Source organism: Shewanella maritima, from assembly GCF_043643735.1.
Classification (GTDB): Bacteria; Pseudomonadota; Gammaproteobacteria; order Enterobacterales; family Shewanellaceae; genus Shewanella; species Shewanella maritima_A.
Genome location: NZ_JBHZSM010000006.1, coordinates 94,772 through 152,442 on the forward strand (window position 1 = coordinate 94,772; position 57,671 = coordinate 152,442).

Consider the following 57,671-nt stretch of genomic DNA (forward strand, 5'->3'; position numbering starts at 1 on the left):
TGGGATATCGCCAAGCGGTAAGGCACCGGGTTTTGATCTCGGCATTCCCAGGTTCGAATCCTGGTATCCCAGCCATTCTTATTACTTCTCAAAGCTTTTGGGATATCGCCAAGCGGTAAGGCACCGGGTTTTGATCTCGGCATTCCCAGGTTCGAATCCTGGTATCCCAGCCATTTTTTGGCAATGTAGCTCAGCTGGTTAGAGCACAGCACTCATAATGCTGGGGTCGCAGGTTCAAGTCCCGCCATTGCTACCATCTTCTCAAGATGTCAAACTAGAGTTTAGTCAGTTAGTTAAAGCTTTGCTTTAGACATAGGGCTGACACCTTTCTCAGGAAAAAGAGAATCAGTGCGGGAGTGGTGGAATTGGTAGACACGCCAGATTTAGGTTCTGGTGCCGCAAGGTGTGAGAGTTCAAGTCTCTCCTCCCGTACCATCAAATTTCAATTTCTTTAGATTTCCAAATGTAAACAATTCTATTGGGGTATCGCCAAGCGGTAAGGCACCGGGTTTTGATCTCGGCATTCCCAGGTTCAAATCCTGGTACCCCAGCCATTACTTCCTTCTGTATTTTACTTTCCTTTAAATTTTTAACCTTGTTAATTCAATCGAATAAATCATTTTTGTCGTGTCTCTACAGTCACTCTATCTCTCTAGCACCAACTCATTTCTAGCACCAACTCATTTCTAGTACCAATTCATATCTAGTTCCAGCGTTAACACATGCAAAGTAATAACTCTCTACCGACTTGGTAGTTACTATGGATTATGTCTGGTGATATTCATTGTCAATAAATTCATTTAGCTATGGTTAAAGTTTGTTCGGCTTCAAACAAAAGTGCTATATTACGCCCTTGTTACAAAATGATACCTACTATAAGAGTCAAAACATGTCCACGCTTTCTGAAGAGGAGCTAGCTTGTTTTAATGAACTATTTTCACCGCAAGTAGCCTGTGTGGATAGTCATTTAGCAGCCCAAACATCGCATGAAGACGATGTAGAACCTGAAAATCATTATTTGAGTGTCGCTACAGAGATCCCTCAAGTGTTAACCAAAATATTAGGTGGATCAAAACTCACCTTATTGGCTGAGTTCAAACATTATCGGCTATGGTTTCCTTTGGTATTACACCGTGATGAGCTAGGCCAATTTATTCCAAAGCTAGGTGTGCCGGAGGTGCTTGATACTCGCGGTAGCGAACGTTCTTGGCGAGTCGACAATTTACAAAACGTCAAAGTGATTGACGATCTTAGCCAGCAATCTGTTGAGGTGTTGTCACTGTCGAGCTCTGGTCTAACAATGAAGTTGCCATCAGGAGTGACTGCTTGTTCGGTCAAACCCGTAAAACTGTTACTACCAAACGATCAAGAAATTGAAATGGATTTTGAAACCGTTCGTGCTGAAGAGGATGTCGTTGCGGCAAGGATAAACGTTGCTGATGAGTCGAGAGAAACATTAAGGCAATTTTTGTTTTCTCAGCATAAAGCCAAATACGCGCACCTTTATAAATTTTAACTTGTCAGCTTTCGTCATTTGAGCTGGTTTTAGCAACCATTCTTTTATTCAGTTGCTTAATTATTCAGAGTCATGATTTGGCAGGATTCAATCACATCCTTTCACAACAAGATATTCAACCACAGATTTAGTCAAAGTCTTTATTCAAAAGAGCGCGTAAACTGTGCAGGTATTGACTATCAGTTTGCGCTGTAATGAGTTTACTAAGCTCATCCCCTACCGGTGTAAAGCGATAATAAGTAAACAGCAAGTGATTACTCTTCGGGGTCAGCTTAATTTGCTCGCTATTTACCGTTAAAAAAATGGGTGTTTTGCTTTCTAAAATACCTGTTTCGAATTCGCTTTTATGTAATAGGCCTGCATCTACTAGAGTCAAAATGCTTGAGTACGGCAAACCAAATTGCGATAAGGCCAGATTTTGACTGGGATTCTTTCTAAAATACTGTTTTAACCCACCAGTTATCCTATACCCACTGAGCAGTTTATATCGCGTTTCTTGGTTGATCTTGACTGACATCCCAAGTGCTTTTTCAAACACTTGTGCCTCACGCAATGTTAATTGCTGCAGCAGTGACAAGGTGCGCAAGCTAAATTGCCCTGGTGAAACCACTTCACTAGCTAAAATTCGAGCCCACAAATCCTGCATTTTACGGTTATGAATTTGCTCTGCCATTTTAAAAAAATGGTAACGCCAATCTAAATCTAACTCAGCTCCAGTGACATCTGACGGAGTGTAGTTCAGCGCAAGTGCAAAGATAGTTTCTAGATTCAGTTGAAATTGATTCTGTTGTTTTTGCAACCGAAACTGTGCTCGCTCAGTAGTGGAAGCGGAAGAGGGGTTATAATTAGCTTCACTAGCTAAACCAAGGAAACGGCCTAGCTGCAAGGTTTTTTGTCTTGCGGAACCATTCACTACTTCAGATTGTTTAGTTTCTACGGGGTTATCTGCCATAAATGCACTTGCCCTTTACGCTTTATTGAACATTTTTATTAATCATTTGTATTTCAGATAAAGTATTACGAGTTACGTGGCCATAATGTTTCATTACCTGCAGATGGTTTACTTGGTACATTACAGGCCAGTAATAATGAACAAATAGCAAAGCCAGCACCAATTAAAAATACCGCTTTAGGCGAATTTAACCATAATAAACCTAATATTATTGGGATCACCACAGCAGCAATATGATTGATAGTAAAGCTAACTGACATGGTTGATGCGATGTCTTTTTCATCTGCAATTTTTTGGAAGTAGGTTTTCATCGCAATTGCCATGGCAAATAATAGATGATCAATGACGTACAAGGCACCAGCAACATGGGCGTTTTCTACGAAAGCATAGCAGCTAAACACCACAAACAATCCTACGTATTCAATGATTAATGCTCTTCGCTCACCGACACGACCAATAAATCGACCAATGGCAGGCGCAAATAAAAGGTTAATGACATAGTTAATTAAAAATAGTGCGGTGATTTCAGAAACACTATAACCAAACTTCTCGACCATCATAAATCCAGCAAATACCATGAATATTTGCCTACGTGCACCTGAGAAAAAGGTTAGCAAGTAATATAACCAATAACGTTTTCTGAGTAATAAGTGTTTGTGCTGGCTTTGTCCCTGAGCAAAGCGAGGGAAATAACTCCACATCATGATGACCATCAGTAAACCACTACAGCCAATGATGGCGTACATCCACACATAGTCCAGATGCATCCAAGTCATAAATAACCATATACTGCCGTAACCAAGCAAAGCTGCAGCTGAACGCCAAGCTAAGGCCTTTCCCATGAAAGCAGGAGCATTGAGCTTATCGACCCATTGCAATGTCAGTGACTGATTAATGGTCTCGAAATAGTGAAAACCTACCGACATCAAAATAGTGGTGAGGTATAAACCAATGACATCAGGGAAAAAGCCGGTAATCGCCACTCCGATACATAATGTGGCAAGTGCTAATAGGGCAAAAGCTTGCTCTTTAATGAGTGACAAGACGAATACAGCGGTAAAAGCAAGAAAGCCGGGAACCTCTCTTAAACTTTGTAATATACCGATTTCAGCACCGGTAAAGGCAGCTTTTTCAATTACAAAGTTATTGAGTAATGCCTGCCATACCGCGAATACCATCGACATGACGAAGGTCATACCCAGTAATAAGTATTGAGGGTTAGTGCGAATAGGCGCCAACATTGCTGAACTCATATAATCAAATAGCCTTGTTTACCGTACTGGAAGACACTTAGATACTACAGCATGAAGTGACCCGAAAGTATCCCAAAATCATGGTGAATTATCATCTTTGTAAACGGTAAGTAAAAAATATTGTAATTAATAGTGTAAATATTAATGAAAATAGTTCTCATTCGGTCTAAGATGTTGCCACATTGAAATCTCATCAAAATGATGATGGCAAATCAGTCTGTAATATTTGACGTTTTTCGGAGAAGTGAATGAAAGCAAAACTCTCATTGGTAGCCCTATCAATTGCACTGTTAACCGGTAGCTTCAACGCCTATGCTGAATCAGACCAATCCATATCAACTCAAGCCTTAGCTGAGGCAATTGCCAAGCAAGAAGCGCAAATTGCAGAGTTAAAATTGCAACTAGCAAAACTTGAGCAAGCTGCAAAAGCGCAGTCAAACCATCAGCAATCAAGTCATCCACAGTCAATTCAAGCTGAAGTGCCATCTCATACTCAGGTGGCCGAAAATACTCAAGCAATTGAAAAGCTGGATTCGCAAGTAACTCAAGTTGCGCAGGTACAACAGCAAAAAGATAAATTTAGCTTCAAGTCCTATGGTAGTGCGGTATTCACTAGTGATGAATACTTTGACAACGTACAAGATACATCGCCAGAGCGCCGAAGCCGCTTTGATCTAGAGCGCATTGTTACCGAGTTCGGTTATCAATTTAATGACCAATGGAGCATGGAAGTTGAAATTGAATATGAGCATGGTGGCACCGGTGCAGCGCTTGAATATGATGGCTTTGATGAATTTGGTGAATTTGAATCAGAGGTAGAAGCCGGCGGTGAAATCATCGTTGAAAAGGCAGAAATAAAATATCAAGCAAGCGACGCCTTCGGCGTGAAGTTCGGTAACATCCATTTACCCATCGGACTTGGCAGCACTTTACACAAACCTAATCAATATCTCACTGTGCAACGCCATAAAAGTGAAGCGGCGATGATCCCTGCTGTCTGGAATGAAATGGGTATCGGTGTTTTTGGTGACTTGGGTGATTTTCATTACCAAGCGCAAGTAGTCAGTGGCTTAAATTCAGAATACTTCCGCACCTATGATTGGGTGGCATCTGGCCACCAACGTCGTTTTGAGCATGTTAATGCAGATGACTTAGCCTTCGCAGGACGATTAGATTACGGCAGTTTTAAAGAGGGTGGATTAGCCGCAGGTATTGCTTATTACTATGGTAATACCACAGGTAATCGCAATAAAAGTAACAAACTCAATGTTGATGGCACATTAAGTATTGTGTCTGTCGCGGCTGCTTATGTTGAAGGCCCTTGGGTCCTCCGTGGCCAATATCTGTATGGCACGCTGTCTGACACTGATGCGATTACATTAGCTAACAAAACCACACCAGGTTTACGCCCCGGTAACTTTGCTCAGCTAGGCAGTAAGTCACAGGCTTTCTTTGTTGAAGCGGGCATTAACCTCAATCAATGGTGGGATCTACCCATGACGGTATTTGCCAACATTGATTATTCCAACCCTTTGATGGAAGTCGAATCTGGCACAGCGACTAAGCGATATGAAAATACGTGGAGCAGTGTCGGTATTAACTATTCACCTATTCCTGAAATTGTATTGAAGGCTGAAGGCGGCCTACATCAGGTGGCTGTGAAGAGCATTCCTGATACTAACTTTTTTGCGCTTGGGGTGGGTTACCAATTCTCACTGTAGGCAAACAGCTTTTTTGTTACCCACAAAATAAATACAAACATTAGCCACATGGCAATCATTGCACACAAAAATGTATGAAATGGAGTTTTAGATGAAAGTTAAATATAGCGCTATTGCAATCGCCTTAATCACCACCTTAGCTGCATGCGGCGGCTCAGGTTCAGATGAGTCAACGCCAATCACAGCACCTGAAACGGGTTTTGATTTTAATGCAACTGACATGATCAGCAACCTAACCGACAATGTGATTGTAGTGGGATATGCCAACCTAGCTGCTCAAGCAGATAATCTATTATTGGCAACTCAAGCATTAGTTAACTCAACAGATCAAGCGGACTTAACTGCTGCTCAAGCAGCATGGAAAGCGGCGCGTGAGCCATGGGAGCAAGGCGAGTCACACATTTTTGGCCCAGTTGATTCACTCAGTATTGACCCGCATTTAGATAGCTGGCCACTTAACACAACAGATTTACAGACTCAGCTAGATAACAGTTCAGGCTTTGATGCAGAAACCATTAAAGGTTGGAATGATGATGTGCAAGGTTTTCACACTATTGAGTACTTATTATTCGGCGATGGCGTGAATGACAACGATAAGTTAATTAGTGAGTTAACCACGAAAGAGCGTGAGTACTTAATCGCCTTAGCTGAAGTATTTAAAGACTATGCAGATCAATTAGATGACGCATGGCAAATTAGCCACAATCCACAAGACAGCAATGCAAAACCTTATGCTGAATTACTGACAGACTCAGGTAGTGACGACAACACAATTTATGCATCTGAACTTGCCGTTATTGAAGAGCTGATCAACGGCATGATTGGTATTGTGGATGAAGTAGGTAACGGCAAAATTGCAGATCCATTTGGTGATAGCCTAGCCAATGCTGACACATCAAAAGTAGAGTCTCAATATTCTTGGAATTCACTCACTGACTTTGCCGATAACATCAAAGGCGTGAAAAATGTTTACCAAGGCGAGTTTACTGGAGAAGCTGATGAGCAAGGTATTGTCGACTTTGTTGCTGCTGCGGATGCAACCTTAGCAACACGCATTGGATCTGAAATTGACACTGCAATTGCTGCCATTGAAGCGATTGCTGGTGAAAATGACATGCCGTTTAGACAAGCCATTTTAGATGAACAAGGTCGTGAACGTGTACAAGCTGCAGTAGAAGCATTAACTACACTTCAAACTAGCTTAGAAACAGATGTTATTGCACTGCTTTCTGATTGGAATAACTAACCAAAGCTAGCTTAGTTAATCGGTGGAGTGGTGAAAACCGCTCCGCCTATTTTGCTTTTCGCACGTGTGAGATGACTGATGAAACATTACCCACTTATAAAAACAGGCTTTGGTATCACGCTAATCGGTATGATACTTGTTGGTTGTGGCGGCAGCGGAGACGATGAGACTCAAGCGCCAGTAATCACATACCCGAGCTACACTGATATTACCGCATCCGGTGGCGACACCACTACTTATCAAGCTGGCAATTCTGGCCACGGGTTTTCTACTCCAGCACCAAACCTTACCGATATAGAACTAGCGCAGCATTTAGCAGGTGATACTCACTTTGAAACCAGCTTTACCACCGCGCCCAATACCGCACATCCTGAACTCGATGGCTTAGGTCCAGTATTTAATAATGCCGACTGCAATTCTTGCCATCAAAGGGACGGGCGGAATTCAACGCCATTTTTAACGGCTGAACAACAACGAGTAAAACTTGGGTCAGATGCAGGCATGTTTCTGCGCATCAGCCTAGCACAAGATGAACCTTGCACGGTTGGTAGCATTGATAATAACTACTGTGCGCCCATTGCTGTGCCTGACTTTGGTGGACAATTATTTCACCGTGGCGTACTAAAAGCCCGCGAAGATTGGCAAGACCATGCATTTGGTGGTCAGGCCGATGTGTATTTATCCTATGAGTATAAAACCGTGACTTACCCAGATGGCACTAGCTTAAGGTTGAAGAAACCTATTTTTGAGGTGGAAAACCCTTATGATTCGCCAGGTGAAACGAAACAAAGCGTGAATGTGACGTCAAACTTGCTGCAAGACAATGTCCTCATGGGCTGGCGCAACGGCATGCCAGTGTTTGGCCTTGGGTTGCTAGAGGCGATTCCTGAAGCGGACATCTTGGCATTAGTTGATATAGAAGACTCAAATAACGACGGTATTTCTGGTCGAGCGAATTGGGTATTTGATGCAGTTAAAGCACAAAATAATGATGATTCACCCGTCTCGTTAGGCCGATTTGGTTGGAAAGCCAATACGCCGAGTGTGCGAGTGCAATCACTAGGTGCACTTAGAGGCGACATTGGTATTACCAACCCGCTGTTCCCAGACGAAAGCATAGCAGGCACCAGCTTGCATGACTCTTACCTTACTCGTACTGGCTTTGTTGACACTGGCACAGATATTAATGGCAATACGGAGGTTGGTCAGGCATTCAGCGATGAAGTCGTGTTTTACTCTGAAACCTTAGCAGTGCCAGCTCGAAGGAATGTGACAGATGATAACGTTCGTGAGGGTGCGCGGTTATTTGAGCAACTAAACTGCTCAGGTTGCCATACACCAAGCTTTGTCACCAAAACATCGGGTGATGTGGGTGGCAAACCAATGATTGATGCGCTCAAAGGGCAGACAATTTATCCATTCACAGACATGTTACTGCATGACATGGGAGAAGAGTTAGCTGATGGTCGTCCAGACTTCTTAGCCACGGGTAGGGAGTGGCGAACTCGTCCATTGTGGGGCATAGGATTGACTCAGACAGTTAACCCTCAAGCAGGCTTTTTACATGATGGCCGCGCTGCAACATTAGAAGAAGCGATTGTGTGGCATGGCGGTGAAGCTGAACAGAGCCAGCAAGACTTTATGGCATTAACTCAATCAGAGCGCACACAAGTGATTGCGTTCATAATGTCTCTATAGCCATATTTTACAAAACTGTACTGCACTTTAATCGCACTGCATCATCACAATCAAAGCCGCCTGATATACGTCAGGCGGCTTTGATTGTACATATTTTTCCTGTATCAGCTCTTTGCAGTTTGGATTGAACTGCACTGTTTTTAACAGTCGTTATAGGAGTTTACCCAAGGTGAAGGTTTTTTAATCTTCTCATTTGTAATAAGGCGAGTAATGGCAAGGTCTATTTCAGTAACCTTTCCTTCTACGGCATGCTGAAGTGATTTTTGGCCTGGTGTTGGAATGATGTTGTCGGTGATGTGCCGACCTAGTATCAGTAACACAACGGAGCGCGTTATGAACCTAAAAACCTCAGCAGTGGTAAGCACAGTTATTATGGCTTTATCACTCACTAGCTACCAAGTCGCAGCTGCAAGCATTACAACCAATGACAATTTGAATATTGAAAGTATCAATGGACAAGAAACAGGCTTTAACAACGTCGATGGCTTAAAGAGTGGTGCGACACTCATAGAAATAAACTATCGAGATTTATTTCAAGGAAATGCCGATGACTCAGGGCATTGGGTTCGTTCAGAATCCTTATATCTGCAGTTAGATGTCGAGGCATCTCAAGAGTACCACTTACAGACGCCCATTATTTATACGGCCGAGCAAGCCAGAGATTTTTTAGACGATCCACAGCTTCATCTAACCGTGAATGGAAAACCAAGTAAGAAAGTTGATTTACTGAGTCAGTCTCAATTATTGACCAAACTATTAATCGATTAAGCGATTGGTTAAATGATGAAACTCTTTGCTTTCAAGCAGAGTGTTTCGCAAAGTTTAACTTAGCAGCGTCGTCCTGTTCGTTAGGCAAGCATCCTTGGTGTTTGCCTTTTTATTTATACAAGACAAAATAGCCTGCAGTCTTTATTGCCTTATCACTTCGGGTAGATGGCTCATCGGCATCAACACTATGTGATGATTGTATGTGTTTATCCGCTCAATTAAGCTGATGCTTAAACAGCAGATACATGACTTAGTTAAGGACGGCACATGTCGCTATCTCGACGTCAAAACAATATTGTTTACTTGGCGGCGTTGCTATTGTTTTCTCACACACAATTTGCGTTTGCCAGCAATCAATTCGCCATCGATCAATACAACGCCGCAACTGAACCTTTGTTGGAGCAGTCTACCAGTCTCGGTGACCGTCAAACCGAGTTGATGGAAAAGCTTCAATCCGTTGCTGACAACTCAAAGAGTGCAGTAAAGGCGCTTAATTCAGAATATATCGGTCAAATGTATCAAGTCGGTGAGCAAACATTGGCACTGGCTGATCAATATTTACTGGCCTTTGAGGGCTTTCAAACCGAACTGTCAAAAAACTCAGTCTGTTATCAACCTGAAAGTGCACTTGAGTTTGCCCAAACTATTGAGCAGCGCAGGCAAGCAAATCAGGCTTTACTGCAAATTAAACAATCTCAAGTGGGTGATGATGAAGGTGCAGCTGCAATCGCTTTGTTAAACGTGCAGGTGCATAGCGGTCAACTACAGATGTTAGTGCACATGTTCGAAATGAGTAAAATGTGCTTTATTGGCGAGGCAATGGGGTTGTCCCAAGAAGATATCAAGCGGATGCAGGCGTTAGAGAGTGATCCAAACTTTTAGATTGTGGCTTTATTTGTAGATAAAGACGCTGCCATAAATGACAAAGCCTCATGTTCATCACATGAGGCTTTGTTGTATTTATAGCTTTGTATCGAACATGCGTTGCTTGCTATTAACCTGTGGCGAGAGCAAATAACTGTCCACGGTTTTTGATGTTGGTTTTTTTGTAGATGTTCTGCACGTGCATTTTTACCGTATTGATAGAAATACCGAGCTTTAAAGCCATTTCTTCATTAGTCATGCCATTCCAAATCAAGCTTAGAATTTGCTGCTCTTTGGGTGTAGTGACAGCTAGAATTTTTGCACTGTTTTGATATGACGGTACACGCTTATGCTGTAATACATAACGTGAAGTGGCAGCTTGGCTAAAGTGAATGTGCTCGCGTTGCGCTGCTTTAATTGCATGCAGTTTCTCAACGACAGAGTCAGCGCTATTAACACAACCATGGAAACCAGCAGACATAAAGCTTAATTCAAGTTCAGTGGTGATTTTCGGGCATATGGCAATGTGGCGGTGATTGTTAATCAAGTCTGTATCAAATTGCGACATGACTTGCTGAGGTTCTGCATAGAAGTGCAGGATGATGGCTGTGGTATCAGCAATAGAGAATTGTTCAATATAATTGGCCAATAAATCATGGTCGCAATCAATTGGAGTTAAATTGAGAAGTTGAGCAATATGGCTGAATTGATTGGTAAACTCCTGCGGGAAATCTACCAATAAAATTGGATTATTTATCATTAACATTCCTTGTCAAAAAGGCTGTATCCATTACAGCTATTTACGTTTTGTAACTCTTTTTCTATTGATATTTCTTATTGATTCTTATTGTTACACTTTCGCATACACGAAAGAGATTACAATAACCTTACGTTAAGGTGAAGCTTTATTTACCTGCCGCGTTTAGGTGAACGCGAGTGACTTGGCTTCCCTTTACCGCCAGCGCTGCCTTTTCCTGAAGAGTTACGTTTTGGCTTAGCTCGACCGTGATGTTGTATAAAATGCTCTGGGCCTTCAATTTTATCTCGCTGAGATTTCAATTTAGGCTTAGGTTTTGGTTTGCTCTTAGGTTTGGTTTTTTTGTCTTCAGAAGTGGAGTCCTTGAGCATACCAAATAGTTCATCTAATTCTTGTTTGGTTAAATCACGCCATTCGCCCACAGGTAAGCCTTTAAGACTGACATTCATGATTTGCTGACGCTCAAGTTTTATCACATCATAACCAAAGTGCTCTGCCATACGACGGATTTGACGGTTTAGTCCTTGCACTAACACGATTTTAAACGCATTGGCAGAGACTTTCTCAACCTTACACTTCTTGGTCATGACACCAAGTATCGGTACGCCGCCAGCCATACCTTTAATGAAATCATCAGTGATGGGTTTATTGACCGTGACGACATACTCTTTGTCGTGATTATTGCCTGCACGCAATATTTTATTGACCAAATCGCCATTGTTGGTCAAAAAAATCAGCCCTTGAGAATCCTTATCTAGGCGACCAATAGGAAAAATACGGCTGCTGTGGTTAACAAAATCTACGATATTATCGCGCTCAGTTCCTTCAGTCGTACTGACAATGCCCACAGGCTTATTCAGGGCGATAAACACTAAGTCTTCTGCATCTCTTGGTTCAATATCGCGGCCATTGACTTTTACCTTGTCACCAAATTCAACTTGGTCGCCAATTTGAGCACGTTTACCATTGATAAATACATTGCCTTGCTCGATAAAACGATCGGCTTCACGACGGGAGCAAATTCCACTATCACTGATGTATTTGTTCAGGCGCATGGCAGAGTCAGACACAATAAATTCCTTGGGTGGCGAAGTATAACGATTCTGAGGTGCGATATTTTAACACAAGCTAAGCATGGTGCTAGCCACAATACTGGTTAAATGCCCAAATTCGACTGTGATTACAGTGCTATCCACAATGCTTGGCTAAATACCTAAATCCAGTTGTGATTGTTGCGCTTGTTCGGCTTCTGCTGCCTTATTTGCTAATAAGGGCAAACTGAACTCCGGCAGATGTAGCTGCATTTGCTGGGTAACATGCTGCTTTAAGTGTTGGTAAATGGCGATGGCTTGTTCGGGGGCGGCGTTGTTATCAGGCGTATGAATAAAAATATAAGGTGTTTTGCCATCATTAAGCCATTGAGGTAACGGCTTGAGCCAGTTAGTAAAAAATTGCAGGTTTTGTTGCAGGTCTGGTCCACCGACAAAACGGATGACGGGATGATTATTGGTCGCAATTGGATGAACAGGCACCTTAGGCTTCTTCTGGTGAGCGTCTATCACTGCTGCACTTGTCGGGGGCGCAGCAAATACTGCGCGAGTATCCATAATAATCCGGCTACAGTGATGCTGCATTAACAAGCGGTTCAGCTGTTTTTCGTGTTCGCCTTTGGCAAAAAACGCCTTATGACGGACTTCCACACCAAAGCTCATCCCTTGTGGTAATTGATTTAAAAACTGATCGAGCACAGGTAAAGATGCAGGGCCGAAATGATCTGCCAGTTGAATCTTCCACACCCCCGTTCGTTGATGCAATGGTTCAAGTGCTCGAAAAAAAGCATTCATTTCAGGCTGACAGTGAAGCAATTTTCGTTCGTGTGTAATGGTTTTAGGTAATTTGAAAGTGAACCTAAAATCATTATGGGTGGCGTCAAGCCAGTTATTGACTGAACTGGCTTTCGGTGTGGCGTAAAAGGTGGTGTTTCCCTCCACGGTATTAAACACTTGCGCGTAATGGGCTAACCTGTGGGCCTGCTGTTTGTCTTGATACACACTTTGCTGCCAATGACTGTGTGACCACATAGGTAAACCTAAATAGCACGGAGTAATATGCGGTGTCGTTACCATTGGTTTTTGTATAATAGCTTGTTGTGTAGCTAAATGTTTTGCAACTGAGTGTGCAACTGGGTCTTGTGTCATTTGCTTAGTCCTGAAACTGAACTGAATATGATGATCTGACTGGTAATGCGAGTCAATGGCTGTTTGTGAGTCGGTGCATGTGGTTAAACATGGGCAAAAGTCACAGGGGAATTTACACATAATGAGCATCAATGCGCTTTTGCTGAAATCATATAAGCTATCAGCAGCAAACCATTTGTTCTTATCAAGCCATGATATATCGCTTTGGATGATTTTTATTGCGTCGACATCTGTTATTATCCTGCCTTTGCGGAAAATGCGCTTTTTTGGATTTTAACAAAGGAATGTCGCGCTTGAGTGATCCAGCACCAAGACAATTTGATAACTATCGCCCCAAATCCCAACGACCTCAAAGCTTTTATACTAAGCAAGCTCCTCAGGTTAAACGCAGCCGTTTAGGGTTATTGTTGGTGATGTTATTTGTGGCTCTTGGGTACTGTATTGCCCAAGAAGTCCGTAGCTCATTCTATCAAGCTAAAATCATGCATCATTATGCTAAGCAGCTCGATTATAAGGTCAAGCCACAACCTGCAGCTAACGTGGTTTACCCGCAACATGGCCCGTTTGATCAACGATACGGTTATACCCAATTACCGCAAATGTTGTCTAGGCTGCAGCAGGGGCAATATCATGTACTTAGTCAGGCTAATTTCTCTGCGCAATTAACCCAATATGCCCAATCAGGATTTTACCCGCCTTATCGAGAGAAAGTGCAAGCTGGATTAACGGTACTTGACTGTCGTGATCAAGCGCAGTTTGATTTTAATTATCCAAGACATGTGTACCGAGATCCGAGCGAGATCCCGCCAGCCATAGCCACCAGTTTATTGTTTATCGAAAACCGTGAGTTGATGAAGCAAACTGTCTATCATAATCCCGTGGTGGACTGGCCAAGATTGGCCAAAGCAACGGTGAACCAAATCGCGGCTAAAATAGGTGTATCAGCCACCAAAGGCGGCGGCAGTACTCTGGCGACGCAAATCGAGAAGTTTCGTCACTCACCCCAAGGATTAACCTTGTCTGTGCAAGACAAGTTTATCCAATTAAGCTCGGCCATGTTGCGGGTATACCAAGCCGGTGAACAAACTTATCAAGCACGTCGCTTCATTGTGCAGGATTACTTGAATACGGTGCCTTTATCATCGGCAAGAGGGTTTGGTGAAGTAAACGGTATTGGTGATGGCTTGCATGCTTGGTTTGGCGCGTCATTCACTGAAGTTAATCAATTACTTAACCAGCCTCACACTGAACAAAATAGTGAGGCAAGAGGGTTGGCGTTTAAGCAAGTATTGGCGTTAATGATTGCTCAGCGACGCCCGTCTTATTATTTGCTGCAAGGGCAAAATGAGTTGAATCAACTGGCAGATAGTCATATTCGCTTGTTAGCACAGTATGGCTTGATTGAAAGGCCTTTAATCGAGGCGGCATTAGCCAGCTCATTAAGCTTTAATACGCCCCAATTCAGCTCGGAATACTTCCAGCTAGATAGCCAATTGCTAGTACAAAACGATAATTTGCCGCTTAATGATAAAGGTATTACGGCGGTGAGGATCGGTGCAGCACAATCATTAGGCACAGATTTATTTCACCTAGACCGATATGATTTAACCCTCAGCAGTACGCTACATGCAAATCTTCAGCAAAAAGTGAGTCAACATCTTGCTGAGTTATCTCAACTTGAACAGGCCAAAAAAGCCAAGATACTGGGGCGTCATTTACTGACAGCTGAGCAGCTCGATAAAGTGATATACAGTTTTGCTTTGTATGAGTCACACCAAGGTGCCAACCTCGTGAGGGTGCAAACGGATAATAACCCACAGCCCTTTGATATTAACCAAGGCAGTAAACTTGAGTTGGGGTCGACTGCCAAACTTAGGGTGATCACCACTTATTTAGACATCATTGCAGAGTTGCAGCAAAGGTTTATAGACAAGACTGTAGCTGATTTAACACACGTTGATGTTGAATCTGGTGATGCGATTACACGGTGGGTTGTTGACTACTTAATTGCAACGCGTGACCGTAACTTATCCCGTATGTTGGATGCTGCTATGCAACGAACATATTCCGCTGATCCAAATGAGCGATTTTTTACTGGTGGAAGTTTGCACGTTTTTAGTAATTTTGATCCTAAGCAGGACGGCCTTAATCCAACGCTATACCAAGCCCTACAGCAGTCAATTAACATACCATTTGTGCGCTTGATGCGAGACATTGTCAATTATAGTCGCAGCTATAATCACCAGGGGAGTCTGGCTCAAATTTTACATAACGATACCGATCCTCGCAGAGATGAATATCTCGCTGCGTTTGCTACCCGTGAAGGTGGTCAATATGTCAGTCGTTTTTATCGAAAATATCGCAAGCTTGCACCTGAGCAACGGCTCAATAGTTTCTATTCGACCTTGGCTGAAGATAGTGCTTCACTGAGTGCCGCATTTCGCTACTTACAGCCACAAGCAACCGCCAAGCAGCTTAAGCAATTTTTACAACAAAGGCTTGATGATCAACAGTTTACTGATAAACAAATCAATCGGCTTTATCTAACCTATGGTGAAAGTAAATTTAATCTTGCGGATCAAGGTTACCTAATGCGAACGCATCCCTTAGATGTGTGGGTGCTTAAGCAAATGCTCTTGCAACCTGAGATCCGTTTGAGTGAATTAAAGCAATTGAGTCAGGAGCACTTGGTTGCTGTTTATCGTTGGTTATTTCATACCCGTAATCAAAATGCCCGTGACATACGGGTAAAAGTGATGCTTGAGGTGGATGCTTTTCTCAGTATTCATCAACGCTGGTCAAAATGGGGTTATCCATTTGATTACCTGGTCCCTTCATTAGCTTCTGCACTGGGCAGCTCAGGCGATCGTCCTGTAGCGCTTGCCGAACTCATGGGCATTATTCAAAACCAAGGGGCGAAGTTACCCACCGTGATGATCCCGCAAATGCATTTTGCTAAAACAACGCCTTATGAAGTGTCATTACAGCAAACACCGGCCGCACCGGAGCAAGTGTTGCACCCTGAAGTGGCCAATACGCTTAAACATGCATTGAATCTAGTTGTGACACAAGGTTCAGCTCGGCGGTTAACCCCCGTGTTACAGGCACAGTTCGCACCTGACATCTTAGTTGGTGGCAAAACAGGGACAGGCGATAATCGTGTGGTCACGAAGGTTGAACAAGGGCGCAAACTGGAGTCGACAGCAATGAATCGAACCGCGACATTTGTGTTTTACTTGGGAGATAATTTGTTTGGTACGATCACGGCTTTTGTCCCTGGTGAGCAGGCTGATAGTTTTAGCTTTACATCATCCTTACCACTGCAAGTGCTGAATTCCTTACTGCCAATGTTGGCGCCCTATGTTGATATTCAAAGCGGTGTGTGTGAAACACCTGCTGTTGCTCAAAACGCTCCGTTTTAGCAGGTAAATAAGTGACACTTTGCAAGCAACTAAACTCGTCAGTTATACAATAATGAGTAATGCATTAAGTGAAGTTACTTTTCATCAGCAATCAGCAATCAGCAATCAGCAATCAGTCATTAGTTATGAGTTATCAGTTATGAGAAAACGTAACACTGTTTGTTCGCCAATAACTACCTGTGAGTGCAACTGACCACCATTGGCGATGATCATTTGTGCCGATGCTTGATTGGATTGATAACAATGCACGTAGATGTGTTTCACATCCATTGCCTTCAAGTAATTGATAGATAACTTCATTAGTGTAGAGCCTAGCCCTTTACCACGATAACTGGGGCGAATACTCATCCCGATATGTCCACCACAGTGTGCAATTTGCGGTGATAAAAAGTGGCGTATATTCGTGACACCAATAATTTCGCCTGCCTCAATTAACCATAAGGTGCTACTCGGTACCGCTCCTTCAGCAAGGGCTTCTCCTTTAGCGAATTTATCAATTCTTGCCAACATGCTTGGAAAATCTTGATGATCAAAATCCAGCGGAAAAGGGTAGCGTTCTTCATCGCCCAGCTCTGAAATATAGTTGAGATAACTTTGTTGGTAATCTATTGAAGGGGTGATCAGCTGCATAGGTGTATTTTTATGTTCCCGTTAAAGTCGATGAAGGTGTGATGACATTAATGCATATCTTTACTGTATAAATAAACAGTGTTATGTTGCTCATTAAAATATTACTTACCTGATAAGTGGTTAGTTTAGGTTATTTTATGTCCTCAGTGTCAACCCCAAAATGTGCAATTGAGCTGCGTCCTGTCATTGAAAGAGATTTGGAATGTTTATTTCGATTTCAAGATGATCCGATAGCCAATGACATGGCCGACTTTCCCGCTCGTGATCGCCAAGCGTTTATGGCGCATTGGCAGCAAAACATTTTGGCAAACCCTGATGCCATTGCCGAGGGTATTTGGCTCATTACAGGTCCAGCGCCTGTGCTGGTGGGAAGCATCGTTAGTTGGTCAATTGACCATTCTGTGGACGATCAAAATACACCATCCTTGTTGCCAGTCGAGCAATATGTGGGCTATTGGATTGGGCGAGAATATTGGGGGCAGGGTATTGCCAGTCAAGCTCTCGCCAAATTTAGTAACATGATGATCAGTCGACCTTTGTTAGCATGGGTTGTGCAGCATAATATTGGTTCAATCACTGTACTAAAACGCAATGGTTTTATCAGTGTAGAACCTGAATCCATAGGTTTAGAAGATGAACTCAATATGCGACTATTTTGTTTAACTTAACTCTACTCTTCCTTTTTGGCTTAGCTTATTTAATTAAGTGTTGTTTGGCTTAGCTTTTGGCTTAGCTTTTGGCTTAGCTTTTGGCTTAGATTTTGGCTTAGATTTTGGGTCAGGTTTTGGGTCAGCTTTTGGGTTGAGTGTACAGGTATGCAATTGGCGTTAATGGTGGGCGAGGTCACATTTAGTCTAATCATCACAAGCTACAATGAGTCATGGCATTACCTTAATAAGTGAGCTTGTCATGTTAACTTCACCATCACTCTTTACCCGCTGTGTTGTGGCTAAATCCATCGGTTTTGCACTTGGTTTGCTGGGCTTTTTTGTGTTGCCCATGATGCAAGCTGATATCGCACCCAAAATGCAATGGGCAATGTTGCTGTGGTATACCACCTTCGGTGGCATTATCGGTGTTATCGGCGTATTTACCTATCACCCCATGTTAAAGATAAACTTACCTTGGTGGCTCACCAGTGGTGTTATTGGGGCATGGCTAAACTTTGTATTAACCCTGTTTATTTATGATGATTTAGTCGTCTTGATGGGTGCACTTTTTGGTGAGCAGGGATGGTTTACTTCACCCTACTGGTTTGCTCTAGAAGGGCTAATGGTGGGTGTGTTTATTGGCTTTTTTGCTAAAAAGTATGGCGGTATCGGCCCTGAAACAGCAGGTCGCTAGCGACTGCTTGGGTAAACTCAGTGGTCATTCATTACATATTGGCTTGCTTGGCTTTGACAATGATCAGTAAGCCGAACACTATTTCTGTGACTGAACCTAATACAACACCTGTGATAAAGGGCGCTTGCATTACCATACATGCGACTCCACCAGCCATTAACACCGCGCCTAATAGCCAATATATGCGATTGCCATAGAGTGTTTGGAAAGTAAGGTAGCGTACACCAATTGTCAGTAACATGATGGGATAAAATAAACTGATATTGATATTGGCTACGTAAAAGGCGATAAACAATCCAACAAACAAAATGACTGTGCTTTCAAATGCCAATTTAGCCAGTGGGTTGTCTGGTTGGTGCATACCCGAACGTTTAAACACTTTGGCTAGTACCATTCCCAATGGGTGAATGAGCATGCCGCCAAAAAATAGGGTGAGCATACTGGTAAAGGGCGTTGATACAGCCGCGACTATGGCAGCGATACCCCAAACTAAACCTGATACCAACACTCCAGGGCCACCACCTAAATAAGCGTGATCCATATTCTGCTGCGCTTGCTGCAATGTCATTCTTCTTCCTTGTGAAAAACTTATCCTTATAAGTGATGTATTTAACTATATGCGCTGCTCAATTTCTTGCCTTAGATCTGCGCAGAGGTTATCCGCTAAGATGCACAAACTTGCCGTGACAATCAAAGTTAATGCTGGTGGCCACTGAGACTACCTGAGAGTGCGTTGCCTTTATCGTCATAAAAACCTGATGCGCCATGTTCAACAAAGCCCAAGGTCACCATACTTGTTAGAAATGGGTCGCTGTGATCATCACCGATATCGGCATAGTCTGTCATTTGATATTGGTTTAGCTGGTCAAAAAACGCATCTACTTGCTGGCTATCGTGTGTGACATCTAATAACTGCCATGTTTCAGTGCTTTGACTGGTTTGCCATGTAAATTGGCTGATGAGCTGTAATTGAGGTAACCAAACTAATGTCAGTGTGCCTGATGGCGTGGTTTGCTTGAATGATTGCTGGTGCTGACAACCCTGACCTGATTCAGATGCCAGTGTGAGTTGCTGCAGTAATTGATTTGACACTAATTGCTGGCGATAAGACCAGTCTGACTCCGTTTTGCCATGGACGTTTTCACCCGGCTGATACTCAATGCCACGTTGGTGTTGTTCAAAGTAACGCGTTGGTTTGATTTGCTTGTTAGCCAGTAAATACCACGCTTCGGTGATGCGTGTTTGTTGATACTGATGAGCGACAGTATTGCCTTTACGCCATAACGTTAGCTGGCTTTGGTTAGTGCGGGGTGGATGAATGTGTGTATCAGCATGATGATCTTGGTTTTGTGCAAATGTCAGTTGGTACTGGGCTTTGATCTGGTGTGCTTTTAGCTGACATTGATTGGCATTGGCATTGGCATTGGCATTGGTGTTGGCATTGGTGTTGGCATTGGCATTGGCATTGGCATTGGTATTGGCATTGGCATTGGCTGCAACAATAAACACTAGGGTTGTGAGTATATTCACGGTTACCTCGGTAATAACGATTATTTAGGTGATGAACACCACCAAACATCTAGCGAGTATACTGCTGATAAAATATAACAGCTGCAAGCTTAGATATTAGGCGGTGTTTATTGATCAAGATGATTACTGCATTAAGGCCTGCTCAGCTTTTTGAGTGAGGTCTGCAGCAAAGTCCATTACGTGGAAGATAATGCTTTGTTCATTGGTACCGTTTACCAGCATTGCTCCTGGTCCTTTGGCATATACTCCTACATCTTCACCAGCATGGGTTTCAGCACTCATTGGCACTAAAGATTCTTGGTGGAACCCTGATGATTGTGTATCTACAGTGCTCAAATCATGACGACCTGATGCGATAGCGTGTGAATAACCCGCATCTGCATTGGTCTCATCACCTAAATCTTTAAAGCCATTACCATTGGTGTAGCCTAATGTGGTGTATGGCATACCGTCTGATGCAAGTGTTGGTTCAGTTTGCCCAACGCCCACAACTTTACCTAGGATTGGATTACCGCGTTTGGGGTAACCTGCAATGGTAAATACATGGCCGTGATCAGCGGTGACAATGATTAAAGTGTCAGACATGTCAGTCATTTCGACGGCTTTGGCGATGGCGTCAGAAAACGCAATCGTGTCTGTGAGTGCATTATAGGCACTGCCCGCATGGTGGCCGTGGTCAATACGCCCAGATTCAACCATTAGGAAAAAACCTTCATCATTGTTATCTAAGATATCAATTGCTTTGGCTGTCATTTCTGCCACTGAAGGCTCACCTGCAATGTCATTGCCACGGTCAGCTTCATATTGCATATGTGATTCATTGAATAAACCTAATACGCGTTGGGTGTTGTTTGGGTCAATCGCATCAAAACCTGATTGGTCCATGACATACACGCCGTCGGTATACTTGGCTTGCCATTCTGCGGTTAAATCTCGACCATCTGTACGGTCGCCCTCTATACTGCTTACCGCATCAGCGCTGTTGAAAGCTGCATCTTTAGGTAAGAAATGGCGGCGGCCACCCCCCATCACCACTTCGATACCATCAATGCTGGCACCTGTTATGCGACTTTCAAGGTTTTCTTTAAAGTTAACCAGTTGGTCTGCAATATCGCTGCAACCTGCTGCAATGGCATCGGCTGGCATATCTGAAATATCTTCCCAGTTGCGATCAGCTGATTTTGCATAGGTAGCTGCCGGTGTAGCATGAGTGATACGAGCTGTCGAAATGACACCTGTTGATTTCCCTGCAATCTCAGCCAGTTCAAGTGCCGTGACTAATTCAGTTCCAGCAACGGTTGAACAGTCGCCACGTTCAACTTGCTCATTGACACCTAGAATTCCCGCATCGGTTTTTACACCTGACATCATTGCCGTCATTGTGCCCGCTGAATCTGGTGTCTGTGCATCAACATTGTAAGTTTTAGCAAGGCCGGCAAATTCAAACGAATCAAACGCTAGTTGGTTTTCTTCACCGAGTAAGCCATTCATCTGCCCCTCAAGAATTCGCGCAGCAGTAACGGTTGAAATGCCCATACCGTCACCAACAAATAAAATGATATTCTTGGCTTGTCCGCGCAGGGCTTCAAGGCTCACATCACTTGCCATTTGAGTCGCACCAATATTTGCCGGAGCCGAGCTAGATGTGAGCGATGCGCCAGAGTTCTGCGTGGCAGCTAACCAATTATTTTTGGCATTGGCAACCTGCTGTTGACCTGCCATGAACCAGTTATTGTTTACGCTAGTTAAGATGTCATTGGTGCCGACAGAGGTTTCACCAGGTACACATACATATTCTGTTGCAGTAATTTCGCCAGTTTGCAATGTACCGTCAGCATTACTATCTAAACCAGAATCGATTTGCACGCCCGAGTTAGGACAATGGGTATTGCCCATGGCTAAAGCCGTTTGAAGTACCAGACTGTTTAGACCGTTACTACCGTCGTTACCATTGAGACCGTTACCACCGTCAATACCATTAGTGCCATTGGCACCATCATCACCATCAGAACAGGCAGATAAACCCATAATAGCGGTCGCGATAAGCGTTAATTGTAATTTTTTCATGATAGGTACCTGTTTATTCGTGAATAAGATCGAGTGCTTGTTCAATCAAATGGAAAACTACACTTTGCTCCATCACACCTTGTACTAGCTGTGAGCCTGGGCCTTGTGCATGAAGGGCAATATCTTCACCCGAGTGGGTTTCAGAGCTTAGCGGGACTAAGGCTTCTTGGTGAAAACCTGAGGAGGTCGTGTCGATGTTAGTCAGGTCATGGCGGCCAGCATTAATTTCCTCGCCGTAACCCGCATCAGCATTGGTTTCATCACCTAAATCATGGAAACCGTTACCATTGGTGTAACCGAGCGTGGTATAAGGTAGGCCATCACTAGCAAGGCTTGGGTCGGTAGCGCCAATGCCGACTACTTTACCTAAAATTGGGTTGCCACGTTTTGGGTAACCCGCAATGGTAAATACATGACCATGGTCAGCAGTAACCAGAATCAGGGTTTCATTAGGATCTGTTTGTTCTACGGCTTGTTTTACTGCATCCGAGAAAGCGATGGCATCGGTCAAGGCATTGTAAGCACTACCTGCATGATGGCCGTGGTCGATACGACCTGACTCAACCATTAAGAAAAAGCCGTTGTCATTTTTGGCCAAAATATCAATCGCTTTGCCGGTCATTTGGGCAATTGAAGGCTCGCCAGCAATATCGTTGCTGCGATCAGCTTCATATTGCATGTGAGACTCATTGAATAGACCCAGTACCTGAGTGGTGTTGGCATCTAAGCTATCGAAGCCTGCTTGATCAAAAATATACTGGCCTTCAGCATACTTTTGCTGCCATTCAGCAGTTAAATCACGTCCATCAGTACGATCGCCTTCTACTTCACTGACTGCATCTGGGCTGTTGTAAGCCGCATCCTTTGGTAGGAAATGACGGCGACCACCGCCCATCATGACGTCGATACCATCAACATCAACACCTAAATAGCGTGCTTCTAGATTGGCTTCAAAATTCACTAACTGATCGGCAATGTCTGTGCAGCCAGCTGTTACTGCCTCTTCAGGCATGTCTGATACATCTTCCCAGTTTCTATCTGCTGATTTGGCATAGGTTGCAGCAGGTGTCGCGTGGGTGATACGTGCTGTAGAGAGTATACCGGTTGATAAGCCTTTAATTTCAGCCAGTTCTAGCGCGGTGATCACTTCATTGCCACTGACCGTGTCACAATTACCACGTTCAATATCTTCATCAACACCAATGACACCTACATCGGTTTTGAGGCCAGACATCATCGCGGTCATTGTGCCTGCTGAATCAGGCGTTTGTGCATCAACGTTATAGGTTTTCACCAATGCCGTGTGCGGGAATGTTTCAAAGCTTAAGTAACCTTCCTCACCAGATTGTCCTTGCTGCTGACCTTGTAAAATACGCGCCGCAGTGAGCGTTGATACACCCATGCCATCGCCTACAAATAGAATGACATTCTTAGCTTTAAATTGATTGTTAGTGTTGAGCTTAGTTGCCAGTGTGTTTTGTGCCTCGGCATACCAGTCACTTTGAGTTTGGTATGTGGGTAGCACATCTGCATATAGTGCACTTGAAACGACTAAAGCTAGCATGCCGTATGATGCTTTCCAGGTCTTTTTCATGTTGTTGTCTATCCTATTTGACAAGAAGTTATAGTTAACTGCGATTTGGCGCTATGGGTTCAGCCTTGAAAAGCTTATGGTGCGAGTGTGATATTTACCTGACAGATACTTGATACTTTTGTTGCGCAATTGTTGCGTTTAAATGAATGCAGCAGATATTCATACTGATAGCGCTCTCAAGCTTGAGGCATCAGTGTGGCATGGTAGAATTGCCAGCTGATTTAAAAGGAGTGTTTATGTCGTTTGGTGAATTAGCTTTACATTCAGCCTTGTTGCAGCGTTTGAGTGAGTTGGAATATCTACAGCCCACCCAAATTCAGCAGCAGGCAATACCGGCTATCATGGCTGGAAAAGATGTATTGGCAGGCGCGCAAACTGGCACAGGTAAAACCGCAGCATTTGCGTTACCACTCTTACATAGCCTGATGCAGCGCAATGAAACTAAAGTCAGTGCGGAGCATACTCATACTAGTGAGTCTAATCAGGAACTTATTCAAGAGCCTTCTCAGAAGCTGGACTCTGCTGTAGAGGTATTAGTGTTAGTGCCTACTCGCGAGCTTGCCATGCAAGTGGCGGAAAATTTTGCCAGCTATGCGCAGCAAACGGCGTTACGCACGGTATGTGTGTATGGTGGCGTTGCCATAAACACGCAAATATCTGCTTTAGCCAATGGTGCGAATATCGTGATTGCAACACCGGGGCGGCTGCTTGATCTGGCGCGTAAGCAAGCACTGAACTTGTCGCACATTAAACACCTCGTATTAGACGAAGCTGACAGAATGTTAGACATGGGGTTTCGTGATGAAATCATTGATGTGTTGAGACGCTTACCTAAAAAAAGACAGAACCTATTATTCTCAGCCACTTTAGATGACCGTATACACCGGTTTAGTCAACGCTTATTATCTAAACCACAGGTCATTGAAGCCTCTGCCCGTAATCAAAGTGCACCTAGCATCAATGAGCGAGTATTTAATGTTGATGCGAATAGAAAGTTGTCGTTATTAGCTCATTTGATGAAGGCTGAATCATGGCCGCAGGTATTGATCTTTAGCCGCAAAAAACAAGATGCAGATAAAACCGCCGCATTTTTGGTGAATAAAGGTACGCAAGCAGCGCCTTTGCATGCTGACTTATCACAAACACAACGCCAACAAGTATTAGCCCAATTTAAGACTGGCGAGTTACGCGCACTGGTGGCCACCGATGTTGCTGCACGAGGGATTGATATCAGTGAACTGCCATGTGTGATCAACATGGAGTTGCCTTTTCAAAGTGCAGACTATGTGCATCGTATTGGCCGTACAGGCAGAGCGGGGAAAACAGGTGAAGCAATTACTTTATTGAGTGTCGATGACGAGCCATTACTGATTAAATTAGAAGCCTTATTAGATAGGCGTTTACCTCAACAATGGCAAACTGGTTTTGAGCCTGACTTAACCCAGGTTGCGCCAGTGACACGTAAAACTAAAAAAGGCTCGCTCAAGCAGCAAGCACGTCAACGTGCGTTAGCTATGTCGGCAAAGAAAAAGTAGATGCGTATTCATCACTTGTCTCAGATTGACAATTTGTGAACTCACTAGCGAGGGGGAACTAGTTAAATCTCTGTTTTATTTTAATGTTTACCCTCAATGGCAGCTTTGATAAATAAAGATTAATTCTGCAATTATCCCATAGCATATTAAGCTAAATTTAAGCTGAGGCACTTACCCTCCACCGCCTAAAATAAAACCAGTTCCTTATACAGCGTTAAATGAACTAATGCTGTGAAGTTTTTTGTTATTTTGAAAGTAAAGGTTAGATTTTGACTGAGATATCCACCACTAAAACCGCCAGTATTTACAGCAAACTCAAAAAGGTCGATCAGAGTAAAGCTTTTCAGGGCTTTGTTATCTTCGTGATTATTGTGTCTGCATTATCTATTGGTGCTCACACCTATCATCTTCCTGGATGGTTAGAAAAAAGCTTGAATGTGCTTGATGTTGCAATTACAGCATTCTTCTTGTTTGAACTGATCATCCGCTATATGGCCAGTGACAATACCAAGTCCTTTTTCTCTAAAGGCTGGAATATTTTCGATACTGTGATTGTGATTGGTAGCTTAATCCCTTTAGGTGGTTCAACCATATTACTGGCGCGTTTGCTCAGAATTTTCAGGGTCTTGCGTCTGGTGTCTATGGTGCCAGAACTCAGAATGCTGATTAATGCCTTACTCAGAGCGATTCCTCGCATGGGGTATATCGGGCTCTTAATGTTTGTGATTTTTTATATCTACGGCGCGATTGGAAGCATGTTCTTCAGTCATATCAATGACTTTTTATGGGGGGATGTGTCCATTGCGATGTTGACCTTATTCAGGGTATCGACCTTTGAGTCATGGACGTCAATTATGTATGAAACCATGGAAGTCTACCCACTGAGCTGGATTTATTTCTTAACCTTTATCTTCTTAACCACCTTTATTTTCTTAAATATGATGGTCGGTACCGTGTTAGATGTGATGGGTGAAGAAACCAAAATTATGCATCAACAGCAAGATGAGGTAGTAACCGAGCCAGAAGTAGAACAGCCTCATCGCTCAACAAACCATAGCAATGAACAAGCTGAGAAAGATGAACAAATCAGGTTACTGCACGAGAAGATAGATAAGCTGACTGACATTGTTGCCCAGCAACAAGCGCAGTCCATACGATAAAAATGAGCATTAATAGCTAATTTTAAAGGCGAGCGGTTAATTGAAAGTTTTACCTTGAGGTTAACCCTTGCTGACTTATTGAGTTGTTTCAGCAGACTTCACTGACATCAGCGTCCAAGTTAGATTAGAATAGCAGCCAACAAATAAATTATCAGAGCCAAGCCATGCACGTACATATATTAGGGATTTGCGGCACATTCATGGGCGGTTTAGCCTTGTTAGCCCGCGCGATGGGGCACAAGGTAACGGGCAGTGATGCCAATGTTTACCCACCGATGAGTACTCAGCTTGAGCAGCAAGGCATTGAGCTAATTCAAGGGTTTGATCCTGCTCAGCTGGGTAAAGAAGGTGTTGACCAACCTGATGTTGTGGTGATTGGTAATGCCATGAGCCGCGGTAACCCCTGCGTTGAAGCGGTATTGAATCGTGGTATTAAATACACTTCTGGGCCGCAATTTTTATCTGAACATATTCTGCCTCAGCGTTGGGTGCTGGCGGTATCAGGCACGCACGGTAAAACATCAACTTCAAGCATGCTCGCATGGATATTGGAATATTGCGGTTATGAACCGGGTTTTTTGATTGGTGGTGTGCCGCAAAATTTTGGTGTATCGGCGCGTTTGGGTAACTCTCCTTTCTTTGTTGTTGAAGCTGATGAATATGACAGTGCTTTTTTCGATAAACGCTCTAAGTTTGTCCATTACCAGCCACGTACTTTAGTGATAAATAACCTTGAATTTGATCATGCCGATATCTTTGCTGACTTAGCGGCCATTCAGCGCCAGTTTAATCATGTGATCCGTACTGTACCTAGTGAAGGTAAAATCATTTGGCCTAAAGATGCTGATGCGGTGAAATTAGTATTAGAAATGGGCTGTTGGAGTGAACAAGAAACCTATAACCGCAGTGATGCAGACACCCAAGGCTGGCAAACTCGTGCATTAGCATCAGACGGTCATGAGTTTGAGGTTGTGTTTAATGGCGACTTACAAGGCACATTAAACTGGGGCTTACTCGGGCAGCATAATATTGAAAATGCGGTGATGGCGATTGCTGCAGCAAGGCATGTCGGTGTATTACCCGCGCAGGCCATTGAAGCACTCACTAAGTTCGAACCACCTAAGCGCCGCATGGAGTTACTCGACACTGTTAACGGTGTTGAAGTGTATGATGACTTCGCTCATCACCCCACTGCCATTACCACGACTTTACAAGGCTTGAGAGCAAAAGTGGGGCAAGGCAAAGTGATTGTTGTGCTGGAACCTCGCTCCAACACCATGAAACGCGGCATACATAAAGATACGCTGGCTCAATCCCTTTCATTGGCTGATGCTGCTTGGCTATATCAAGCGGGCAACGTGGATTGGGATATTGCCGCCAACATGTGCCATGCTGATATTCCTGTGGTGGTAAAAGATGATATCGACGCCATTGTTGAACAAGTGAGTCAGCAAGCTCAGAGTGGCGATACCATTGTGGTGATGAGTAACGGTGGTTTTAATGGTATTCACCAGCGTTTGATTGATGCTATTGCAGCTAATGCTACACAGGTCTAAATCCGCGCTAGTTTAAATAATAGTGCTTGGGCTATCGTCATTTCATTGCGATTGAAACAGCTAAGGATTTAAATGAGTTATAAAAAATGCGCGAACAGTATTAGCCTCGCTTGGACTGGCGCATCAGGTGCGCCTTATGGCCTAAAGCTGCTGTCGTGTTTATTGGCAGCGGATTATCAGGTGTTTTTAATGATTTCCAGTGCGGCAAGAGTGGTACTGGCTACTGAGCACGATGTGAAACTCAGTGCCAATCCTGAAAAAGCACGAGAGCAATTACTTGAATATTTTGATTCTCAGGCCTTGTCATTGAGTGGTGAATTACATGTATTAGGCAAAGATGAGTGGTTTTCACCGCCGGCATCAGGCAGCGCTGCACCGAAACAAATGGTGGTGTGTCCATGCTCGACAGGCACATTGGCCGCTATCGCAACCGGTATGAGCAATAATTTGCTAGAGCGTGCAGCCGATGTGGTATTAAAAGAACGTGGACAATTAATCCTAGTTCCGCGAGAAACTCCCTTTAGTGCCATACACTTAGAGCACATGCTGAGCTTAACACGCAATGGTGCGACCATCATGCCTGCTGCGCCTGGCTTTTATCATAATCCCAAATCGGTAGAAGATCTGGTAAACTTCATGGTTTCCCGAATTCTTGACCATTTGGGAATCGAACATGAATTAACGAGTCGCTGGGGATACGGACAGTCTCAGCCTCAGGATATCGACAACTGAGAAACATATGAAACACACCATTGAAGAGATGATTTCGGCAGAAGAAATCGACAAAACATTAGACGTGCTCGCTGAGCGTATTAACGCCCATTATGAAAACAGCGAACGCCTATTAATGGTTGGCCTATTAAAGGGCTCAGTCGTGTTTATGGCGGATCTTTGCCGCCGTATTAAAGGCCATGTAGAAATTGATTTCATGTCAGTATCTAGCTATGGCAATGCAATGACCAGTTCGCGTGATGTAAAAGTATTGAAAGATGTTCAATCTGATATTGCCGACCGTGATGTGTTAATTGTGGAAGATTTAATTGATTCAGGTAACACCTTAAGCAAAGTCCGTGAAATGCTGCTGTTACGTGAACCTAAGAGTCTTACCTTATGTACGCTACTAGATAAACCTGAGCGTCGTGAAGTGGATGTGCCTGTCGACTTTATTGGTATGAGCATACCTGATGAGTTTATTGTGGGTTATGGTATTGACTATGCAGAGCAATATCGTAATCTGCCCTACATTGCTAAAGTTGTGCCGTTAGATTAATTGCTAACATATCAATTAAGCTCCCGCACTTGCGGGAGTTTTTGTTTATTGACTAGAGGAATCCGCCATGGACGACAGTGCCAATGCATTGGTCATCAACAATCTTAAAAAAACCTACAAAAGTGGTGTTCAAGCCGTAAAATCACTCAGCCTTACCGTGCAGCAAGGTGACTTTTTCGCATTGCTTGGACCTAATGGTGCAGGTAAATCTACCACCATTGGCGTGATCAGCTCGTTAGTGCAAAAAACGCAAGGCCAAGTCAGTGTGTTTGGTTTTGATATCGACCAGCAGTTAGAACATGCAAAACTCTGCATTGGATTGGTGCCACAAGAATTCAACTTTAATCAGTTTGAAACTGTGCTGCAGATTGTGGTTAATCAAGCAGGCTATTACGGGGTGAAACGTGAAGTCGCCCTTGAGCGTGCAAAGAAGTATTTATCTCAGCTAGATTTGTGGGAAAAGCGCAATTCACAAGCTCGCCAATTGTCAGGCGGTATGAAGCGTAGGCTGATGATTGCAAGGGCACTAATGCATGAGCCCAAGTTATTGATTCTAGATGAGCCTACAGCGGGTGTTGATATTGAGCTGCGGCGCTCAATGTGGGATTTCTTGAAAAATATTAATGCGCAGGGTGTCACGATTATTCTAACGACGCATTATCTCGAAGAAGCAGAAATGCTGTGCCGCAATATTGGTATTATCGATCAGGGACTGCTGGTGGAATGTACCAGTATGAAGTCACTGTTGAGCAAATTAAATAAAGAAACCTTTATTTTGGATTTACGTAAGGACATCGATACTACGCCAGATTTAGGTGAGTTCAGTTGCCGCTTGGTGGATAGTCATACGTTAGAGGTTGATGTGGTTAAACAAGATAATATCAATGATGTTTTTACTCAATTGACTGCAGCCAACATTGAAGTGATGTCAATGCGTAATAAAGCTAACCGATTAGAAGAGTTATTTGTTGAATTGGTAGAGAAAGCCAAGGAGGCAAAATAATGAGACATCTCTATTTCACCGCATTTAAAAGCATCATTACCAAAGAAATTAACCGTTTCACCCGGATCTGGGTGCAAACCTTGGTCCCTCCCGCGATTACCATGACGTTATATTTTTTGATTTTTGGTAATTTGATAGGTAACCGAATTGGTGAAATGGGAGGCGTATCTTACATGGAATTCATTGCGCCAGGTTTGATTATGATGTCAGTCATCACTAACTCATATTCTAATGTAGCTTCATCATTTTTCAGTGCCAAAATGCATGGCAGTATTGAAGAAATCATGGTGGCGCCAGTGCCACATTACGTGATGATTGCTGGATATGTCGGTGGAGGTGTTGCCCGAGGACTAAGTGTGGGCTTGATTGTCACATTAGTGGCAATGTTCTTTGTGGATATGTCATTACATCATCTTGGTTTAGTCATTTTGACCGTGTTTTTAACCTCAGTGCTATTTGCCTTAGGGGGATTAATCAACGCGGTATTTGCTAAAAGCTTTGATGACATCAGTATTATTCCAACATTCATTCTTACGCCGCTCACCTACCTCGGTGGTGTGTTCTACTCGTTGTCGCTTTTACCAAGCTTTTGGCAAGGTGTGTCGGCATTGAACCCAGTGGTGTATATGATCAATGTATTCCGCTATGGCTTCTTAGGTTTTGCTGATATGAGCGTGCCATTATCATTTGCCATTATGGTGGGCTTTTGTGCCGCCTTATGGTTTGTTGCTTATTACTTAATTTCACGTGGTATTGGATTACGCAGTTAATTATTTCGTCGCGTAATGAACCCAAGTAAAAAGGACTCAGATGAGTCCTTTTTGTTTGGGTTAGGTTTAGCCTTAAAAGCTAAGATTATCTATCCAGTCTATCGTAGTTAAGTAATCAAGTGTGGCTTGATCAAAAGGGTTGTTATCTAATCTCACCCTTTGCAATTGCCTATTGGCATTTAAATTAATCGTGGTAAGTGAGTTTAGTTCGGCTGAAAATGTTTTTAGCTGAGTATTGTTAGTTAAATCAATTAACTGCAAGCCAGTAAGACCGATAGAAAGTGTTTCTAAATTGATATTTTGTTGCAGATTGATAGGACTTAAATCATTCATATCTAATAGCAATGTTCGTAAATTTTGATTATCTGAAACATCTATAGTAGACAAGTTATTATCCATGACATTGAGGGTTTCTAGTTGAGGGGTATTATAAATATTGAGGTCACTCATATTGTTAGATACGGCATAAATAGTTTTGAGATTAGTTAAGTTTGCCAACTCCAATTGCTCAACAGTGTTCCACCAAAGGTATACACCGGTCAGCACATGGTTTTCAGAGAGGTGCAAACTGCTTAATTGCCTATTCGCTGATAAGTTAATTTCTTCTAATGTACTGAATGAGGATAGGTCAATATCCCTCGCTCCACTTGAAGAGATCTCTAATTCTTTTAAGCTGGTAAATATGGCCATTTCTTCGATGCCTTGTGCATCTAAATCACTACCACTGCATGAGAACGCCTGTATATCAGTAATGTTTTCCCAGCCATGTCTGTCTCTGAGTACATCAAAACAAGTTTGAACCGTTGCAGATTCAAATCTGATTGAATCCAGTTCATTTAGCTCATCGGAGTCATTACACGCTATTAAAGTCGATGCCATTGATAGCGAGAGTAAGATTTTTCCATACTTCATTGTCGTCATCCTTTAACTCAATACTGGTCATTATTCTGAGTAAAAAAATAGGCAGGATAAATAGGCGTTTTTTTAAACTATCAAGGTGTAATATTTGTTACTTATTTGTGATTGGGTTGAGTGGGGTAAGCTGCTGTTTAACGCCGCTTATTTAGTGTTTTTCACTTGAGAGGTGGTAGGAGATTTGTGTATCTACTATTGCGGTGGATACAAAATGAATCAGATGTATCAAATAGGCAATCAGTTGTTTTGTGCGGGCACGATATATGTGTTGAGTGCGGCATAGTTGGTGATATTTGCTTACTCTTAAATGAATCTAATACCTAAGCGTATCTGCTTCTTAAGCACACGTTTGTCAGCAAGAGTAAGCGAGTAAATTGGAGTATGGACTGGTTATACTGCTATTTATACTTCTATGAGCAGCATTTGTTTATTTAGCCATTCCAGTGCAGTTTCTGCGTTAGTAAAGGTTCCTATGTTGTCGGCACGCATGGAAGGTGATTGGTTTTTTAAGATGGTTGCCATTATCTTGGCATTAAATACCAATGCTTTAGCTGCCATGTTGTTCTTTTCCATCCAAATATTATATTTATCTAATGCGGCATAGGCTTCAGGTGTACCGCCAAGTACTTCACTGCTATCTACAATAATACCAAAAGGCTTCCCATCGAATGACTTGACCAGTTTCATCACTTCATAGGTGTAGGCTTTAGCCCCTTCTTCGTTATAAGAACCCATCATTTTGGTATGAATGATATTACCTGTTACTGAGATTTGATACTCACCATGTGCTTCTTGCATACAACTACCTCTTACTTGCGACAAAGCTTTGTTATTTTGATTTGGTGTGGCTGACATAAGCCGTTAATTATGTATTGATTAACATTGATATAACAACTGGCTTAAAGTGTAAAGTACTGAACAGATTTATCAGCAAATTGGCTCGATAATTGATACAATAATAAGACTCGGCCAAGGTTAAGACTGAATAGTTCTCCTTGGCTGAGTCATTTCTATCTCTGATTTTGTTTTTGCTCATTCCAAGGGGTCTACTTTGAGTCAATCATCCAACCAGAATGCAGATACTGCATTTGCCACTTTGCCTTTAAAACCGGCGCTGCTTGAAAATCTCAAAACCATGAAGTTTGATGCTATGACCCCAATCCAAGCACAGAGCTTGCCATTGATTTTGGCGGGCGACGATGTGATTGCGCAAGCAAAAACAGGTTCAGGTAAAACTGCTGCATTTGGCTTAGGGCTTCTGCATCGATTTGATGTGAAGCGTTTTCGTATTCAAGCGATGGTGTTATGTCCCACGCGAGAATTAGCCGACCAAGTCGCCAAAGAAATTCGTACTCTGGCACGAGGCATTCATAACGTTAAGGTATTAACCTTGTGTGGTGGTGTGCCTATGGGGCCGCAAATTGGTTCGCTTGAACATGGCGCACACATTATTGTTGGTACGCCAGGGCGGATTGTGGATCACCTTGATCGCAACCGTTTAGATCTTAGCCATGTCAGCATGCTTATTTTAGATGAAGCTGACCGTATGCTTGAAATGGGTTTTCAAGATCATCTTGATCAAATTGTTTCGCGCACCCCACATGAACGCCAAACATTATTGTTTAGCGCAACTTTCCCTGAGCAAATTCAGACCATTGCCAACCAAATCATGTATAAGCCAAATATGGTGAAAGTTGAATCAACCCATGATGATGTGACGATTGAGCAGCAGTTCTATCTTGTTGATGACAATCAAGGACGGTTGGATGCGTTAGAGTTGTTATTGCTTGATAAACAACCTAAAAGCGCAGTGGTATTTTGTAATACTAAGCGTGAAACGCAGAAGGTAGCAGATACACTCGCCGATAAAGGCTTCAGCGTACTGGCTTTACATGGTGATTTAGAGCAGCGTGATAGAGATAAAATGTTGCTGCAATTTGCCAATAAGAGTGCGCGCATTTTGGTTGCGACAGATGTTGCTGCACGTGGCTTAGACATTGATAACTTAGACGCCGTATTTAATTACCATATTGCTTACGACACAGAAGTGCATATTCATCGTATTGGCCGTACAGGCCGCGCTGGCAGCACAGGGGTTGCATACACCTTTTTTAGCCACGATGACGGCTATAAAATGTCATTGATTGAAGATGCGCTGAAGTTTGAAGTGGTGGAGTCAAGTTTACCGCCAATGAGTGTATTAAATAAGCAGCCACAATCAGCCGATATGATCACTATTCAAATCGACTCAGGTAAGAAACACAAGTTACGTCCTGGTGATATTGTGGGTGGGTTAACTGGCGACAATGGTATTGCTGGCGATCAAATTGGCAAAATTAAAGTCACTGATATTCGCTCTTACGTTGCAGTTGAACGCAGTGTGGCAAACAAAGCGTTAAAGAAACTGACCCAAGGTAAGGTAAAAGGCAAAACACTCAGAGCTTGGTTTTTGTGATCCCAGCACCGACACTGACGGTAGAACAACTTCAAATTCGGCCTTTTACAGAGGCCGATTTAGTCAGCTTTGCCCGATATCGAGCAATACCAGAGGTTGCCCGATACCAAAGTTGGTCTAATTACAGTTTATTGGATGCTAAGCGATTATTAGCAAACAGCCATTATGACCAGTTTGCCCAAGCAGGGAAGTGGTACCAGCTTGCGATTGTTGATAAGAATAGCCAGCAATTACTTGGGGATGTGGCGCTGCATTTTATTGATGACGGCGCTGAATTACCGACAACCCATCAGCAGGTTGAAATTGGCTTTACTTTAGCACCTGAATACCAAGGGAAAGGCATAGCCAGTTTGGCAGTGAAGCGCGTGTTAGCTTATCTATTTAATGAGTTAAGCAAGCATCGCGTTGTAGCCACCACAGATACCCGCAATGTTGCATCTTGGCAGTTGTTACAAAGGTTAGGTTTTCGCCGTGAAGCCCATTTTAAACACAACATATTTTTCAAAGGCGAGTGGGGCGATGAATATCAATACGCCCTGTTAGCGACAGAGTTTGAAGCGACATAGTTTTTAAGACGTAGTTTTTACGACAGAGTTTGAAGCGACTAAAGCCTCAACTAACTGCTGAAAAGCACTAGCCCAAGCTTAATCGATGTAATGATGCTGACATAGCCAAGTAATTGGATTGAACGGCGTCGGCGGATGGGGAGTAATTCTTTAATCACTTCTTTGTGTATCTCTTTCCTCGTCTCTTTACCTTCCACTGTTTTGCTTGTGATCTCCACTCACTTTGCTTGCCAATATAGTAGCCACAGAATATTGATCTGGTAGAGGCGATCGTCCAACTCAAACTGCAGTTTTCTACATGGCAACCCATACAAATAACCCTGAAAGATTAAATTGGGCGGTGCATCATTAGCCGTTTGATAACTGAGACTCAATTGAGTATTGAGTCTGTTATAGCTTACGTACAACTTATGATGCCCTAAAGTATGCTGAGCGTGCTGAATCCACTTACTCATCCCATTTGTTAATCTTATTCGTCCTCAGGATCAGGCTTATATTCACTGAGCATGTAAAACAAGGTGCCTTCTTCCGTGCCAAATAATGTTGAATAACTGCTGACACTTCGACCATGATTGAGCTGCTGAAAACCTGCACTAACATCCATCCATGCTTGCGGCGCTAATTCATAGCCGCGAATTTCGCAGGTCGATTGCTTACAGTTGATGCTATCTATTTTTAAGTTATGCCCTTGTGGATGGTTATCAATCAAATCTTGAAATGACTGCTCTTCATTGGTTGCCCATTCACTATCGATTTCTGCTTGATGGTGGCGCTGGAAAATTTCGACCATGTCACCGTCTTGTTTAGCGATAATATCTGCAAACGGGGAAGGGATATATTGCTCAACGGCTTCGAGGCTGAGTGTCAAAGGTTCATCATGAAAAGGCGTTGCGGCTGCAGTTTCATCCATTTCAACCTCTTCATAAGCAATCTCTACCTGCTGCTCTAATAGGCCTAGGGATGATTGCATTGAAGCAATAAGACTATCCTTTTGGGCAAGTTCAGATCGTAATTGTTGGATTTCTGATTTTAACTTACCAATCAACAATTGCGACTCTTGTTCTAGGTTAGTTGCCAAGGTTGAAGGCCCTTGCTGTAGCGATTCAGTCGGTATGGTTTGCTCAGGATTGGAGGTTGATGATAATTTAGCCTTACCGATTTGAAGTCCAACAAATAGGCTACCAAGCGCTAGCAGTAAGGCCGTGATAAATAAGGTGCTATGTTTCATGTATCTTCCGTGATTGAGATGATTAATTTGTTTAGTCAGTAACTGAGTGACGTGTATTATTTACTTTGACTCAAAAAGTAGTCAGTGACAATCTATTTGTTTTATTAAAATGAAAAAATAGGATGAGGTAAACCCCATCCTATTTCTTAAATCTCCGTTGAGTAAAACTTTGGATAGCTGACTCGCAATTGCAGTGGGGGGGTAAAGGGTTCGGACAAGCTTTTAGTTTATCAGGCGCCGAGTTGCTTGATGTTGACTGGAAGCGAGATGGTCACCATGGCACGCCCAAAGAGGTGGTGGCTTAACGCTCTTTTTCGATAAAGATTACTCATGTTTATCTGTCGGTGATGGGCGGTCTATGAAAGCCGATTCATGCTTTTTCGCTACCTCATTACTTAATACTAAGCTGATGTAATGCGCTATCAATGCGCATTGCATCAGCTTTTTTATTGGCTCATATATGCTCATCATTTTACAAAACGAAGTTTGTTGGTGAGTCTTGGTGAAATTCCATTAATGTTTCATGTGATTATTGCAAATAGAACATACAATGAAGTGACTACCCTATAGATTTTCTCGTTCTGCAATAAGGATATAACGAATGAGTAAGCAGGCACTCTCACATATTGAAACGCTAGCACAGCCCATGTGTGAGCAAGCTAATCATGTGATTAAGAATGTGTTGCTGATGTCAAATGTGTCGCACCAAAGGCTGCATGTTGCTCAACGTGCCTTGTATCAACATGGACGCATCGCCTTTCATTTCCATCCGGATCGTGTTGATAGTCGCGGTCTTAATGTAACGCAGGGCTTACTCAAAGATGGCGCCTATAAAAGCCAATTCGAAACCCATACCTCTAATGGTCATTTGTCACCTGAGCTGGGTGGCAGTCGTGACCATTGGGAGAATCAATTATTTGGTGGGGTATATGCTGGTGTTAAACATCGTCCCAAATATGGCGCGTTAGATTTAGGATTAAATCCGATAGGGCCCGCGCCGCGATTTGGAAGCTGTTATTTTGTATCGTCGCCGAAATTACTTCATCGTGCCACGTTCAGTTATCTGGATTCTTACCGTCTACCGAAAGAAAAAGCCACGATTAACAGCTTTGAAGTCATCATGGCTGCGTTATTGAGTGAGGCGTTTGAAAGGCAGTCTGCTATCGGGGTTCACCCTTTTAAACCTGAAGAAGTGATTGCACACTTTGAACAGTTATCTAATGACCTTGATTTGCGTTTTTCACGGCAGGCTTCGGCGAATTTAGATCATTATATTGAAGCGCAGGTTCATGGTGATATAAGCCTTGATACAGACATTGATTTACTTGTGGCCGATCCGCATTTTAAAGAAACGCCAATAGCGTCACTATTAAATCAAATTGCGCAGCAATATCGTATTCGTTTGTGTTATCACTCGGGCTATCAAATGTTAGCGTCTGAAGTGCCGAATAACTTTCGTGGTGCCAGTATGCCTAGCTTGGCACAAAAGCTGGCATGCAACGGTAAGGTAACACCTTTACAGCTTGGTCAGGCTGCGCAAGCATTAGTGAGTCAAACGAGTTCATGGAGTGAGCGTGGTGCCCATGAAAAAAGTCTACAACAACTTAAATTACTTTGGCATGTGCTGGTAAAATACGGTGTAAAAAACACCGCTTAGTACGGTATTTATCCGTCCCTCTCACATTTATTATTGGCAAACTGTGAATCAGTTAACATTTATGTGTGCTTGAGTGTTAACTGCGCAATGGTACTGCGATACTCGGGGCCATATTACCGCGTAATGCTGTTAAGGAATTCATGGATAAGCCGTTAGAAAAGTCATTAACACAATGGCTCAAAGGTCAAAAAGCTGCTTGTGGTAGCTTTCTAAAATTATCAATTCTACTTGGCGTCGCCAATGGTTTTATCATCATTGCACAAGCTTACTGTTTAGCGACGATCTTACATGGCGTTATCATGGATAACGTGCCTATTGCCGAGTTTAGCAATGTGCTCTTGGGCTTAGTGGGATTAATCATTGCTAGAGCTTTAGTGGTTTACGCCCGTGAGCGAGTTTCGTTTGAGGCGGGTAAACGTTTAAGAGAGACCATCAGACAAGCTGTACTTGATAAGCTGGTTGCGCTTGGTCCCGTATTTATTAAAGGCCGACCTGCAGGGGCTTGGGCTAGTATCGTGTTAGAGCAGGTTGAAGACTTACATGACTTCTATGCTAAGTATCTGCCTCAAATGATGTTGGCCGCCTTCATTCCGCTAATCATCTTAGTGTGTGTTTTTCCGCTTAACTGGGCTGCAGGTGTGGTGCTTGTTGCCACAGCACCATTAATTCCTATGTTTATGATTCTCGTCGGTATGGGTGCTGCCGATGCTAACCGTAAAAACTTCACTGCATTGTCGCGTTTAAGTGGCCACTTTATGGATCGCTTAAAAGGGCTTTCCACCCTAAAACTGTTTAACCGTGGTGAGTCGGAATTGACCAAGATTGAAACCGCCTCTGAAGATTTTCGAAGTCGCACCATGTCAGTGCTTAGAATGGCGTTTTTAAGTTCTGCTGTTTTGGAGTTTTTTGCTGCGTTATCGATAGCGGTATTAGCCGTGTACTTTGGCTTTAGTTATCTAGGGCATCTGGACTTTGGTCACTATGGTGTAGGGATAAGCTTATTTACCGGCTTGTTTATTTTGATTTTAGCGCCAGAGTTTTATCAACCTCTGCGTGATTTAGGCGCGCATTACCATGCCAAAGCACAAGCCATTGGCGCTGCTGAATCTTTGGTTGAACTACTGAATACCCCCGTTCAGCGAGATGATAACGTTGAGATGATGTCTGAGCAAAGCTTAGACTTGTCACAGGTTGCCATTGAAGCTAAAAATTTACAGGTATATAGCCAAGATGGTACCTGTTTATTAGGGCCTATTTCTTTCAAGGTGGATGCACAACATCATGTGGCGATTGTCGGGCCAAGTGGAGCTGGGAAAACTACGTTAATTAACGCGCTACTTGGTTTCTTGCCGTATCGTGGCACTCTAACCATTAACCAACAACCATTAAGTCGTATTCCTTTGCCCTATTGGCGTCAGCATTTGGCTTGGTTAGGCCAAGACCCTCAGTTATTTCACGGTACCTTGCGAGATAATGTTGCATTGGGTAACCCGCAGTTATCAGATGAACAAATCCACGCCTTACTTGAACAAGCGAATATCAGTGAGTTTGTTACTCAACATGCACAAGGTTTAGACCTGCGCATTAATGATCAAGCCGGCGGTGTTTCAGTTGGGCAAGCTCAGCGTATTGCACTGGCGCGGGCATTAGCGCAACAAGCAAGTATATTTGTGCTGGATGAACCCACAGCAAGTTTAGATGAGCAAAGTGAGCAGTTAGTGCAAGCGGCACTAACAAAAGCCATGCAGCATAAAACTTGTGTGATGATCACCCATAGGCTCGATGAACTAACACACATGAACAATGTGATTGTGTTAGATAAAGGGCAAATTGCTCAGCAGGGCAGTGCACAACAATTAACGGCAGATAAGCATGGGTTGTTTGCACAAATGCTCAATGATGAACAGGAGGCTGTGTAATGAAAGTCTTGTTGCCTTTTATTAAATTATTCAGTCGTCAATGGGTCATGATGGGTGTGGGCTTGTTGTTAACCTTTCTTACCTTGTTAGCGGGTATCGGCCTGTTGTCGTTATCGGGCTGGTTCCTATCAGCCACTGCAGTGGCGGGCTTAACCGTTGCCACCGCACAAGCGTTTAACTTCTTCACACCTGCTGGTGGTGTGCGGTTTTTCTCTATTGCGCGTACGGCAAGTCGTTATGGAGAGCGTTTAGCCACCCATGAAGCCACATTCAAGTTACTGACAGAGCTAAGGGTTTGGGCTTGGAAGAAGCTGCTGCCTTTAAGTGCAAAGAACTTACAAACCATCAGAAGCGGTGATCTACTCAATCGTTTGGTGGCTGATATTGATACCTTAGATCATTTGTATCTACGTTTAATCACACCCATGTCTGCCTCACTGTTGATGATAGCCGGACTGTATGCATTTATCGGCTGGTTTGATATTGGTTTAGCGAATGCACTGTGCTCGGTGTTATTGCTGGTTTGGATAATTGTACCGGTGATTTTTTATCATTTAGGCCAAGCACCGGGTGAAGCATTAATTACTCAACGTCAAACTTATCGCACTCAATTATTGGATGTGATTCAAGGGCAGGCTGAGTTAACCCTGTTCAATGCAAATAGCCGTTATCAAGCCACTTTAAATAAGGCTCAGCAAGCCCTGTTTGCTAGCCAATCTAAAATGGCGGCCATTACAGGCATGAGCCAAGCCATAGTTATTTTAGCTAATGGCTGTGCAGTTATCTTGATTATGTATCTTGCTGGTCAAGGTGTGGGGGACTATGTGCCACCTGGTCCAATGATGGCAATGGTGGTGTTTGCTGCCATGGCCAGCATTGAAATGTTGATGCCAATTGCGGGTGCATTCCAGCATCTTTCTAGTACTGTACTTGCGGCAAAACGTGTGACACAAGTAACTGAGCAGACGCCGGCTATTCCATTCTCAGACAGTGGCATAGATGAAGCCGCAGATGATGGTTGTTTATCACTGCAACACATTGATTTTGCATATGATGCTAACCACTCTGTGATGTCTAATTTATCCCTGACGATTAACACAGGAGAGAAAGTCGCTATCTTAGGCAAAACAGGTTGTGGTAAATCCAGTTTACTCAATTTAATTACTCGTGAATGGCAAGCACAGTCCGGCTCGATAACTTTGGCTGGCAAAGATATTAGCGACTACTCTCATGAAGCGCTGCGTAACTCAATGACCTTAGTGAGTCAGCGAATTTATTTATTTGCAGGCACCTTGAGAGACAATTTATTGATTGCCATCCCATACAAAAAAGGTGTGAAACGCAAAGCCTATGACGAGCGATTAACTGACGTGCTTGAGCAAGTGGGGTTAAGTGCCTTGTTGCAAGGTGATGAGCCACTCGATGCTTGGATTGGCGATGGTGGTCGTCAGTTATCTGGTGGGGAACAGCGCAGAATTGGTGTTGCTAGAGCATTGCTCAGAGATGCGCCTTTATTGCTATTAGATGAACCTACTGAAGGGCTAGATAAACGCACTGAGCGGGAAATATTGGCAATACTGTTAGCATTTGCGGCAGATAAAACCTTATTGATGATTACTCATCGAAAGGCAGGTTTATCACAAATGGACACCGTCTATCGTATGCAGCAAGGTCAGTTACAACCAGCTGAATAAGCGGCTTTATTAATTCTGTTACAAGTTGCTGTTTGGTTGATGTTTTTTAACATTAACCAAATACATCATTTTGTTATTAAAACTACAAATGTAACCAATTTGTACTGTTTTTAAGTGACCGCTCTCTCAGTTAGGCCGAATTGTGATGTATTAAAATTACATTTTAAACGGTTAATGTGATCTTGATCGGGAAATGTTTTTAACAAACACTTAAAATTGCACCATCTGATTTTTCATAAGGTGGTGTGAATGACAAGTTTCTCTCAACCTGTTATCACAATTAAGCGGGGGCTCGATATTCCTATTGCTGGTGAGCCCATTCAGCAAATTGAAGATACCAGCCCTCCTAAGCAAGTCGCCCTTATCGGTGAAGAGTATGTTGGCTTAAAACCAACCATGGCCGTTGAAGTTGGCGATCATGTGAAGCAAGGCCAAGTACTGTTTGAAGATAAAAAAACGCCAGGCGTAAAATTTACTGCGCCAGCCAGTGGTGTTGTATCGGCAATTAATCGCGGTGAACGACGTGTGTTGCAGTCAGTTGTCATTGATTGTGATGTGCAGCAACTAGCTTTGAGCTTTCGAGCTTATGAAGATTTATCGAGTCTGACCAAAGCTGAAGTGGTGGATAATCTTGTTGATAGTGGTTTATGGACCGCGCTTAGAACCCGACCCTTTTCTCGCGTACCGCAATTAGATGCTGTGGCAGCCGGTATTTTTGTCACGGCAATTGATACTAATCCACTTGCGGCCGATCCTCGACTAGTCATAGCCGAGCAGCAGAGTGCTTTTGAAGCAGGATTAAAAGTGCTGACCCATCTTACCGATGGCACAGTACATTTATGCCAAGATGATCAAGCACCATTAATTGATACGGCGATAGAAGGCGTTGAAATCTATCCTTTTGCTGGCGTTCATCCAGCAGGTCTGGTGGGTACGCACATTCATATGTTGCTGCCAGTCAATGTAGAGCGCCAAGTGTGGCACTTGAATTATCAAGATGTGATTGCATTTGGTCAGTTATTCACAACAGGTCAGTTAACCACCCAACGTGTTGTGTCTTTTGCTGGCCCTAATGTATTAAAGCCAAGATTGCTTCGTACCCACTTAGGCGCGCAGTTGAGCCCATTAATGCAAAATGAGCTGAATGACAGCCACTCCCGGGTTGTATCAGGCTCAATTTTGTCAGGCCATACTGCAGAAGCTGAGTACGATTATTTAGGTCGTTTTCATATGCAAATCACGGTGCTAACTGAAGATGAACAGCACCATGTATTGCCTTGGGTTCGCCGAGATACTAATAAGTTTTCTTTGACGGGTATCATGATGAATGGCTTTAGCCGCACCCGTAAATTATTTCAGTTTACCACTCATGCAGGTGGCTCTGCTCGGGCAATGATGGCGTTTGGTCAGCTGGCACGCATCATGCCATTGGATATTTTACCTACCTTGCTAGTGCGCGATCTCGTTGTACGTGATACTGACGAAGCGCAGTTGCTGGGCGCGTTAGAACTGGATGAAGAAGATTTAGCCTTGTGCACCTTTGTTTGTCCTGGGAAGTATGACTTTGGTAAAGAGTTACGAGCTTGCCTTGATATCATTGAGAGGGAAGGTTAATGACTAAGCAAAAGAAACCTAACGTTCAAGATAGTTATTACGCACATGGCGGCTCGATGCGCCAATTTATGCGTTCATTGTGGATTGCTCATGGCCGCAGTACAAAAGGCCTAGTACATGTTCGTGATGCTATTGATGTAAAACGTACCATGCATATTGTTGGCATGTGCTTATTTCCAGCCTTGTTTTTCGGTATGTACAATTTGGGTGTCCAAGCCCAAGTCGCGATTATTGATGGTGCGGCTCAAGCAGATGCTTGGCAGCTAATCCCCTTTAGTGCACTATTTGGCCTGCTCACTGCTGAATCTGGCTTTTTTGCCAAAGCCGCCTATGGTGCCAGTTTCTATGTGCCTATTTATCTGATTACCTTGGTCGTCAGTTTATTTTGGGAAGTGATCTTTGCAAGAGTAAGACGCCAAGAACTTCATGAAGGCTTTTTTGTTACCGCTTTGCTGTTCTCGTTGATCATTCCCGTGGCGACTCCCATGTGGATCATCGCACTGGGTGTGACCTTTGGTGTGATTGTCGCCAAAGAGATGTTTGGTGGTATGGGATATAACTTCCTTAATCCAGCATTAGCAGGGTATGCGTTTATCTATTTTGGTTATCCAACAGAAGTTGCTTCGCTGAGCCAGTTTGTGGCTGTGGATGGTTTTGCTGGAGCAACAACCTTGACTGAAGCAGCATCAAGCAGGCAAATGATTTACGCCGATGTGAGCTGGTTTAGTGTGTTTAGCGATCCTAATTGGTGGAATGCATTTCTAGGATTTACACCCGGTTCTGTGGGCGAAACCAGTACGCTTGCACTGCTCTTGGGTGGCGGTATTTTGTTACTGACTCGCGTGGCAGACTGGCGTGTTGTGGCAGGTGTCATGGCAGGTATGATTATCACAGTATTGATTTTTAATGCTGTTGGCTCATCAAAAAATGCCATGTTTGCGATGCCTTGGACTTGGCATCTGGTCACTGGTGGTTTTGCCATCGGTATGATGTTTATGGCTACCGATCCTGTCACGGCCTCGTACACCCGAAATGCAAAATATGCCTATGGCTTAATGATTGGCTTTATGACGGTACTTATCCGTGTGCTGAACGTCAAAATGCCAGAGGGCATAATGTTGGCAATTCTGTTTACCAACCTGTGGGCACCATTATTCGATTACATGGTGGCACGTGCCAATATTAAACGGAGACTAAAACGCCATGGCAATTAAAAAAGATTCCGTGCTTGGCACTATGTTGTTCATTATCTGTTTGAGTTTAGTGTGCTCATTTATGATCACCGGTACGGCTGAGGTACTTAAAGAGCGTAAACTGGTGAAACAACGTGATGAAGTTCAGCGCTTTGTATTACGCTCTGCAGGCATTGAAGTCACCGATGATTTTCGTGAAACCTTTGCTCAACGCATTAAACCCAAATTACTCGAATTAGACACGGGTAAGTTGTCAGATAGAGACGCTATTTTAGACTTTGATGAGCGCATGGCAGCGATTAATCCTGACACATCAATGCAACCCGAAAAAGATTTAGCCAAGATTGGCCGCCGTGCTAATCAGGTCAGAATCTACCAAGTTTTTGATGAGAACAATCAATTATCTACTCTTGTTTTACCGGTTTACGGTAAAGGCTTGTGGTCGATTATTTATGGCTATGTTGCGGTAGAAATGGATTTAAATACCATTAAAAACATTACCTTTTATGAGCATGGTGAAACACCGGGTATTGCTGACTTTGTTACCGATTCAAGTTGGCTGTCATTGTGGCAAGGTAAGCAGTTGTTTGATGACAAGGGCAAGCTGGCCATTAAAGTCGTTAAAGGCGGTGCGGATGCGGGTGATATTCATGGTGTTGATGGGGTCAGTGGTGCAACTCGCACCGGTGTTGGTATTCAACGGGCTGTGCATTTTTGGTTTGGTGAAGAAGGTTATCAAACATTCTTTAGCCAGTTAGCGACAACTGGAGGTCAATCATGAATAAAGTTGTGACAACTAAGGACCTGTTGGCTACACCTATTTTTGCCAACAACCCGGTTGCGATGCAAGTACTGGGTGTGTGTTCTGCATTGGCTGTGAGTAACTCAATGCAAACCGCATTAGTCATGACGCTTGCAGTGACCTTTGTATTGGTATCATCCAATTTAATCATCTCGACTATCCGTCACTGGATCCCTAATAGTGTGCGAATTATCGCGCAAATGACCGTGATTGCCTCATTGGTGATCATCGTTGATATGGTTTTGCAAGATGTGGCCTATGAGCTGTCGAAACAGTTATCGGTGTTTGTTAGCTTAATTATCACCAACTGTATCATCATGGGCCGAGCTGAAGCCTTTGCGATGAAGTATCCGCCACATTTGGCGTTAGTGGATGCCGTAGGTAACTCACTCGGTTATGGCGTGATTTTGTTAGGGGTGGCTTTCTTCAGAGAGTTACTTGGTCGCGGCACGTTATTTGGTACTGAAATATTTAAAACCATTGATAACGGTGGCTGGTATTTAGAGAATGAAATGTTCACCTTACCACCAAGTGCGTTTTTCTTAATCGGTGTGATGATTTGGGCTATCCGAGTCGTACAGCGTAAGCGAGGATAATCAAATGGAACATTATATTAATTTATTTATCCAAGCTGCGTTTATTGACAATATGGCGCTGTCGTTTTTCCTAGGGATGTGTACTTTCTTAGCAGTGTCTAAAAAGGTGTCAACCGCCTTTGGTTTAGGTATTGCCGTGATTGTGGTGATGACCTTAGCTGTGCCATTAAATCAGCTTATCTATGTCAATTTCATTAAACCTGGTGCTTTGGCTTGGGCTGGCTTGCCTGAACTTAATATCAGTTATTTACAGCTGATCACCTTCATTGGTGTGATTGCGGCGCTGGTGCAGATTTTGGAAATGTTCCTTGAACGTTATATTCCGACTTTGTATCAGTCGCTCGGTATTTTTTTACCGTTACTCACAGTGAACTGCGCGATTTTTGCAGGGGTTATTTTCATGGCTAACCGTGATTACACCCTAGGTGAATCTGTGGTGTTTGCATCAGGCAGCGCGGTTGGCTGGGCGATGGCCATTGTGTTGCTAGCGGGTTTACGAGAAAGAATGAAGTTCCATGCTATCCCTGATGGCCTACAGGGGATCGGCATTACCTTTATCACAACTGGGTTAATGGCATTAGGCTTTATGTCATTTGCGGGTATTTCGTTGTAAGGCTTGCCTTACTTCTTAATGCATTAAACAGAAGGTAGATTGAATGGAAATGGCAATTGGTATCGGCATGTTTACCACTGTGGTATGTCTGCTGGTCATGGTGATTTTGTTCGCCAAAAGTAAGTTAGTGAATACCGGTGATGTCACCATAGGTATTAATGGTGATAGCGACAAAAATGTGCGCACGCCTGCAGGTGAAAAACTATTGGGCGCGTTAGCTGGGCAAAGTATCTTTATTCCGTCGGCTTGTGGTGGCGGTGGCACTTGTGGTCAGTGTCGTGTCACAGTTAAGTCTGGTGGTGGCGATATTCTGGCTACTGAGCTTGAGCATATCTCCAAAAAAGAAGCCAAAGAAGGCTGTCGTTTGGCGTGTCAGGTTGCGGTTAGAACCGATATGGAGCTGGAAGTCGACGAAGAAATCTTTGGTGTGAAAAAATGGGAGTGTGAGGTTGTTTCTAATGAGAACCAAGCTACTTTCATTAAAGAGCTGATTTTAAAAGTGCCAGAGGGCGAAGAGGTCTTGTTCAAAGCGGGTGGTTATATTCAGATTGAAGCGCCTGCACATCATGTAAAGTACAGTGATTTTAACATCCCTGAACAATACCGTGATGACTGGGAAAAGTATGAGCTCTTCAAACTAGAGTCTAAAGTGGATGAAGACGTACTACGTGCTTACTCAATGGCAAATTACCCTGATGAAAAAGGCTTAATCATGCTCAATGTACGCATCGCAACGCCTCCTTCTGAAGGCTTACCTCCGGGGCAAATGTCGTCGTATATCTTTAACCTAAAGGCCGGTGATAAAGTGGTCATTTCAGGCCCATTTGGTGAGTTCTTTGTCAAAGAAACTGACGCTGAAATGGTGTTTATTGGTGGTGGTGCGGGTATGGCGCCGATGCGCTCACATATCTTTAATCAGTTAAAGAGTGTCAAAACTCAACGTAAGATGAGCTTTTGGTATGGTGCACGCTCTAAGCGTGAAATCTTCTATCAAGACCACTTTGATAAGCTAGCTGAAGAGAACGAAAACTTCGAATGGCATGTTGCTTTGTCTGATCCACTAGAAGAAGACAACTGGACTGGCTACACAGGCTTTATTCATAATGTGCTTTATGAGAATTACTTGAAGCAGCATAAAGCACCAGAAGATTGTGAGTTCTATATGTGTGGCCCGCCAATCATGAACTCATCGGTGATTAACATGCTGGAAAGTTTAGGTGTTGAGCAAGAGAACATCTTACTGGATGACTTTGGTGATTAGTTAAAGTATTCAGCTCTATAAAGCCCGCTCAGCCATGTGCGGGTTTTTTTATGTTCCTATTCGCAAACCTCTATAGCTTGAGCCTTACTGCTCAATTCCCACCATGGTTTGATTCACAGGCCGCTTCAGAGTCAAATTGAATATGCTTAGCAATATTTTTTAGTTCAATACCATTCTCTGATAGTTTGCTTTGGATTTGATTGATGAGTGCTTGCTTTGCTGAAGACTGAATAAATTGATTTAAGTGTGTTTGAGTATCAAATACACAAACAATAACTAGGCTTGCTGGGAAGTTCGTATATTTTACCTTGTGTGTTAACCATTGAAAGTTATCCACGTTATCAAGTGCCCAGTGGCAGGCTTGGGTAAGTGTTTCTCTAAGTATGTTATCTTGTTTTTTATCTGTCTTACGCATAGTTCGGCCCTAAGAAAAGTAACAGTAATGTGCCGTTTCAGTTAATATCAGCCCCTATTCAGTTGAGTACAGCTGATGCATTTGCTTGTTGCTAATGACTTGAAACCGCTCTGGGTTTGTCTCTGTATGTAATAACATTGCATTAGCGACGGCTTGTGCCGTAATGGGTTTGTATTGTTGTAATGGCCCAACAAACACGCCAGAAAAAACGTTAAAAACTGACTGACCTAATGCTTCTAAAAAGCGGTGCTCATCGCGTTTACCAATCAACAAACTAGGCTGATAAAAATATATCTCAGCGAGAGGTAAATCCATCAATGATTGTTGTACCTCACCTTTCACTTTGTTGTAGAAAATTTTTGAATCAGGATCTGCGCCAATGGCGGTGACAACTTTAAAATGTTGTTCTCGAGCGCTATCTGGTAAATATTCAGCACTTCTCAATATCATATGTGCAAAATCAATCACCGCAGTTTTATCCACTTTTATAAATTGTGTTTGGCTACCCGCTTTTTTGATTGTGGTACCTAAACAGCAATAAGCATGATTGATGAATTCGGGAAGAGTCACTTGTGGAAACTCATCAAGTTCGGCCTGAATAAACACTAACTTATTTATTTGCCCAGAGCTAAGAGGCTGTGAGTTATTGAATCTAGGCTTGGTTTTGTGATGCTCAGAAAACCATTCGGGTAATCGGCGACCAATGACATACACGGTCTTATATTCTACTTGCTGTAATAACCCGATTAACAGGTGTTGGCCGATTAATCCCGTCGCCCCGACTATTGCTGCATTCATAAACATCTCACTCTTTGTTACTGCTTCCGTTATTGCTTTTGTAATTGTTACACCTACAAATGCCGAGTGAAGTCTTGTTTGGTATTAGCTGTTTGATATTAGTTGTTGGCTATGAGTCACTTGCAAATGAATGAATATTCTACCAGTAAAGAGGACTTTTTAAGGAGTACCTTTACCAATACAGTCATATAACATCAAGCATCTACGTTGTTTCAATGAATTGGGATAAAGCGTAAGTCATAGCGGGATGACAAAATCGTAGACTTTCAGGCAGCCTTTGCTAAGTTAATGGCAAAACAATAACTAGATTAGTTAAGCCTACAAGGACAGAATATGAGTGAACAACACTTACCATTAACGGACTTTATTGAGTATCCCCAACAAGAAATGCTGCAACGTGCGCAAGATAATTATGAGCAAGTAAAACGTCGTCACTCAATTCGTAAGTTTTCTGACAAGCCTGTACCGCGAGAGATTATTGAGCAGTGTATTCTTGCCGCAGGTACTGCACCTAACGGCGCAAACCACCAACCGTGGCACTTTGTGGCGATTAATGATGCTACAGTGAAGTCGCAAATTCGTGAACAAGCAGAAGCCATTGAACAAGCATTTTATGGTGGGCGAGGTGGTGAAGAATGGTTAGATAATCTAAAACCACTAGGCACTAATGCCAACAAGCCTTATCTGGAAACTGCGCCGTGGTTAATTGCGGTATTTACCAAGAAACGCAGCGAAGATAATGGCGAACAAAAACAAAATTACTATGTGCATGAATCTGTTGGCATAGCGACCGGTTTTTTACTGCAAGCTTTGCATCATGCTGGTTTAGGTACCTTAACTCATACACCGAAACCCATGAGTTTTTTATCTAAAGTATGTGGTCGAGATAATGATAATGAGCGCCCATATATGTTGATCGTGGCGGGTTACCCTGCAGACGATGCTACCGTGCCAGCGCATGCGCTGCAAAAGAAGTCATTAGAAGAGATTAGTGATTTTTTATAAGTTTAGTTAAATGGAAACATCAGTGACAGAAAAGAAATGTAAATCGCTAAAAGAACTTGAAGATGAAGTCGAAAAGATCAAACAACGTGTATTGGGTTGTTTTAACGACTTTCCTAGTGTTCCTGCACCAGTGTTATTTCGTGGGCAAGCAAATTCTGAATGGAAGCTTGAGTCAACACTGGAGCGATACGTTTCAGGTCACCGTTATTCAGTTGATGAATATAATCGAGTCCTCTGTGCAATAGCCCCTGCAATATCGGCATTTACTGAAAAAGAATGGAGCTTATCAACGGAAGACTATGAGATTGATTTTGTTACAAAGCTCCCTCCGAACTGTGAGTTTATGAGCTATGTAAGACATCATGGTTTTCCAACCCCGTTGATAGATTGGACTCAATCTTTATATGTCGCGCTGTTTTTTGCATTTCAAAATGCTCAAAAAGACTGTGATGTTGCCATCTATTGTTATTACGAATATTTAGATTCTGGTAAATCTGGTACTGTTGGTAATCCTGAAATTGTAAATGTTGGACCTTATATCAACAGCCATAAACGACATTTTGCTCAACAAGGGCAATATACTTTTGCTGTTGAAAAAAGCTTGAAGCAGTGGCGCTATTGCTCACATGAAGATGCATTGAGAATGGTTTTTACTCCTGGCCAAGACAGTATCCATAAGTTGGTTTTACCGGGCAACTTAAAAAAAGAAGTTCTAGAGAAGCTTAATGAGATGAACATTAATGCTTTCACTTTGTACGCGAGCGAAGATGCGTTAATGGATTCTTTGGCATTTAAAGAAATTACTTTGAAAAATAAATAATAACTAATGCCAGCCTTGTTTCCATTCGCTGGCATTTTTTAATTGCCGCCATTCGATGTGGCTTTCTTGATTGTTATATTCTGCGCGAATAATGCAATCGACAACCTTCTGATTCTCATCATATTCCACTTTGACAACGCTGAAGTGCTTGAGCTTATTTAATGGCTTGATGCGTGTCCATTTACTGTTTAATAGTTTTTTGGGGTGAATGGGGTTCATTGTAATTAACCTGATATCGGTAAAAGGAAGTGCTATTGATTTTATAGTGTAGAGCTATACCTAGCTTTACGTTTCTAACGAGATAATTTTGTTTAGTTCAAGGCGAAGTTACGCGTCAATAGCGAGTCTATTGCAAGTAGCTTCAACACAGAAGTAGGCAAAAATAGCCGTTAGAAACCGATTTTTTATACCGAGCTCAGGTTAACTATCCAATCAAAAGGCAAAAAAAAGGCTTACAGGGTCGGAGTAAGCCAAAGTGATGATAAGAGATGTTGAATCATTAAAATATACGAGGCTGTGGGCAAATTAGATCACCTTCAATTTCATTTTTATCTGTTTGTTATTTCAGCTTTATCATTTAATAGCTTTTGATGTAGCTGTGATAGTGACATGACAACAACATCAGCTTGATGTTGATATGGTTTTTCTTGGCCATGATTAATGAAACAAGCGAGCATATTTGCGTTGTGGGCGGCTTGAATGTCAAACAAATAGTCACCCACATAGATGAGGTTCGCACTAGGTAATTGCCATTGCTTAGCAATAGCGACTAGCGCATCAGGTGCTGGTTTAGGGGCATAATCATGCCGAGTGATCACTGTGTTGATGTGTATGTTATTTTGTTGAAGTTTTATTTGGCTCGCTTGGACGCAATTACGCGTGACGATGGCAGTAGGTATTTGAGCTTGTTCTAGGAAATTGAGTAGATTATGCACACCCAATATGGGTTTGGCATTCTCGGCGTCTTTGAGCTCATGTTCGAGTACAATATCATTTGCCTGTTGTTGTTCATCAAACGGCAATTGTTCAATAAAGTGCAATAGATCGATAGATTCAGGGCAGCATATCTGCTTTTTTATATTTGCAAAGTTGAGACTGGACTCAACTAAGGTGCCGTCCAAATCAAAAATGACACCTTGTATGTTTGCTAAGGTTGGTGCTTTTTGATGCTGGTTTACCTTATTGTTCATGGTGTTTCACTCATTTTTTTTCACTCTTGCACAGCGGGTTATTTTCCCCATTAAGCATTCCCATCACAGTGATAAGATAAAGACAGTAATTCAATGGCGAAAGGACCTTGTTGTTTTGCGGCAATGAGTATGCCTACTGCGTTTATTTCAGCAAAGTTTATTGGTTGCTCAGTTACGATTCTGCGTCCCCTGAAGCCTAATTGGAAGTCACTAGCGTTAAATCGATGCTCAGTTATTTGCTGTGCTTGGGTGGTAAATTCTGCAATGTAGGCCTCACCATAGAGGTTGTCTGCGGTTTTTAAGCGTAACTGGTAGCGTTTTCCATCCCCTTTTACGGTCAATTGTAATTGGCATAATGCTGGAATCGTTGCGGTAGCGGCTCTAAGAGGAATGAACTCAATTGAGGCAAAACCGCCATTGTTATCCAGTGACACATTACCTTGAAAGCGTCCCATTGAAGACAGTGTTTCATAGTGGCTTTTCGATACACCACCCATTACCGTGTCGTTTGATATGCGCCAAGTTGAATAAGACTGTGGATTAGAGAAATCAATAATCATCGATTGAGCCTGTAAATAGCTAGGAAGCATAATGAGTAAGAGTAACAGTTTTATCTGGGATTTGCCGACAAGTAAGATAGTCATAAAGCTTACCTAAAAAGGCGGCTTATATCGGGGTGATAATAAGCCGCAACGGGTCAGACGGAGAAAAGTCTAAACGGGGTAAAGCTCCCTCTTAAATGAGGGCAGCAATAAATAGGATTACTCCATAGAAACAAAGTCATCCATTAATACAACACCAAAAGGTGCACCACCGCCCATATTGTCAACGGCTGCAACACCATAAATACCACCTGCTTCTAAGGTGACATCAAGTGGGCCAATGGCCACATCTTTGGTGCCAGCCACTGCCACAGAAATAGTGTAGTTACCAGGAGCAATTGATAGGCTGCCTGAGGCTGTTTTAAAAGGTATGTTAGTCAAAGCGGGTGTTGCTTCACTAATGTCGGCACTGGCTGTTAAATAGATGTCCACCTCAGGTGCAGAGTAGGCACTGTGCAATACATTTAACTTTGCTTCAGTAGCAACGCGGCGTGTATCTTCCATAAGGACCAGTGGTTCAATCATATCGTCAGTTAATGAGCCCACCGCAAAGGCGCTGTAGCTCATGCCAAGCATTGGTTCTACTGGTGCGGCATCGATTACCACAACACTGTTATCAGCATCTGCGGCCACGGTCACTGTGTGAGGGCCCTCAGGAATGTTCAAAAAACCGGTGACAGACTTGAATGCTAGCATATCAACTGCTGGTGTCATTGCACCATCCAATAATACATCGACTTCTGGTGCGTCAGCCACGGCATGGATGACACGTAAATCTGCGCCAGAATTGACATCGTTGAGCAGTACTTGAGCATCAGGCAAAGAGACATGTAATGCAACAGGAGACATACCCGACCATGTATTTGGTATTGCTGAAATGAGGTAATCAGCCATGTCGCCTAAGGCAACAGTGCCTGAGTCATAAACCACCTCTTTGCTACCTGAAGCGGTAATACGAATTTGGTAGTCACCAGCCATAACTGAAAGCTGGTCGCTGTTATCCATGTAATCTGCTGAAAGGGTGGCGTCCATAGTTGATATGTTATCACCTGGTGCTGTCACATAAATATCGACTAAGCCAACACTTGGTGTTGCATGTAATACTTGCACTCTGGCATAGCCACTGGCAATTTCTTCCATTGGATTAGCTATCAGTTTAAGCATTAAGCTTTCATCAGCTACGCCACCAAGAGCAACCGCTGTGTACTCCATATCTGCTTCGGTAACCAATTGTGCATCTAGTACCATTGCAGTGGTTCCGTCAGCTAAAATAGCATCAACGGCGACATCATATGTTGCTGAGTCAACTTGGATTAAGTTGCTGGCCATTGCATAGTCTACGTCATTGAGTAATGCTGCACCGTTGGCTGTCACATTAACCATTGGGGCATCGCTGCTGGCATGAATAACTCGAACATATGACATTTCCATTGGGTCATCTTGGCTAAGTACTACGACATCATCATCGTCATCTGAACATGCACCAAGGGTAATTAGAGATGCGCAAAGCGCAATGGAGTACATCCTTTTCATGAGTATTTCCTCTTGTGTGACTGTATCATCAGCCATAAGTAGTTAGTCATCGAGATTGGTATACGCAGCGAAATTTTTAATAGTTCAAAAAAAAAGCCATTTTTATAAGTGATAGCTAAAGTAATACGTCAGTGAATATATAAATACCACCTTAAAATTAGTGACTTGTGTTAAACTGAACAGCATCAAAATAACTGAAAATATTTGTCTTGGAGCATATTATGGGGGACTCAGCAGTAAGTTATGTGATTCAAGAAAGGCAATCATTGGCGATCGCTAGCATCAATTTATTTAATTTTATTGCACCGCCAAAAGCGTTCTATGACTTTGAAAATATATACTCCAATGCTCAGTGGAAAAATAAGCAGGGTTGGTTAGCCGATTTTATTAAGATGGCTGATGCCGATGTTGTCGGTTTTCAAGAGGTGTTTAGTCCAAATGCACTTGAGGCACTGGTGTCATCATTAGGTTATCCCTATTTTGCAGTCGTCGATGAGCCCCAAGTCATCACTGATTATGTTTATAAAAGCCCCGTGGTAGCCATTGCCAGTAAGTATCCCATTACACAAGTTCAATCCGTTGCGGCAGATGCCCAAATTTGTGCACAAATGGGCTTAGCATCTGAGTTTCAATTTAGCCGTAAACCTCTGCGAGCGACGATTCAACTCCCCGTTATCGGGAGTTGTGATTGTTACGTGATTCATTTTAAATCCAAACGAAATCAACTGGATAAATCAAAGCCATTGGCTACCACTTTGCTCCATGATGAGGCTAAATCTGAAGCGGAATTATCTGAACCAACCACAGCCGTTACAAATCTAACTGGAGCGGCGGAGTTTGTTGCTGAACAGGTATTAGGACGTTGGGGAGCCAGTTTACAGCGTGGCAGTGAGGCAAGCTTGTTGTATCACGCCATGGTGCAACGCCGGTTTTTAACACAGCACCCGTTTGTACTAATGGGGGATTTTAATGATGATCTTGTCAGTGATTTGTTTTCTGCATTTAGGCAGTCTTCTAGAGTGTTTCGCTCAGATATAGAAGATAAATCATTAGCGCAATTATCTGATGTCGCGCTTAAAGCTGAATTGCAACTGTATGGCTTGTTTGACAGTTATGAATTACATCAGTCAGCCAGCCGATGTAATAAGACCCTCGCTCAGGATGAGTTTGAAACCAGTAGCCATTATGAAAACGCCAACCTTAAACGCCCAGCGACCCACTACTATGGCAATACAGGCTCTGTATTAGATTACATATTAGTCTCGAGTGAGTTTAATCATGCAGGGTTGCAGAACATAGCGCAAATTATTGATTATCAAACCTTTGATAGACACTTAGTTAAGCCAGATTATCAACGAGATAAAGACAGCACTGACCATGCGCCAGTAATGATGACATTCGAAATTCGAAGTTAAGCTAGTAAAAACTAACCTAAGTCAAAACGAAAAAAAACACACCTTACTGGTGTGTTTTTTATTACTCAATAAAAGATGAATATTCTGATTAGGGTTGAGTTAGGGATTTCATTTGCACGCAGCGATACTCTTGTTGTCGAGTTTCAAGTAACGCCCTGACTGTCATCGCTGACAAATTGTCAGCATCATTAATGATAGCTGTTAGTGCTTCAATACTCTCGGCACTGCAGGCTTGAGGTAACATACTGCGATTAAAAGCACGCATAAAGACAGCGCCGAGCTGATCATACTGGCCAATATTATTGAGCCGTTGTTGAGCCGTTTGCTGGCTTAATCGTTTTTGTTCTGCAGGATACATGGCATTCATCGCCACCCGCTTTTTCGAAAAAGCGAGGCTGTTATCATGTTCAATAGCATGTAGCCATTGTCTCTTAATGGCTGGATCTGGACGGATTACCTCGGCTGCTATTGCCGCCTTTTGGCCTGCATCACTGTTGTCTCGCAGTAACTCTGCTTCAATTAACTGCTTGCTGCCAGAGTATGCATATCGGTTAAGCTGCTTTATTAAAGACCAGCGTATATCTTGGTGGACTTCCAAGCCTTTAATCTTAGCCTTACCAGAGAGAATATCATTCAAGTGAGCTAAAGAACTTGGATCTTGAGCGAAGCGGGTGTATGCATCGAACCAGCGGCGCTGAAAGTCTGAGTTGTCTCGGTTTTGCATTGTCATTCTTAGGCTCATCTGTCCTAATGCGCGGCTGACTTGTGCAGCGTACTGCTGATGGCTTGGAGCCATTAAGTTAAGTGAAGCTTGAGCGCGATAGAGATTACCAATCACTTGCCCGAGTATGGTGTAATCGTGTTCTTTTGGCGCATTGATCAAGGCGACATTAATGAATTGCTCTATACCAGTGCGGCCATCAACCACGCTATCCCACATACTTTGCCACAGCATAGAACGGAGCAGTGGATCTTCAACCCGACTTAATTGCTGTTTAGCTGTTTCAAATGATCGCTTGTCTAATTCTACTTTGACAAAGCCCCAGTCATCTAAGTTGGGATAAACTAAATCAGGGCAGACATTACCGATTAGTTGCGGGACTTCGGTTGACTCTCCCTGATATGTGACGGCGACCTTTCGACTCTTATAGACACCGAGGCTATGTTGGAAAAATAAGCCCAATTGCACGCGTTGTTCACGTAATACTGGGTATTGGTCATTGTTGATTGATTGCAATAAGCGAAACTCGCTAATTCTACCATTACCACACACATACTCGGCTTTGATAGTATTCACACCGGCTTGATATAGCCACTCTTGTGTCCACTGAGTTAAGTCTCGGTTGCTGGCATTAGCTAAACTGGCAATAAAGTTATCAAGGGTGGCATTTTGGTAGCTGTATTGCTTGAGGTAATCACGTACACCTTGTCTAAATACATCCTCACCTAATAAATGACGAAGCTGATTTAGCACAGATGCGCCTTTGTGGTAGGTGATAGCGTCGATATTATCAAAGGCATTGTGGCTTGTGGGGACTGGCACTTCAATCGGGTGCGTCGTGACCAAATTATCTTGATGATATGCCCGCTGCTTACCTCTGGCATAAAAGGTACGCCATGCGTGGCTAAACTCTGTCGCTTCACTGGTCGCGAGGGTACCCATAAAGGATGCAAATGACTCATTAAGCCATAAACCATTCCACCATCTCATGGTGACTAAATTACCAAACCATTGGTGCGCCATTTCATGCATGATCACCCCAGCTAAACTTTCTTTTTGTGCGGCTGTCATTTCGGCTTTATGTAAAAACGCACCTTCAGCAAAGGTAATAGCCGCGGCATTTTCCATTGCACCGTAGAGGAAATCAGGCACTAATAGTTGGTCATATTTTTTAAAGGGGTATTCAATATCAAAGTAATGTTCGAAAAATGCTAACCCTTGATGAGTGAAGCTAAACCAATCTTCAGGTGTCACTTGCTTGGCAACGGATTGACGAGCAAATAATCTCAGTGGATATTTCCCGCTGTCATCTTGCCACACATGATAAGGGCCTGCATGAAGTGAGAAGTTATAAGGGCTTAATTTAGGCGTTGTTGGGAAAAACCAAGTGTTGTGTTCATCACCTTGTTCTATGCGTTGTTCACGAGTTGCTGAAATTACATGCCAATCTTTGGGAGCTTCGACTGATATTTCAAAGGTGGCTTTCAGATCGGGTTGGTCAAACACGGCAAAAATCTGCTGAGCAGCTGCTGGTTCAAAGTGAGAGTACAAGTACACTTGGTCATCTACAGGGTCGACAAATCGATGCAAACCTTCGCCGTTTGTACTGTGTTCTCTGCTAAAACTGATTTCAATTTGGTTACTGCCCGTGACTAATAATCCCGGATTCAAAGTAAAATATGCGCCATTGTAATTGGGGTAAATACGTTTGCCATTGATGATAAACGAGTCGACTCTGGCTTGATTCAAATCAAGTGTTAACGGTGCAGAGGTGCTGGCTAAATCGAAGTTGACTATGGTTGTGG

The 57,671-nt window shown here is 43.0% G+C and carries 51 protein-coding genes, 5 tRNA genes and 1 pseudogene (1 of these 57 cut by a window edge); 36 read left to right on the forward strand and 21 right to left on the reverse strand.

All coding sequences use genetic code 11. From position 1 onward, the window contains the following. The 6 genes from ACHUGF_RS08870 (at position 1) to ACHUGF_RS08895 (ending at position 1,516) form a co-directional block, all read left to right on the forward strand. A tRNA-Gln gene (locus ACHUGF_RS08870) sits at positions 1-75 on the forward strand. A 23-nt stretch (positions 76-98) separates the two neighbouring features. After that, a tRNA-Gln gene (locus ACHUGF_RS08875) sits at positions 99-173 on the forward strand. A 6-nt stretch (positions 174-179) separates the two neighbouring features. Beyond that, positions 180-256, forward strand: a tRNA-Met gene (locus tag ACHUGF_RS08880). Positions 257-350: 94 nt separating this feature from the next. Next, positions 351-435 (forward strand) — tRNA-Leu (locus ACHUGF_RS08885). A gap of 44 nt (positions 436-479) precedes the next feature. Continuing rightward, positions 480-554: transfer RNA gene (locus ACHUGF_RS08890), tRNA-Gln, on the forward strand. Positions 555-889: 335 nt separating this feature from the next. Then, on the forward strand, positions 890-1,516 hold the full coding sequence (locus ACHUGF_RS08895; RefSeq protein WP_394130493.1) for a PilZ domain-containing protein: 627 nt from the start codon (positions 890-892) through the stop codon (positions 1,514-1,516). Between the two features lie 127 nt (positions 1,517-1,643). On the opposite strand, the gene ACHUGF_RS08900 is transcribed toward ACHUGF_RS08895, so the two are convergent. Together ACHUGF_RS08900 and ACHUGF_RS08905 are read right to left on the reverse strand one after the other, a co-directional pair. Further along, on the reverse strand, positions 1,644-2,468 hold the full coding sequence (locus ACHUGF_RS08900) for a TIGR03899 family protein (RefSeq protein WP_394130495.1): 825 nt from the start codon (positions 2,466-2,468) through the stop codon (positions 1,644-1,646). A 65-nt stretch (positions 2,469-2,533) separates the two neighbouring features. Then, positions 2,534-3,721: an MFS transporter gene (locus tag ACHUGF_RS08905; RefSeq protein WP_394130497.1), complete on the reverse strand. Its 1,188-nt coding sequence runs from the start codon at positions 3,719-3,721 to the stop codon at positions 2,534-2,536. Between the two features lie 248 nt (positions 3,722-3,969). On the opposite strand from ACHUGF_RS08905, the gene ACHUGF_RS08910 reads away from it, so the two are divergent. The 5 genes from ACHUGF_RS08910 (at position 3,970) to ACHUGF_RS08930 (ending at position 10,036) form a co-directional block, all read left to right on the forward strand. Next, positions 3,970-5,442, forward strand: coding sequence for a hypothetical protein (locus ACHUGF_RS08910; protein ID WP_394130498.1), 1,473 nt, complete (start codon positions 3,970-3,972; stop codon positions 5,440-5,442). Positions 5,443-5,533: 91 nt separating this feature from the next. Then, entirely contained in the window at positions 5,534-6,688 is a 1,155-nt protein-coding gene (locus ACHUGF_RS08915; protein ID WP_394130500.1) for an imelysin family protein, read from the forward strand. Positions 6,689-6,766: 78 nt separating this feature from the next. Next, positions 6,767-8,386: a di-heme oxidoredictase family protein gene (locus ACHUGF_RS08920; protein ID WP_394130502.1), complete on the forward strand. Its 1,620-nt coding sequence runs from the start codon at positions 6,767-6,769 to the stop codon at positions 8,384-8,386. Between the two features lie 333 nt (positions 8,387-8,719). Further along, positions 8,720-9,154 (forward strand): DUF2057 family protein, encoded by a 435-nt coding sequence (locus ACHUGF_RS08925; RefSeq protein ID WP_394130503.1) that lies wholly within the window; start codon positions 8,720-8,722, stop codon positions 9,152-9,154. Between the two features lie 267 nt (positions 9,155-9,421). Continuing rightward, a complete protein-coding gene (locus ACHUGF_RS08930; protein ID WP_394130504.1) occupies positions 9,422-10,036 on the forward strand; it encodes a hypothetical protein in 615 nt (204 codons plus the stop codon). 112 nt (positions 10,037-10,148) lie between these two features. Here ACHUGF_RS08930 and ACHUGF_RS08935 read toward each other — a convergent pair whose 3' ends face one another. The 3 genes from ACHUGF_RS08935 to ACHUGF_RS08945 all read right to left on the reverse strand — a co-directional run bounded on the left by ACHUGF_RS08935 (position 10,149) and on the right by ACHUGF_RS08945 (position 12,901). Then, positions 10,149-10,778, reverse strand: coding sequence for a helix-turn-helix transcriptional regulator (locus tag ACHUGF_RS08935; protein ID WP_394130505.1), 630 nt, complete (start codon positions 10,776-10,778; stop codon positions 10,149-10,151). Between the two features lie 149 nt (positions 10,779-10,927). Further along, positions 10,928-11,845 (reverse strand): 23S rRNA pseudouridine(2604) synthase RluF, encoded by a 918-nt coding sequence (rluF, locus tag ACHUGF_RS08940; RefSeq protein ID WP_394130507.1) that lies wholly within the window; start codon positions 11,843-11,845, stop codon positions 10,928-10,930. Between the two features lie 135 nt (positions 11,846-11,980). Beyond that, on the reverse strand, positions 11,981-12,901 hold the full coding sequence (locus ACHUGF_RS08945) for a DUF72 domain-containing protein (RefSeq protein ID WP_394130634.1): 921 nt from the start codon (positions 12,899-12,901) through the stop codon (positions 11,981-11,983). 365 nt (positions 12,902-13,266) lie between these two features. Here ACHUGF_RS08945 and ACHUGF_RS08950 point away from each other — a divergent pair, with 365 nt between their 5' ends. After that, positions 13,267-16,395, forward strand: coding sequence for a transglycosylase domain-containing protein (locus tag ACHUGF_RS08950; RefSeq protein ID WP_394130509.1), 3,129 nt, complete (start codon positions 13,267-13,269; stop codon positions 16,393-16,395). Between the two features lie 123 nt (positions 16,396-16,518). Here the strand turns inward: ACHUGF_RS08950 and ACHUGF_RS08955 are convergent, their stop codons facing one another. Then, entirely contained in the window at positions 16,519-17,025 is a 507-nt protein-coding gene (locus ACHUGF_RS08955; RefSeq protein WP_394130510.1) for a GNAT family N-acetyltransferase, read from the reverse strand. A gap of 137 nt (positions 17,026-17,162) precedes the next feature. Here ACHUGF_RS08955 and ACHUGF_RS08960 point away from each other — a divergent pair, with 137 nt between their 5' ends. Together ACHUGF_RS08960 and ACHUGF_RS08965 are read left to right on the forward strand one after the other, a co-directional pair. After that, positions 17,163-17,693, forward strand: coding sequence for a GNAT family N-acetyltransferase (locus tag ACHUGF_RS08960; RefSeq protein ID WP_394130512.1), 531 nt, complete (start codon positions 17,163-17,165; stop codon positions 17,691-17,693). Positions 17,694-17,934: 241 nt separating this feature from the next. Then, positions 17,935-18,369 carry a hypothetical protein gene (locus ACHUGF_RS08965; RefSeq protein ID WP_394130514.1) on the forward strand — a complete coding sequence of 145 codons (435 nt, stop codon included), beginning with the start codon at positions 17,935-17,937 and terminating at the stop codon, positions 18,367-18,369. A 31-nt stretch (positions 18,370-18,400) separates the two neighbouring features. Here ACHUGF_RS08965 and ACHUGF_RS08970 read toward each other — a convergent pair whose 3' ends face one another. The 4 genes from ACHUGF_RS08970 to ACHUGF_RS08985 form a co-directional block, all read right to left on the reverse strand. Further along, a complete protein-coding gene (locus tag ACHUGF_RS08970) occupies positions 18,401-18,937 on the reverse strand; it encodes a DUF7010 family protein (RefSeq protein ID WP_394130516.1) in 537 nt (178 codons plus the stop codon). A 128-nt stretch (positions 18,938-19,065) separates the two neighbouring features. Further along, positions 19,066-19,899 (reverse strand): hypothetical protein, encoded by an 834-nt coding sequence (locus tag ACHUGF_RS08975; protein WP_394130517.1) that lies wholly within the window; start codon positions 19,897-19,899, stop codon positions 19,066-19,068. A 123-nt stretch (positions 19,900-20,022) separates the two neighbouring features. Continuing rightward, positions 20,023-21,966, reverse strand: a complete 1,944-nt coding sequence (locus ACHUGF_RS08980) for an alkaline phosphatase (protein WP_394130519.1) — start codon at positions 21,964-21,966, stop codon at positions 20,023-20,025. Positions 21,967-21,979: 13 nt separating this feature from the next. Beyond that, positions 21,980-23,560: an alkaline phosphatase gene (locus ACHUGF_RS08985; protein WP_394130521.1), complete on the reverse strand. Its 1,581-nt coding sequence runs from the start codon at positions 23,558-23,560 to the stop codon at positions 21,980-21,982. 236 nt (positions 23,561-23,796) lie between these two features. On the opposite strand from ACHUGF_RS08985, the gene ACHUGF_RS08990 reads away from it, so the two are divergent. From ACHUGF_RS08990 to ACHUGF_RS09020, 7 genes are all read left to right on the forward strand, one after another. After that, positions 23,797-25,095 (forward strand): DEAD/DEAH box helicase, encoded by a 1,299-nt coding sequence (locus ACHUGF_RS08990; protein ID WP_394130523.1) that lies wholly within the window; start codon positions 23,797-23,799, stop codon positions 25,093-25,095. 269 nt (positions 25,096-25,364) lie between these two features. Next, complete coding sequence (locus ACHUGF_RS08995) at positions 25,365-26,255, forward strand: ion transporter (RefSeq protein ID WP_394130524.1); 891 nt, start codon at positions 25,365-25,367, stop codon at positions 26,253-26,255. Positions 26,256-26,419: 164 nt separating this feature from the next. After that, entirely contained in the window at positions 26,420-27,811 is a 1,392-nt protein-coding gene (gene mpl / locus ACHUGF_RS09000) for a UDP-N-acetylmuramate:L-alanyl-gamma-D-glutamyl-meso-diaminopimelate ligase (protein WP_394130526.1), read from the forward strand. Between the two features lie 72 nt (positions 27,812-27,883). Next, positions 27,884-28,543 carry a flavin prenyltransferase UbiX gene (locus tag ACHUGF_RS09005; protein WP_394130528.1) on the forward strand — a complete coding sequence of 220 codons (660 nt, stop codon included), beginning with the start codon at positions 27,884-27,886 and terminating at the stop codon, positions 28,541-28,543. 7 nt (positions 28,544-28,550) lie between these two features. Beyond that, a complete protein-coding gene (gene hpt / locus ACHUGF_RS09010) occupies positions 28,551-29,081 on the forward strand; it encodes a hypoxanthine phosphoribosyltransferase (protein WP_394130529.1) in 531 nt (176 codons plus the stop codon). Between the two features lie 67 nt (positions 29,082-29,148). Further along, positions 29,149-30,084 (forward strand): ABC transporter ATP-binding protein, encoded by a 936-nt coding sequence (locus ACHUGF_RS09015; RefSeq protein ID WP_394130531.1) that lies wholly within the window; start codon positions 29,149-29,151, stop codon positions 30,082-30,084. Next, positions 30,084-30,854, forward strand: coding sequence for an ABC transporter permease (locus ACHUGF_RS09020; protein ID WP_394130533.1), 771 nt, complete (start codon positions 30,084-30,086; stop codon positions 30,852-30,854). The genes ACHUGF_RS09015 and ACHUGF_RS09020 overlap by 1 nt, the downstream gene beginning before the upstream one ends. A 72-nt stretch (positions 30,855-30,926) precedes the next feature. Here ACHUGF_RS09020 and ACHUGF_RS09025 read toward each other — a convergent pair whose 3' ends face one another. Together ACHUGF_RS09025 and ACHUGF_RS09030 are read right to left on the reverse strand one after the other, a co-directional pair. Further along, positions 30,927-31,766: a leucine-rich repeat domain-containing protein gene (locus tag ACHUGF_RS09025; RefSeq protein WP_394130535.1), complete on the reverse strand. Its 840-nt coding sequence runs from the start codon at positions 31,764-31,766 to the stop codon at positions 30,927-30,929. A gap of 405 nt (positions 31,767-32,171) precedes the next feature. Next, on the reverse strand, positions 32,172-32,567 hold the full coding sequence (locus tag ACHUGF_RS09030; RefSeq protein ID WP_394130537.1) for a hypothetical protein: 396 nt from the start codon (positions 32,565-32,567) through the stop codon (positions 32,172-32,174). A 337-nt stretch (positions 32,568-32,904) separates the two neighbouring features. On the opposite strand from ACHUGF_RS09030, the gene dbpA reads away from it, so the two are divergent. Together dbpA and ACHUGF_RS09040 are read left to right on the forward strand one after the other, a co-directional pair. Continuing rightward, a complete protein-coding gene (gene dbpA, locus ACHUGF_RS09035; protein WP_394130636.1) occupies positions 32,905-34,224 on the forward strand; it encodes an ATP-dependent RNA helicase DbpA in 1,320 nt (439 codons plus the stop codon). After that, positions 34,221-34,790 (forward strand): GNAT family N-acetyltransferase, encoded by a 570-nt coding sequence (locus ACHUGF_RS09040; protein ID WP_394130538.1) that lies wholly within the window; start codon positions 34,221-34,223, stop codon positions 34,788-34,790. The genes dbpA and ACHUGF_RS09040 overlap by 4 nt, the downstream gene beginning before the upstream one ends. A 50-nt stretch (positions 34,791-34,840) precedes the next feature. Here ACHUGF_RS09040 and ACHUGF_RS09045 read toward each other — a convergent pair whose 3' ends face one another. Then, entirely contained in the window at positions 34,841-35,008 is a 168-nt protein-coding gene (locus ACHUGF_RS09045; RefSeq protein ID WP_394130540.1) for a hypothetical protein, read from the reverse strand. 251 nt (positions 35,009-35,259) lie between these two features. Continuing rightward, entirely contained in the window at positions 35,260-36,018 is a 759-nt protein-coding gene (locus ACHUGF_RS09050) for a hypothetical protein (protein ID WP_394130542.1), read from the reverse strand. Between the two features lie 203 nt (positions 36,019-36,221). Between ACHUGF_RS09050 and ACHUGF_RS09055 the strand changes: the two are divergent. The 10 genes and pseudogenes from ACHUGF_RS09055 to nqrF all read left to right on the forward strand — a co-directional run. Next, positions 36,222-36,323: pseudogene (locus ACHUGF_RS09055) on the forward strand (heme utilization protein HutZ); the annotation flags it as partial. A 296-nt stretch (positions 36,324-36,619) separates the two neighbouring features. Beyond that, the gene (locus ACHUGF_RS09060) at positions 36,620-37,675 is read left to right on the forward strand and encodes a DUF3626 domain-containing protein (protein WP_394130544.1); all 1,056 of its coding nucleotides are present in this window, start codon (positions 36,620-36,622) and stop codon (positions 37,673-37,675) included. A 140-nt stretch (positions 37,676-37,815) separates the two neighbouring features. Continuing rightward, positions 37,816-39,594 carry a heme ABC transporter permease/ATP-binding protein CydD gene (cydD, locus tag ACHUGF_RS09065; RefSeq protein WP_394130546.1) on the forward strand — a complete coding sequence of 593 codons (1,779 nt, stop codon included), beginning with the start codon at positions 37,816-37,818 and terminating at the stop codon, positions 39,592-39,594. Beyond that, complete coding sequence (cydC, locus tag ACHUGF_RS09070) at positions 39,594-41,288, forward strand: heme ABC transporter ATP-binding protein/permease CydC (RefSeq protein ID WP_394130548.1); 1,695 nt, start codon at positions 39,594-39,596, stop codon at positions 41,286-41,288. The genes cydD and cydC overlap by 1 nt, the downstream gene beginning before the upstream one ends. Before the next feature lie 249 nt (positions 41,289-41,537). Next, positions 41,538-42,902 (forward strand): Na(+)-translocating NADH-quinone reductase subunit A, encoded by a 1,365-nt coding sequence (locus tag ACHUGF_RS09075; protein WP_394130550.1) that lies wholly within the window; start codon positions 41,538-41,540, stop codon positions 42,900-42,902. Continuing rightward, positions 42,902-44,116, forward strand: coding sequence for an NADH:ubiquinone reductase (Na(+)-transporting) subunit B (locus ACHUGF_RS09080; RefSeq protein ID WP_394130551.1), 1,215 nt, complete (start codon positions 42,902-42,904; stop codon positions 44,114-44,116). Before ACHUGF_RS09075 ends, ACHUGF_RS09080 begins: the two co-directional genes overlap by 1 nt. Beyond that, on the forward strand, positions 44,106-44,876 hold the full coding sequence (locus tag ACHUGF_RS09085; RefSeq protein ID WP_394130552.1) for a Na(+)-translocating NADH-quinone reductase subunit C: 771 nt from the start codon (positions 44,106-44,108) through the stop codon (positions 44,874-44,876). Before ACHUGF_RS09080 ends, ACHUGF_RS09085 begins: the two co-directional genes overlap by 11 nt. Next, positions 44,873-45,493 (forward strand): NADH:ubiquinone reductase (Na(+)-transporting) subunit D, encoded by a 621-nt coding sequence (locus tag ACHUGF_RS09090; protein ID WP_394130554.1) that lies wholly within the window; start codon positions 44,873-44,875, stop codon positions 45,491-45,493. The genes ACHUGF_RS09085 and ACHUGF_RS09090 overlap by 4 nt, the downstream gene beginning before the upstream one ends. A 4-nt stretch (positions 45,494-45,497) precedes the next feature. Further along, a complete protein-coding gene (gene nqrE, locus ACHUGF_RS09095) occupies positions 45,498-46,106 on the forward strand; it encodes an NADH:ubiquinone reductase (Na(+)-transporting) subunit E (protein ID WP_394130556.1) in 609 nt (202 codons plus the stop codon). Between the two features lie 43 nt (positions 46,107-46,149). After that, on the forward strand, positions 46,150-47,367 hold the full coding sequence (gene nqrF / locus ACHUGF_RS09100) for an NADH:ubiquinone reductase (Na(+)-transporting) subunit F (protein WP_394130557.1): 1,218 nt from the start codon (positions 46,150-46,152) through the stop codon (positions 47,365-47,367). A 91-nt stretch (positions 47,368-47,458) separates the two neighbouring features. On the opposite strand, the gene ACHUGF_RS09105 is transcribed toward nqrF, so the two are convergent. Continuing rightward, the gene (locus ACHUGF_RS09105; protein ID WP_394130559.1) at positions 47,459-47,782 is read right to left on the reverse strand and encodes a Fis family transcriptional regulator; all 324 of its coding nucleotides are present in this window, start codon (positions 47,780-47,782) and stop codon (positions 47,459-47,461) included. A gap of 54 nt (positions 47,783-47,836) precedes the next feature. Beyond that, positions 47,837-48,580: a Rossmann-fold NAD(P)-binding domain-containing protein gene (locus ACHUGF_RS09110; RefSeq protein WP_394130560.1), complete on the reverse strand. Its 744-nt coding sequence runs from the start codon at positions 48,578-48,580 to the stop codon at positions 47,837-47,839. Positions 48,581-48,913: 333 nt separating this feature from the next. On the opposite strand from ACHUGF_RS09110, the gene ACHUGF_RS09115 reads away from it, so the two are divergent. Together ACHUGF_RS09115 and ACHUGF_RS09120 are read left to right on the forward strand one after the other, a co-directional pair. Further along, positions 48,914-49,585 (forward strand): nitroreductase family protein, encoded by a 672-nt coding sequence (locus ACHUGF_RS09115; protein ID WP_394130561.1) that lies wholly within the window; start codon positions 48,914-48,916, stop codon positions 49,583-49,585. Positions 49,586-49,607: 22 nt separating this feature from the next. Next, on the forward strand, positions 49,608-50,405 hold the full coding sequence (locus ACHUGF_RS09120) for an FRG domain-containing protein (protein ID WP_394130562.1): 798 nt from the start codon (positions 49,608-49,610) through the stop codon (positions 50,403-50,405). Positions 50,406-50,408: 3 nt separating this feature from the next. Here the strand turns inward: ACHUGF_RS09120 and ACHUGF_RS09125 are convergent, their stop codons facing one another. The 4 genes from ACHUGF_RS09125 to ACHUGF_RS09140 all read right to left on the reverse strand — a co-directional run bounded on the left by ACHUGF_RS09125 (position 50,409) and on the right by ACHUGF_RS09140 (position 53,730). Then, positions 50,409-50,624: a TIGR02450 family Trp-rich protein gene (locus ACHUGF_RS09125; RefSeq protein WP_394130564.1), complete on the reverse strand. Its 216-nt coding sequence runs from the start codon at positions 50,622-50,624 to the stop codon at positions 50,409-50,411. A gap of 329 nt (positions 50,625-50,953) precedes the next feature. Beyond that, entirely contained in the window at positions 50,954-51,595 is a 642-nt protein-coding gene (locus ACHUGF_RS09130; RefSeq protein ID WP_394130566.1) for an HAD family hydrolase, read from the reverse strand. 50 nt (positions 51,596-51,645) lie between these two features. Next, positions 51,646-52,239 carry a CIA30 family protein gene (locus ACHUGF_RS09135; protein ID WP_394130568.1) on the reverse strand — a complete coding sequence of 198 codons (594 nt, stop codon included), beginning with the start codon at positions 52,237-52,239 and terminating at the stop codon, positions 51,646-51,648. A gap of 117 nt (positions 52,240-52,356) precedes the next feature. Beyond that, positions 52,357-53,730 (reverse strand): DUF4397 domain-containing protein, encoded by a 1,374-nt coding sequence (locus ACHUGF_RS09140; protein WP_394130570.1) that lies wholly within the window; start codon positions 53,728-53,730, stop codon positions 52,357-52,359. 221 nt (positions 53,731-53,951) lie between these two features. Between ACHUGF_RS09140 and ACHUGF_RS09145 the strand changes: the two genes are divergently transcribed. Next, positions 53,952-55,145: an endonuclease/exonuclease/phosphatase family protein gene (locus ACHUGF_RS09145; protein WP_394130572.1), complete on the forward strand. Its 1,194-nt coding sequence runs from the start codon at positions 53,952-53,954 to the stop codon at positions 55,143-55,145. 88 nt (positions 55,146-55,233) lie between these two features. Here the strand turns inward: ACHUGF_RS09145 and pepN are convergent, their stop codons facing one another. Continuing rightward, on the reverse strand, positions 55,234-57,671 hold the 3' portion of the coding sequence (gene pepN / locus ACHUGF_RS09150) for an aminopeptidase N (protein ID WP_394130638.1). The gene runs 148 nt beyond the window's last position; only the last 2,438 of its 2,586 coding nucleotides appear in the window; its start codon lies off the right edge, out of view — the gene reads right to left on this strand; the stop codon is at positions 55,234-55,236.

Bases quoted from the DNA above. Each gene is read 5' to 3' on its own strand.
- ACHUGF_RS09090 (WP_394130554.1), top strand. From the start codon at position 44,873: ATGAATAAAGTTGTGACAACTAAGGACCTGTTGGCTACACCTATTTTT.
- ACHUGF_RS09115 (WP_394130561.1), top strand. From the start codon at position 48,914: ATGAGTGAACAACACTTACCATTAACGGACTTTATTGAGTATCCCCAA.
- ACHUGF_RS08945 (WP_394130634.1), bottom strand. From the start codon at position 12,901: ATGGTAACGACACCGCATATTACTCCGTGCTATTTAGGTTTACCTATG.
- ACHUGF_RS08895 (WP_394130493.1), top strand. From the start codon at position 890: ATGTCCACGCTTTCTGAAGAGGAGCTAGCTTGTTTTAATGAACTATTT.
- ACHUGF_RS09140 (WP_394130570.1), bottom strand. From the start codon at position 53,730: ATGAAAAGGATGTACTCCATTGCGCTTTGCGCATCTCTAATTACCCTT.
- mpl (WP_394130526.1), top strand. From the start codon at position 26,420: ATGCACGTACATATATTAGGGATTTGCGGCACATTCATGGGCGGTTTA.
- ACHUGF_RS08920 (WP_394130502.1), top strand. From the start codon at position 6,767: ATGAAACATTACCCACTTATAAAAACAGGCTTTGGTATCACGCTAATC.
- ACHUGF_RS09060 (WP_394130544.1), top strand. From the start codon at position 36,620: ATGAGTAAGCAGGCACTCTCACATATTGAAACGCTAGCACAGCCCATG.
- ACHUGF_RS09085 (WP_394130552.1), top strand. From the start codon at position 44,106: ATGGCAATTAAAAAAGATTCCGTGCTTGGCACTATGTTGTTCATTATC.
- ACHUGF_RS09005 (WP_394130528.1), top strand. From the start codon at position 27,884: ATGAGTTATAAAAAATGCGCGAACAGTATTAGCCTCGCTTGGACTGGC.
- ACHUGF_RS08985 (WP_394130521.1), bottom strand. From the start codon at position 23,560: ATGAAAAAGACCTGGAAAGCATCATACGGCATGCTAGCTTTAGTCGTT.
- nqrF (WP_394130557.1), top strand. From the start codon at position 46,150: ATGGAAATGGCAATTGGTATCGGCATGTTTACCACTGTGGTATGTCTG.
- ACHUGF_RS09080 (WP_394130551.1), top strand. From the start codon at position 42,902: ATGACTAAGCAAAAGAAACCTAACGTTCAAGATAGTTATTACGCACAT.
- ACHUGF_RS09015 (WP_394130531.1), top strand. From the start codon at position 29,149: ATGGACGACAGTGCCAATGCATTGGTCATCAACAATCTTAAAAAAACC.
- ACHUGF_RS08960 (WP_394130512.1), top strand. From the start codon at position 17,163: ATGTCCTCAGTGTCAACCCCAAAATGTGCAATTGAGCTGCGTCCTGTC.
- ACHUGF_RS08925 (WP_394130503.1), top strand. From the start codon at position 8,720: ATGAACCTAAAAACCTCAGCAGTGGTAAGCACAGTTATTATGGCTTTA.
- cydD (WP_394130546.1), top strand. From the start codon at position 37,816: ATGGATAAGCCGTTAGAAAAGTCATTAACACAATGGCTCAAAGGTCAA.
- ACHUGF_RS08935 (WP_394130505.1), bottom strand. From the start codon at position 10,778: ATGATAAATAATCCAATTTTATTGGTAGATTTCCCGCAGGAGTTTACC.
- ACHUGF_RS08900 (WP_394130495.1), bottom strand. From the start codon at position 2,468: ATGGCAGATAACCCCGTAGAAACTAAACAATCTGAAGTAGTGAATGGT.
- ACHUGF_RS09050 (WP_394130542.1), bottom strand. From the start codon at position 36,018: ATGAAACATAGCACCTTATTTATCACGGCCTTACTGCTAGCGCTTGGT.
- ACHUGF_RS08955 (WP_394130510.1), bottom strand. From the start codon at position 17,025: ATGCAGCTGATCACCCCTTCAATAGATTACCAACAAAGTTATCTCAAC.
- ACHUGF_RS09145 (WP_394130572.1), top strand. From the start codon at position 53,952: ATGGGGGACTCAGCAGTAAGTTATGTGATTCAAGAAAGGCAATCATTG.
- ACHUGF_RS08980 (WP_394130519.1), bottom strand. From the start codon at position 21,966: ATGAAAAAATTACAATTAACGCTTATCGCGACCGCTATTATGGGTTTA.
- ACHUGF_RS08970 (WP_394130516.1), bottom strand. From the start codon at position 18,937: ATGACATTGCAGCAAGCGCAGCAGAATATGGATCACGCTTATTTAGGT.
- ACHUGF_RS09030 (WP_394130537.1), bottom strand. From the start codon at position 32,567: ATGCAAGAAGCACATGGTGAGTATCAAATCTCAGTAACAGGTAATATC.
- ACHUGF_RS08915 (WP_394130500.1), top strand. From the start codon at position 5,534: ATGAAAGTTAAATATAGCGCTATTGCAATCGCCTTAATCACCACCTTA.
- nqrE (WP_394130556.1), top strand. From the start codon at position 45,498: ATGGAACATTATATTAATTTATTTATCCAAGCTGCGTTTATTGACAAT.
- ACHUGF_RS08965 (WP_394130514.1), top strand. From the start codon at position 17,935: ATGTTAACTTCACCATCACTCTTTACCCGCTGTGTTGTGGCTAAATCC.
- dbpA (WP_394130636.1), top strand. From the start codon at position 32,905: ATGAAGTTTGATGCTATGACCCCAATCCAAGCACAGAGCTTGCCATTG.
- ACHUGF_RS08905 (WP_394130497.1), bottom strand. From the start codon at position 3,721: ATGAGTTCAGCAATGTTGGCGCCTATTCGCACTAACCCTCAATACTTA.
- ACHUGF_RS08930 (WP_394130504.1), top strand. From the start codon at position 9,422: ATGTCGCTATCTCGACGTCAAAACAATATTGTTTACTTGGCGGCGTTG.
- ACHUGF_RS08990 (WP_394130523.1), top strand. From the start codon at position 23,797: ATGTCGTTTGGTGAATTAGCTTTACATTCAGCCTTGTTGCAGCGTTTG.
- ACHUGF_RS09125 (WP_394130564.1), bottom strand. From the start codon at position 50,624: ATGAACCCCATTCACCCCAAAAAACTATTAAACAGTAAATGGACACGC.
- ACHUGF_RS09105 (WP_394130559.1), bottom strand. From the start codon at position 47,782: ATGCGTAAGACAGATAAAAAACAAGATAACATACTTAGAGAAACACTT.
- ACHUGF_RS09025 (WP_394130535.1), bottom strand. From the start codon at position 31,766: ATGAAGTATGGAAAAATCTTACTCTCGCTATCAATGGCATCGACTTTA.
- ACHUGF_RS09075 (WP_394130550.1), top strand. From the start codon at position 41,538: ATGACAAGTTTCTCTCAACCTGTTATCACAATTAAGCGGGGGCTCGAT.
- ACHUGF_RS09020 (WP_394130533.1), top strand. From the start codon at position 30,084: ATGAGACATCTCTATTTCACCGCATTTAAAAGCATCATTACCAAAGAA.
- ACHUGF_RS09110 (WP_394130560.1), bottom strand. From the start codon at position 48,580: ATGAATGCAGCAATAGTCGGGGCGACGGGATTAATCGGCCAACACCTG.
- ACHUGF_RS09135 (WP_394130568.1), bottom strand. From the start codon at position 52,239: ATGACTATCTTACTTGTCGGCAAATCCCAGATAAAACTGTTACTCTTA.
- cydC (WP_394130548.1), top strand. From the start codon at position 39,594: ATGAAAGTCTTGTTGCCTTTTATTAAATTATTCAGTCGTCAATGGGTC.
- ACHUGF_RS08910 (WP_394130498.1), top strand. From the start codon at position 3,970: ATGAAAGCAAAACTCTCATTGGTAGCCCTATCAATTGCACTGTTAACC.
- ACHUGF_RS09130 (WP_394130566.1), bottom strand. From the start codon at position 51,595: ATGAACAATAAGGTAAACCAGCATCAAAAAGCACCAACCTTAGCAAAC.
- hpt (WP_394130529.1), top strand. From the start codon at position 28,551: ATGAAACACACCATTGAAGAGATGATTTCGGCAGAAGAAATCGACAAA.